46 protein-coding genes and 3 pseudogenes (1 of these 49 running past the window's edge) are annotated in these 57,671 nt (G+C 38.6%); 20 read left to right on the forward strand and 29 right to left on the reverse strand.

Annotated features, from left to right (window positions below):
• The 6 genes and pseudogenes from ACFIKI_RS00005 to ACFIKI_RS00030 form a co-directional block, all read left to right on the forward strand.
• The coding region (locus ACFIKI_RS00005; protein ID WP_375665328.1) for a TrwH protein at nt 1–123 on the forward strand (123 nt) is incomplete at its 5' end.
• The gene (locus ACFIKI_RS00010; protein ID WP_375664940.1) at nt 120–818 is read left to right on the forward strand and encodes a virB8 family protein; all 699 of its coding nucleotides are present in this window, start codon (nt 120–122) and stop codon (nt 816–818) included. The genes ACFIKI_RS00005 and ACFIKI_RS00010, both read left to right, overlap by 4 nt.
• A gap of 13 nt (nt 819–831) precedes the next feature.
• The gene (virB9, locus tag ACFIKI_RS00015; protein WP_375664942.1) at nt 832–1,638 is read left to right on the forward strand and encodes a P-type conjugative transfer protein VirB9; all 807 of its coding nucleotides are present in this window, start codon (nt 832–834) and stop codon (nt 1,636–1,638) included.
• Nucleotides 1,638–2,804 (forward strand): type IV secretion system protein VirB10, encoded by a 1,167-nt coding sequence (gene virB10 / locus ACFIKI_RS00020; RefSeq protein ID WP_375664944.1) that lies wholly within the window; start codon nt 1,638–1,640, stop codon nt 2,802–2,804. Before virB9 ends, virB10 begins: the two co-directional genes overlap by 1 nt.
• Nucleotides 2,779–3,840: a P-type DNA transfer ATPase VirB11 gene (gene virB11, locus ACFIKI_RS00025; protein WP_375664946.1), complete on the forward strand. Its 1,062-nt coding sequence runs from the start codon at nt 2,779–2,781 to the stop codon at nt 3,838–3,840. Before virB10 ends, virB11 begins: the two co-directional genes overlap by 26 nt.
• Before the next feature lie 911 nt (nt 3,841–4,751).
• Nucleotides 4,752–5,796: pseudogene (locus tag ACFIKI_RS00030) on the forward strand (integrase); the annotation flags it as partial.
• A 1,391-nt stretch (nt 5,797–7,187) separates the two neighbouring features.
• Here ACFIKI_RS00030 and ACFIKI_RS00035 read toward each other — a convergent pair.
• The 7 genes from ACFIKI_RS00035 to rimM form a co-directional block, all read right to left on the reverse strand.
• Complete coding sequence (locus tag ACFIKI_RS00035) at nt 7,188–7,967, reverse strand: succinate dehydrogenase iron-sulfur subunit (protein ID WP_375664948.1); 780 nt, start codon at nt 7,965–7,967, stop codon at nt 7,188–7,190.
• 14 nt (nt 7,968–7,981) lie between these two features.
• Complete coding sequence (gene sdhA / locus ACFIKI_RS00040; protein WP_375664950.1) at nt 7,982–9,826, reverse strand: succinate dehydrogenase flavoprotein subunit; 1,845 nt, start codon at nt 9,824–9,826, stop codon at nt 7,982–7,984.
• A 6-nt stretch (nt 9,827–9,832) separates the two neighbouring features.
• The gene (sdhD, locus tag ACFIKI_RS00045; protein WP_375664952.1) at nt 9,833–10,219 is read right to left on the reverse strand and encodes a succinate dehydrogenase, hydrophobic membrane anchor protein; all 387 of its coding nucleotides are present in this window, start codon (nt 10,217–10,219) and stop codon (nt 9,833–9,835) included.
• Between the two features lie 18 nt (nt 10,220–10,237).
• Nucleotides 10,238–10,639, reverse strand: coding sequence for a succinate dehydrogenase, cytochrome b556 subunit (gene sdhC, locus ACFIKI_RS00050; protein WP_375664954.1), 402 nt, complete (start codon nt 10,637–10,639; stop codon nt 10,238–10,240).
• Nucleotides 10,640–11,120: 481 nt separating this feature from the next.
• Nucleotides 11,121–11,561: a 50S ribosomal protein L19 gene (gene rplS, locus ACFIKI_RS00055; RefSeq protein ID WP_375664956.1), complete on the reverse strand. Its 441-nt coding sequence runs from the start codon at nt 11,559–11,561 to the stop codon at nt 11,121–11,123.
• A 210-nt stretch (nt 11,562–11,771) separates the two neighbouring features.
• Nucleotides 11,772–12,470 carry a tRNA (guanosine(37)-N1)-methyltransferase TrmD gene (trmD, locus tag ACFIKI_RS00060; protein ID WP_375664958.1) on the reverse strand — a complete coding sequence of 233 codons (699 nt, stop codon included), beginning with the start codon at nt 12,468–12,470 and terminating at the stop codon, nt 11,772–11,774.
• A 281-nt stretch (nt 12,471–12,751) separates the two neighbouring features.
• Nucleotides 12,752–13,309, reverse strand: a complete 558-nt coding sequence (gene rimM, locus ACFIKI_RS00065; RefSeq protein ID WP_375664960.1) for a ribosome maturation factor RimM — start codon at nt 13,307–13,309, stop codon at nt 12,752–12,754.
• A 131-nt stretch (nt 13,310–13,440) separates the two neighbouring features.
• Here rimM and ACFIKI_RS00070 point away from each other — a divergent pair, with 131 nt between their 5' ends.
• Both ACFIKI_RS00070 and ACFIKI_RS00075 read left to right on the forward strand, forming a co-directional pair.
• Nucleotides 13,441–14,262: a SapC family protein gene (locus ACFIKI_RS00070; protein WP_375664962.1), complete on the forward strand. Its 822-nt coding sequence runs from the start codon at nt 13,441–13,443 to the stop codon at nt 14,260–14,262.
• Nucleotides 14,263–14,265: 3 nt separating this feature from the next.
• Entirely contained in the window at nt 14,266–15,234 is a 969-nt protein-coding gene (locus ACFIKI_RS00075; RefSeq protein WP_375664964.1) for a tyrosine recombinase XerC, read from the forward strand.
• A gap of 19 nt (nt 15,235–15,253) precedes the next feature.
• Here the strand turns inward: ACFIKI_RS00075 and ACFIKI_RS00080 are convergent, their stop codons facing one another.
• The gene (locus tag ACFIKI_RS00080) at nt 15,254–15,526 is read right to left on the reverse strand and encodes a BolA family protein (protein ID WP_375664966.1); all 273 of its coding nucleotides are present in this window, start codon (nt 15,524–15,526) and stop codon (nt 15,254–15,256) included.
• 120 nt (nt 15,527–15,646) lie between these two features.
• Here ACFIKI_RS00080 and ACFIKI_RS00085 point away from each other — a divergent pair, with 120 nt between their 5' ends.
• The 3 genes from ACFIKI_RS00085 to cobT all read left to right on the forward strand — a co-directional run bounded on the left by ACFIKI_RS00085 (nt 15,647) and on the right by cobT (nt 19,358).
• Nucleotides 15,647–16,267 carry a J domain-containing protein gene (locus ACFIKI_RS00085; protein ID WP_375664968.1) on the forward strand — a complete coding sequence of 207 codons (621 nt, stop codon included), beginning with the start codon at nt 15,647–15,649 and terminating at the stop codon, nt 16,265–16,267.
• Nucleotides 16,268–16,467: 200 nt separating this feature from the next.
• Nucleotides 16,468–17,448 carry a cobaltochelatase subunit CobS gene (cobS, locus tag ACFIKI_RS00090; protein ID WP_375664970.1) on the forward strand — a complete coding sequence of 327 codons (981 nt, stop codon included), beginning with the start codon at nt 16,468–16,470 and terminating at the stop codon, nt 17,446–17,448.
• A 14-nt stretch (nt 17,449–17,462) separates the two neighbouring features.
• Nucleotides 17,463–19,358 carry a cobaltochelatase subunit CobT gene (cobT, locus tag ACFIKI_RS00095; protein ID WP_375664972.1) on the forward strand — a complete coding sequence of 632 codons (1,896 nt, stop codon included), beginning with the start codon at nt 17,463–17,465 and terminating at the stop codon, nt 19,356–19,358.
• A 49-nt stretch (nt 19,359–19,407) separates the two neighbouring features.
• Here cobT and ACFIKI_RS00100 read toward each other — a convergent pair.
• The 3 genes and pseudogenes from ACFIKI_RS00100 to rpmB form a co-directional block, all read right to left on the reverse strand.
• Nucleotides 19,408–19,557 (reverse strand): annotated as a pseudogene (locus ACFIKI_RS00100) (HaeIII family restriction endonuclease); the annotation flags it as partial.
• Nucleotides 19,558–19,810: 253 nt separating this feature from the next.
• Complete coding sequence (locus ACFIKI_RS00105; protein WP_375664975.1) at nt 19,811–20,494, reverse strand: VUT family protein; 684 nt, start codon at nt 20,492–20,494, stop codon at nt 19,811–19,813.
• A 77-nt stretch (nt 20,495–20,571) separates the two neighbouring features.
• Nucleotides 20,572–20,889: a 50S ribosomal protein L28 gene (gene rpmB / locus ACFIKI_RS00110; RefSeq protein WP_375633587.1), complete on the reverse strand. Its 318-nt coding sequence runs from the start codon at nt 20,887–20,889 to the stop codon at nt 20,572–20,574.
• 297 nt (nt 20,890–21,186) lie between these two features.
• Between rpmB and ACFIKI_RS00115 the strand changes: the two genes are divergently transcribed.
• The 3 genes from ACFIKI_RS00115 (at nt 21,187) to ACFIKI_RS00125 (ending at nt 24,788) form a co-directional block, all read left to right on the forward strand.
• A complete protein-coding gene (locus ACFIKI_RS00115; RefSeq protein WP_375664977.1) occupies nt 21,187–21,969 on the forward strand; it encodes an SURF1 family protein in 783 nt (260 codons plus the stop codon).
• A gap of 701 nt (nt 21,970–22,670) precedes the next feature.
• On the forward strand, nt 22,671–24,290 hold the full coding sequence (gene purH, locus ACFIKI_RS00120; protein WP_375664979.1) for a bifunctional phosphoribosylaminoimidazolecarboxamide formyltransferase/IMP cyclohydrolase: 1,620 nt from the start codon (nt 22,671–22,673) through the stop codon (nt 24,288–24,290).
• 345 nt (nt 24,291–24,635) lie between these two features.
• A complete protein-coding gene (locus tag ACFIKI_RS00125) occupies nt 24,636–24,788 on the forward strand; it encodes a DUF1127 domain-containing protein (protein ID WP_273790070.1) in 153 nt (50 codons plus the stop codon).
• 948 nt (nt 24,789–25,736) lie between these two features.
• On the opposite strand, the gene ACFIKI_RS00130 is transcribed toward ACFIKI_RS00125, so the two are convergent.
• From ACFIKI_RS00130 to htpX, 3 genes are all read right to left on the reverse strand, one after another.
• Nucleotides 25,737–27,455 (reverse strand): heparinase II/III family protein, encoded by a 1,719-nt coding sequence (locus ACFIKI_RS00130; RefSeq protein WP_375664980.1) that lies wholly within the window; start codon nt 27,453–27,455, stop codon nt 25,737–25,739.
• 64 nt (nt 27,456–27,519) lie between these two features.
• On the reverse strand, nt 27,520–28,884 hold the full coding sequence (locus tag ACFIKI_RS00135) for an RsmB/NOP family class I SAM-dependent RNA methyltransferase (protein ID WP_375664982.1): 1,365 nt from the start codon (nt 28,882–28,884) through the stop codon (nt 27,520–27,522).
• 47 nt (nt 28,885–28,931) lie between these two features.
• On the reverse strand, nt 28,932–29,978 hold the full coding sequence (htpX, locus tag ACFIKI_RS00140; protein WP_375622110.1) for a zinc metalloprotease HtpX: 1,047 nt from the start codon (nt 29,976–29,978) through the stop codon (nt 28,932–28,934).
• An 83-nt stretch (nt 29,979–30,061) separates the two neighbouring features.
• Between htpX and ACFIKI_RS00145 the strand changes: the two genes are divergently transcribed.
• Nucleotides 30,062–30,277, forward strand: a complete 216-nt coding sequence (locus ACFIKI_RS00145) for a DUF1674 domain-containing protein (protein ID WP_375612228.1) — start codon at nt 30,062–30,064, stop codon at nt 30,275–30,277.
• Between the two features lie 134 nt (nt 30,278–30,411).
• Here ACFIKI_RS00145 and rpsP read toward each other — a convergent pair whose 3' ends face one another.
• From rpsP to ACFIKI_RS00165, 4 genes and pseudogenes are all read right to left on the reverse strand, one after another.
• Nucleotides 30,412–30,786: a 30S ribosomal protein S16 gene (rpsP, locus tag ACFIKI_RS00150; protein WP_375612227.1), complete on the reverse strand. Its 375-nt coding sequence runs from the start codon at nt 30,784–30,786 to the stop codon at nt 30,412–30,414.
• Between the two features lie 16 nt (nt 30,787–30,802).
• Nucleotides 30,803–31,131: pseudogene (locus tag ACFIKI_RS00155) on the reverse strand (chorismate mutase).
• A 24-nt stretch (nt 31,132–31,155) separates the two neighbouring features.
• A complete protein-coding gene (ffh, locus tag ACFIKI_RS00160) occupies nt 31,156–32,724 on the reverse strand; it encodes a signal recognition particle protein (protein WP_375665330.1) in 1,569 nt (522 codons plus the stop codon).
• A gap of 230 nt (nt 32,725–32,954) precedes the next feature.
• The gene (locus ACFIKI_RS00165) at nt 32,955–33,611 is read right to left on the reverse strand and encodes a carbonic anhydrase (protein ID WP_375664984.1); all 657 of its coding nucleotides are present in this window, start codon (nt 33,609–33,611) and stop codon (nt 32,955–32,957) included.
• 275 nt (nt 33,612–33,886) lie between these two features.
• On the opposite strand from ACFIKI_RS00165, the gene ACFIKI_RS00170 reads away from it, so the two are divergent.
• Entirely contained in the window at nt 33,887–38,596 is a 4,710-nt protein-coding gene (locus ACFIKI_RS00170) for an NAD-glutamate dehydrogenase (RefSeq protein ID WP_375664986.1), read from the forward strand.
• 1,180 nt (nt 38,597–39,776) lie between these two features.
• Here the strand turns inward: ACFIKI_RS00170 and ACFIKI_RS00175 are convergent.
• The 4 genes from ACFIKI_RS00175 to ACFIKI_RS00190 all read right to left on the reverse strand — a co-directional run bounded on the left by ACFIKI_RS00175 (nt 39,777) and on the right by ACFIKI_RS00190 (nt 45,206).
• Complete coding sequence (locus ACFIKI_RS00175) at nt 39,777–40,832, reverse strand: DUF2125 domain-containing protein (protein ID WP_375665331.1); 1,056 nt, start codon at nt 40,830–40,832, stop codon at nt 39,777–39,779.
• A gap of 724 nt (nt 40,833–41,556) precedes the next feature.
• Complete coding sequence (locus ACFIKI_RS00180) at nt 41,557–42,303, reverse strand: glutamine amidotransferase (RefSeq protein WP_375664988.1); 747 nt, start codon at nt 42,301–42,303, stop codon at nt 41,557–41,559.
• A gap of 147 nt (nt 42,304–42,450) precedes the next feature.
• Nucleotides 42,451–44,010, reverse strand: a complete 1,560-nt coding sequence (locus ACFIKI_RS00185; protein WP_375664990.1) for a heme biosynthesis protein HemY — start codon at nt 44,008–44,010, stop codon at nt 42,451–42,453.
• A gap of 11 nt (nt 44,011–44,021) precedes the next feature.
• Nucleotides 44,022–45,206 (reverse strand): COG4223 family protein, encoded by a 1,185-nt coding sequence (locus ACFIKI_RS00190; RefSeq protein WP_375664992.1) that lies wholly within the window; start codon nt 45,204–45,206, stop codon nt 44,022–44,024.
• A gap of 308 nt (nt 45,207–45,514) precedes the next feature.
• Here ACFIKI_RS00190 and tsaD point away from each other — a divergent pair, with 308 nt between their 5' ends.
• The 3 genes from tsaD to ACFIKI_RS00205 all read left to right on the forward strand — a co-directional run bounded on the left by tsaD (nt 45,515) and on the right by ACFIKI_RS00205 (nt 48,851).
• Nucleotides 45,515–46,609: a tRNA (adenosine(37)-N6)-threonylcarbamoyltransferase complex transferase subunit TsaD gene (tsaD, locus tag ACFIKI_RS00195; protein ID WP_375664994.1), complete on the forward strand. Its 1,095-nt coding sequence runs from the start codon at nt 45,515–45,517 to the stop codon at nt 46,607–46,609.
• Nucleotides 46,610–47,269: 660 nt separating this feature from the next.
• Nucleotides 47,270–47,704, forward strand: coding sequence for an EVE domain-containing protein (locus tag ACFIKI_RS00200; protein ID WP_375664996.1), 435 nt, complete (start codon nt 47,270–47,272; stop codon nt 47,702–47,704).
• A gap of 466 nt (nt 47,705–48,170) precedes the next feature.
• Nucleotides 48,171–48,851, forward strand: a complete 681-nt coding sequence (locus ACFIKI_RS00205; protein WP_375664998.1) for a response regulator transcription factor — start codon at nt 48,171–48,173, stop codon at nt 48,849–48,851.
• 954 nt (nt 48,852–49,805) lie between these two features.
• Here ACFIKI_RS00205 and ACFIKI_RS00210 read toward each other — a convergent pair.
• From ACFIKI_RS00210 to argH, 5 genes are all read right to left on the reverse strand, one after another.
• On the reverse strand, nt 49,806–50,576 hold the full coding sequence (locus ACFIKI_RS00210) for a class I SAM-dependent methyltransferase (protein WP_375665000.1): 771 nt from the start codon (nt 50,574–50,576) through the stop codon (nt 49,806–49,808).
• A gap of 225 nt (nt 50,577–50,801) precedes the next feature.
• Nucleotides 50,802–53,231 carry a TIGR02302 family protein gene (locus tag ACFIKI_RS00215; RefSeq protein ID WP_375665002.1) on the reverse strand — a complete coding sequence of 810 codons (2,430 nt, stop codon included), beginning with the start codon at nt 53,229–53,231 and terminating at the stop codon, nt 50,802–50,804.
• 126 nt (nt 53,232–53,357) lie between these two features.
• Nucleotides 53,358–54,638 (reverse strand): diaminopimelate decarboxylase, encoded by a 1,281-nt coding sequence (lysA, locus tag ACFIKI_RS00220; protein ID WP_375665004.1) that lies wholly within the window; start codon nt 54,636–54,638, stop codon nt 53,358–53,360.
• Nucleotides 54,639–54,646: 8 nt separating this feature from the next.
• On the reverse strand, nt 54,647–54,826 hold the full coding sequence (locus tag ACFIKI_RS00225) for an LPS translocon maturation chaperone LptM (RefSeq protein WP_375665006.1): 180 nt from the start codon (nt 54,824–54,826) through the stop codon (nt 54,647–54,649).
• Nucleotides 54,827–54,877: 51 nt separating this feature from the next.
• Nucleotides 54,878–56,278 (reverse strand): argininosuccinate lyase, encoded by a 1,401-nt coding sequence (gene argH, locus ACFIKI_RS00230; protein ID WP_375665008.1) that lies wholly within the window; start codon nt 56,276–56,278, stop codon nt 54,878–54,880.
• A 32-nt stretch (nt 56,279–56,310) separates the two neighbouring features.
• Here argH and ACFIKI_RS00235 point away from each other — a divergent pair, with 32 nt between their 5' ends.
• Nucleotides 56,311–57,006 carry a TlpA disulfide reductase family protein gene (locus ACFIKI_RS00235; RefSeq protein WP_375622097.1) on the forward strand — a complete coding sequence of 232 codons (696 nt, stop codon included), beginning with the start codon at nt 56,311–56,313 and terminating at the stop codon, nt 57,004–57,006.
• Between the two features lie 2 nt (nt 57,007–57,008).
• Here ACFIKI_RS00235 and ACFIKI_RS00240 read toward each other — a convergent pair whose 3' ends face one another.
• The gene (locus ACFIKI_RS00240) at nt 57,009–57,485 is read right to left on the reverse strand and encodes a YaiI/YqxD family protein (protein WP_375665332.1); all 477 of its coding nucleotides are present in this window, start codon (nt 57,483–57,485) and stop codon (nt 57,009–57,011) included.
• Nucleotides 57,486–57,515: 30 nt separating this feature from the next.
• Nucleotides 57,516–57,671: the final stretch of a YihY/virulence factor BrkB family protein gene (locus ACFIKI_RS00245; RefSeq protein ID WP_375665010.1), read on the reverse strand. Its footprint extends 699 nt past the window's final position; only the last 156 of its 855 coding nucleotides appear in the window; its start codon lies beyond the right edge, outside the window; its stop codon occupies nt 57,516–57,518.

Consider the following 57,671-nt stretch of genomic DNA (forward strand, 5'->3'; position numbering starts at 1 on the left):
ATTTTAATTATGAATCTTTTGTCTGCTTGTGCGTTAGCACCAAAACTAAAGCAACCAAGTGATAGGAACCGCATACCAGTTAATAAAACAATCCCTGCCGAAATCAAGCGAGCAAACATATGAAAACAAAACAAATAAAACCAGTGAAAGCCGAACAACTTAACAGTTATTACGAAGAAAGTCGGGGTTTAGAACGTGATCTCATAAATGAATTTATAAGATCGCGTAGGACGGCATGGCGTGTAGCGGGTGCTGTTGGTCTTTTTGGCTTATTCGGTATGATATGTGGAGTCGTTGGATTTTCCCAACCAGCTCCAACTCCTTTAGTATTACGCGTTGATAATACAACGGGTGCTGTTGATGTTATCTCGATCATGCGCGAGCATGAAACCAGCTATGGTGAAGTTGTAGACAGATATTGGCTCAACCAATATGTACTGAACCGTGAAATTTACGACTACGATACCATTCAATTGAACTATGATACAACAGCACTTTTAAGCGCAGCAGCTGTTCAACAAGAATATTATAAAATTTATGAAGGAGAAAATGGGCGGGACAAAGTGCTGTCTAACAAAGCACGTATCACAGTTAAAGTACGATCAATCCAACCCAATGGTCACGGTCAAGCAACTGTACGTTTTACGACGCAACAACATGACAGCAACGGTGCAACTGGACCAAAACAACACCAGATCGCAACAATTGGCTACACCTATGTCGGTGCACCCATGAAATCATCTGATCGATTGCTTAACCCCCTTGGTTTTCAAGTGACAAGTTACCGTTCTGATCCGGAAATCCTGTTGAATGATTAAGGAATTGATTATTATGAAAAAACTTGCATTCATTGTTCTATTATATTTGTTTTCTTCTCTTTATACAGTACCTGTGCAGGCACTCAAAAGCCCATCAAATTCACAATATGATCATCGCATTCGCTATATAACATATAATGAAGCCGATGTGGTTCAAATTGAAACGGTTCTTGGTGTAGCAACACATATCATTCTTGAAGAAGGTGAACAGTATATCACTCATGCTTTTGGTGATTCAGAAGCCTATGCCTTTGCTCATAAAGGGAAACATATTTTTATTAAGCCGAAAGCAGAACTTGCCAATACCAATCTCATTGTTGTAACTGACAAACGCAGCTACAAATTCCGACTACAATTTCGAAATGATCGTGCGGGATCGACCTATGAATTGGCTTTCCATTATCCCGATTCAAATAATAATAAATCAGAAGAAAACAGCCAGCGCCTTGCGATTGAACGTGGTTTCCACCAAAACGTAAGAGGCTATAATCTCAGTTATACTATGAGTGGTCACCAAGATATTGCTCCGATAAATGCTTGGGACAATGGGCGTATTACTTACTTTAAATTTCCCGCTAACATGGATATGCCATCGATTTATGTCGTAGACGCTGAAGGGAATGAAAGTTTAATACCACGCACTGTTGTCGGTAGTTCTAATGATATTATCGCCGTTCATAAAATCAATCCTAAGTGGCTTATACGACTTGGTAAACGCGCTCTAGCTGTTTTCAATGAAGCCTATGACCCCAATGGTATACCAAATACAACTGGAACAATATCTTCAGTGGTTCATCGTATTAATAAAGGAGGAAAATAATGTTTGACAATAAGAAAGGAGATGAAAAAGATATAAAACTGGACAATGCAGAGCAGAGACATGTTGAAAATACATATGGAGGGTCGGAACTAGGCTCTGAACGTCGTCCGACAATTCCAGGTACCCGTGCATTATTAGTGGTAGGACTTATTGTCATAGTAGCGGTACCGATTGCTTTGACGTGGAAAGCTTTTAAAATGCGTGATACCGTAGAAGAGGAGGAGGAGAAGCCGCAACAAACAGTACAGCAAATTATACCAAGCTATACCCCCCGAATTATAGAAGAGCCAAAGCTTATAGAAGAACCAGAGAAACCAACACAAACAGAAAGCTCAGCTTTGGATATTTCACCAGCCTTGAGTAAGCTTCTCCAAACAACCATTCCCCCACATCTTCTCAGAGATTCTGAAGAATTAGCACGCAAACGTATGCTCAGTTCTGGTCTTAACAGTGGTGGTAGCGAAGGATCTACAGAGACAAAAAGAACATCGAATGATGATGGAAATGGCGCATTATTCGACCATCTCCAACCAGTACGTTTAGGTCAATCACAAGCGATGCAACTTCGTAATCGTGACCTCTTGATTACGCAAGGAACACAAATAGATTGCACGTTAGAAACAAAGATCATCACATCACAACCGGGCATGACAACATGTCATTTAACACGTGATATTTATTCCACAAGTGGTCGTGTTGTTTTGCTCGACCGTGGTTCTAAAGTTGTTGGTTTTTACCAAAGCGGCATACAACAAGGACAAACACGTGTATTTGTGCAATGGTTACGCATTGAAACGCCTTCTGGTGTTGTTGTCAATCTTGACTCACCCGGCACAGGTCCTCTTGGTGAAGCAGGTATTGGCGGCTGGATAGATAGGCACTTTTGGGAGCGATTTGGCGGTGCGATTATGGTAAGCATCATCGGCGATTTAGGAGAATGGGTAAAAGGTAAAATTAATAAAAATAGCAAAGAGAATAAAGAAAATGCACAACCTCAAGGTGTTCAGTCTCAAGGTGTTCAGAATGCTGAATCGATAGTAACCGATGTTATTCAAAATTCCATCAATATTGCACCAACACTTTATAAAAACCAAGGCGAGCGAGTAAATATTTTTGTTGCTCGTGATCTGGATTTCAGCGATGTCTACAGTCTCGTCACACGTTAAACCAATACAGAAAGATCAAGCAGTTTCTCAACTTTTGCAACCGCTTGATCGTTTCTTAGAAGATCCGGAGATCATTGAATTATCGATCTGCCGCCCCTGTGAAGTATGGACGAAAAGCTTTCAGGGTTGGCAGGTACATAGCGTACCAGAGTTAACAACCGCTTTTTTGCAAACGCTTATTACAGCTATTATTGTTTATAATGGTATGGCTCCTAAAAGTATTAATTATGTGCTATTGCCTGGTGGACAACGTGGTACAATTATACAAACACCAGCTGTCATTGATGGTGCTCTTTCCTTTGTAATTCGTAAACATTCTCTTATAGTTAAAACGTTAGAAGAACTCAAAGAAGCAGGTGCGTTTGATAATTTCTCTGACGTAAGTTTTAATAAGCCTACGGAAAAAGAAGCAAATAACTTGTTATCGAAACAGGACTTCACACGGTTGGAACCATTTGAAGTTCAGCTCTTGCAACGTAAACGTGATGGAAAAATTCTTGAATTTCTGGAAGAATGCGTACAACACAAACGCAACATTATCATCGCAGGCAAGACAGGATCTGGTAAAACAACATTTGCCCGCTCACTCATTGAAAAGGTCCCTGCAGAAGAGCGTATCATCACAATTGAAGATGTCCATGAACTTTTTCTACCCAATCATCCCAATCATGTACATATGATTTATGGCAACAATGTAGGCCGTGTTTCAGCTGAAGAATGTCTAGATGCGTGTATGCGTCAATCGCCTGACAGAATTTTTCTCGCTGAATTACGAGGCAATGAAGCATGGGAATATCTCAATTCGCTCAACACAGGTCATCCCGGATCGATTACAACAACGCATGCCAACAGCGCTTTGCAGACATTTGAACGATGCGCTACCTTGATTAAAAGATCAGAAGTAGGCCGCCAACTCGATTTAGAAATGATAAAAATCGTTCTCTACACAACAGTTGACGTAGTATTGTTCTTTAAAGATAGAAAACTCTCTGAAGTTTTTTACGACCCGATTTTTGCTAAATCAAAAATCGCTTAAAGGAGATTCTGCTCTCGATAATATCACACAGACAAAAAAAGCCGTAACAATTGGTTACGGCTTTTTATTTCATCCCCCTCTTCTCTTTGCTTTTTCAATACATTCTCTACATTTTTAATGAACAAAAGAAGAAAAAATTAAGAGACAACAATGCCACGAGAAAACAAAATCACACATAAAGTTCTTTCTCAATTCTCTTACTTTTGATAATTTTTTCCATTTATCTTTTGAAAATATGTGTTTGATGTGAAAGAAAAAATGAATCTTAATTCGCCTATCAAAGAAAGCTAAGTGACACAGATACTTTTATCACGAATAATTATCGTCTTAAAGATAAGGGCTTATCATTTAAAAATTCTAAGTTCTATTTTCAAATAATCAATAAATATGTTTTTTAATCAAACAATCTTCAGACACAAAAAACCTAATACAAATATACTATCATTTCGATTTAGCATTCATAAATCACATTCCATTCGATAAAGTATAGTAGCATATCAACTTCTTCCACGGACGAAGCAAAATTTTTAATTAACCTCTACCAATTTGTAAACAATCAAATTTCTCTTAAGAAAGCCTTGCTAACCATAAACGTGGTGCATATCCCCACCCTAAAGAACGATGCCCATAAAATATACAAATAAGCGCTACTCTGAATATTTCTACTCTCTTTTCTGCACCTCAAAGAACGAAAATTCCTACAAGCACAAATCTATAATCCCACTTTTTAAACCACATAATATTGATTTATAATGATAGTTCATTGTTTTGCATATCAAATGAGAAACTCTAACATCGTAAGGTTCTCTCATTTCAAATCTTTCTATGTTGAATCAATCAAAATCACTTTCTTGCACACATCACAAGCAGAGCGGGTGTATGAATAAAAACTATAGAAAAAAGGACTAAAAATGCCCCTTATGAACCGTTTAAAGTGCCAAGGGCTGCGCAACATTGGGAATCTAGCACAGTCAATGATAGTGCCAGCTTTCTCCTTCATAAGCGTAAAGATGGGAGTACTCAATGGCTTTATCGTTATACCATTCACGAACGACGTCGTGAAATGGGCTTGAAAACATTGAGAAATATTTCTTCAAAAAAGCCCGTGAAACTGCAACCCAAGTGTATTTGATTTGGGGCGTTCTGTTTTGCATAAAGGTCGTGACCTCATTAAAGAACGCAATAAACAAAAGTGTAAGGCGATAAGCAATCTTTATTATTTAAAAGATATTGCTTTAGATACTTTTGAAAGTCGTAAAGCTAATTGAAAGATGATGGAAAAGTTGGAAATTGATTTGCACTTTTACGACTTTATATTCTCCCCCAATGAGGCTGTATACCAATTTCAAAGATTACGCCAACAAAGATACGCAATACCCCCTCCCCATCTGCCAATATAAAAGATGGAACTACTGATAAAGCTCTCTTTTGCCTTAATCTTTGTCTCAAATACGCTGCTGCATTGGGATCGAATGTTGATTTACAAGCAACAGAAAAAACACGCGCGCTCTTAGAGAAACAATACCATAAAGCGCAAAATTTACCAGCGATGAATTGAAAAAATGTGCCTGCTTTTTATCAAACACTCTGCAAAACAACAACCATGACACAACTAGCTTAGCGCTTGCTTATTCTTACAAGCGTTCTTACACATCCTTTGCGTCATATTCATAAAGATCAAGTTGATAATGATATATGGACAATTCTTGGCTTGAAAATATGAAAGAAAGGTGTGATTCTACAACAGAATTTCGTGTCTCTTTAGTCAATAGAGATATTAGAAATTTTGAAACAAGCGCCTCTCAAGCGCATCCACTGTCTCACAATGATTTCTTTTTTTCTGCAACCCATCCTGATACGCTTGCTGCAAATTGTATGGCTCAATATATGCAACAGGCTGGGCTTAATACCTACCCGCATGTATTTCGCTCTAATTTACTTAATTGGCTAACAGAATTTCTACCTCTCACCACCTCAAAGGACGAAGCTTCTTACCCCGCACCAATCTGTAAACAATCTGCCTCTTTGCCTAAACAGGCTCCACCTTTTAACCACTTTAATCACCTCTCCTCAAATAAGGGTATTTTACAGCACAATAGAACACCTCCCCAAACAATAACTGATTACACCATTAATATTTGTAGACCTCTCTTTCATGTTAAGAAATATCTCTATACTGAAAAATAAAAAAGCACTTTTACTGCCTAAACAAATTGCTTCAGCAATACATGCAAACAAAAATGAAATTCAGTAATATAAAAAAGAGGAATTAAACCTAAAAATCTCTATTTTCATAGATAAGAACATATAAAATCAGCATCTACGAAGTTCATCAAAATAAAACACTTTTTCTTTGATAATTGAATTCATTCAACTCAAACCAACCTATAAACAGCGCTCATTCCATATTCACAATACATTAAAATCCCTACTACCGATTTCTAAATTTTTAGAAAAACCTATAAATTCGATATTTAAAGCCTTTTATGGCTCTTTAATGAATTTAAACTGATGACGTTATAACAATTTTAAATTTTTGTATTCTTAATTGTATAATCTATCGCTATAATCCATAAAGATTTTACACTCTCCTTCAAGAATTATAAATTTTGTTTTTTTATGCGATTAACAAACCAATCCTTAAAATAAAATATGATCTTTAGATATATATAATGATATTATCAAAAACTCCCAATCCCTGAATATCAACAATATTTCCGATATTGTAATATTATAATAAATGTATTGTAAAATTAAGAACTGTCATAATGGTCACTACTTTGTATTTTATTTGAATACTTACATGCGTTATTAATATTTGCATCAGAATTTATTTTTTGTGCTCTATTTAGAGCAGGGTAACCATTTTTATAAAAAATGCTTAATTGAATTATGCATTAAAATGCGAATTTTGATATGAATTTAATGAAAATAAAAACACATGGCATATTGGTTTTATTATTTTTATAGAGAATGTTATTTTTCTTGAAGTCTTTATTTATCTGAAAGACTACTGTATTTTTAAAGGCAATAACAACGATGTTGACCACCTCATGGAAGCCAATAGACTTTTAAAGATTAAACCTCAAGAGGCACAAAAAAACACGCAATTTTCTGTTTTTCACTTTACTGTTCATCAATTGGTCAATTTTCGAAGACAACACTCAGCCATCAATTTTCTTAATCTCAGCCATTGCAAGGATTTCTTCTATAAGGGTTACTTCATTTTTTAGACTATTATAGCTACTGATCCCTCATAAAGCAACCATTGTGCTTTTAGAGTTTTAATTTCTAAAAGCACGCACAATTCTCTCCCTTGCACTTTATTTTCCTCAATCAGTCAATTTTCAAAGGCGGCGTTCAACCATGAGTTTTTTAATTTCAGCAATTGCCTTGGCCGGATTTAATCCCTTTGGACAAGTTTGCGCACAATTCATAATCGTATGGCAACGATAAAGGCGGAAAGGATCTTCTAAATTATCAAGACGTTCACCACACATCTCATCACGTGAATCCGCAATCCAGCGATAAGCTTGAAGCAAAACAGCAGGACCCAAATAACGATCACCGTTCCACCAATAACTTGGACATGAAGTCTGACAACATGCACACAAAATACACTCATAAAGGCCATCGATTTTTTGGCGATCAGTGTAACTTTGTAACCATTCTTTTGCAGGTTCAGGAGAAACTGTTTGTAACCAAGGCTCAATAACTCGGTGTTGCGCATAAAAGCGCTTCAAGTCAGGAACCAAATCTTTAACAACCGGCATAGAAGGCAAAGGATAAACTTTAATGGGGTGTTTTACATCATCCATACCTTTGGTACAAGCCAATGTATTGGCGCCATCAATATTCATCGCACATGAACCGCAGATGCCTTCACGGCAAGAGCGACGAAGTGTCAAAGTGGGATCAATATGGTTTTTAATAAACAAAAGCCCATCAAGAATCATCGGACCACAAGCGGAACGATCTACATAATAAGTATCTAGATGAGGATTTTCCTCATCATCAGGCGACCAACGATACACGTGAAATTCCGTCAGTTTTGTAGCACCTTCAGGTTTAGGCCAAACCTTTCCCGGTTTTACTTGAGAATTTTTGGGAAGCTTAATTTGTACCATATTTCATTCTCCCCTTAATAAACCCGTTTTTTAGGTGCAATGCGCTTTAAATCGATCCCACCATCAGCTTCAGATGTTAATGGGTCCACATGAACAGGTCGATATGATAACGTCACCTTACCCTCTTTTGACAAATGTGAAAGCGTATGTTTACGCCAGTTTTTATCATCACGCTCTGGATAATCTTCACGCGCATGAGCGCCACGGCTTTCCAAACGGGCTTCTGCAGAATGAACAGTCATGATTGCATTGACCATGAGATTTTCAAGCTCTAACGTTTCAACCAAATCAGAATTCCATATCAGAGAACGATCTGTGACTTTGAGATCAGACAATTCTCCCCAGATTTTATTCATCCGTTGACATCCTTGTTTCAAAGAATCTTCTGTACGAAATACAGCCGCATCTTCTTGCATCGTGCGTTGCATTTTTTCACGCAATAGAGCTGTTGGTATCGCTCCTTGTGCAAAACGTAAACGATCAAAACGCGCTATAATTTCGTCAACAGCTTCTTCATTAAGGGGTGGAATTTCTGCATTCCGATCAATAACTTCACCCGCACGAATGGCAGCAGCACGACCAAATACCACAAGATCAATCAACGAGTTTGACCCCAAGCGATTAGCCCCATGAACAGAAGCACATCCCGCTTCTCCTACCGCCATCAACCCTGGTTGAATACGATCAGGCGAATCAGCCGTTGGATTGAGAACTTCCCCGTAGTAATTGGTAGGAATCCCACCCATATTATAATGAACCGTTGGCAAGATGGGGATAGGCTCTTTTGTTAAATCCACACCGGCAAAGATCCGTGCTGATTCCGAAATCCCTGGTAAACGTTCGTGCAAGATTGCAGGATCAATATGGTTGAGAACCAAATGAATATGGTCCTTCTTAGGTCCAACACCACGCCCTTCACGAATTTCAAGTGTGATACAACGCGAAACCAAGTCACGTGAAGCCAAATCCTTAAAGGAAGGTGCATAGCGCTCCATAAAGCGTTCACCTTCAGAATTGATTAAATAGCCTCCTTCACCACGGGCTCCTTCTGTAATTAAGCAGCCAGAACCGTAAATCCCTGTAGGATGGAATTGCACAAACTCCATATCCTGAAGTGGCAATCCAGCACGTGCGATCATTCCACCACCATCACCCGTACAAGTATGCGCCGATGTCGCGGAAAAATAAGCGCGTCCATAACCACCGGTTGCAAGAACAACCATTTTAGCAGAAAAACGATGTATTGTACCATCATCGAGATTCCATGCCACAACCCCCGTACAAACCCCATCCGTCATGATGAGATCGAGTGCAAAATATTCAATAAAAAATTGCGCGTTATGCTTTAAGCTTTGTCCATAAAGCGTATGCAAAATAGCATGTCCTGTACGATCAGCTGCTGCGCAAGTACGCTGAACAGGTGGACCTTCACCAAATTGTGTCGTATGTCCACCAAAAGGACGCTGATAAATTTTGCCTTCTTGCGTCCGCGAAAAAGGAACGCCATAATGTTCTAATTCGTAAACAGCAGCAGGTGCATTACGCACCAAATACTCCATTGCATCGGTATCACCCAACCAATCAGAACCTTTCACGGTATCATATAAATGCCACTGCCAATTGTCAGGTCCCATATTTGAAAGTGATGCGGCAATACCACCTTGCGCTGCAACCGTGTGTGAGCGCGTTGGAAAAACCTTCGTGATACAAGCTGTTTTTAATCCTTGCTCTGCCATACCAAGTGTTGCACGTAATCCTGCACCACCTGCCCCAACAACAACAACATCAAATTTATGATCTACAGTGCGATAAGGGGCGTTACCTGCTTTAGCGCCCAGAGATGATCCTGTATCCGCCATATTTGTTTAACCCCCTAATGCAATTTTCAAAAGAGAAAAAATAATGACACCACCTATAAGAAAACAAAACAAAATATTTAATGTCAAAAAGAATATCCGGAAACCTTCACGCGGAACATAATCTTCAATCACCACCTGCATACCAAGTTTCATATGATAAAGGACTGAAAAAGTCATCAATCCCATCAAAATAGCCACAACAGGATGTGCAAGCCGCGCACGCACAATATTATAGTCTTTACCCACAAGTGAAAGAATAAGAACAATAAAAAATATCAAAAGCGGCAGATTGATAAATCCTGTCAAACGCTGTAGCCAAAAATGCTCTGTTCCTTCATGAGCACTCCCATGTCCCCGCACTTTTCCAAGTTCCGTTCGAAAGTCTTTTTTCATATCTCTTTCTGCCCCCAGCTAAACAACGCTATATCCAATAATCCAAATTGCAAAAGTAACAATAAGAGAAACAAACACTGTCGCCCAAGCAGTGACTGTTGCCTTTTCTTTCGCCAAAAGGCAAGGCATCACATCCCAAACAATGTGGCGCATACCACCAATCATGTGATGAACCCCTGCCAAAGTATAAAGAAACAAGATACACAATCCAAACCAAGAACCATAAATCTCATAAACTGTTCTGAATGCCTCCTCCCCACACGCAATAGCAATTAACCAAACAGCAAGAAAGACCATTCCAACATAAAGAGCCATACCTGTAATGCGATGCGCAATAGACATAGCCATAGTAATTGTCCAACGATAAATACTTATATGAGGGGAACGAGGGCGTTCTTTTATCCTAGTTATCTCTGTCATAAAATATCCTGACCTAGTTTTACTGCAACCGCAATGAACGAGAAAATCCGCATAAAACGACTAAATATATTATCTCGTTTTTACTTGTTTGGCATCTCAAGATACCAATATTACAGGTCGGTTGTCTCAAATAACGGATTAAAGGTCACGCATAAAAAAACCGATTACTCCACGGATATAATCCGCAAAACTCGTTTTAATCTAATACAATTTTATCTTCACGTCAAAGGCCTAACATCTTTTCTCAAATATAAACAGGCATTATTTTCATTTTCAAACTATAATGATACTCTTGAGTATCCACAATATGTGCAATGATATCTTAAATTTGACCTATTATTAAGAATAAAAAGAGACAAAATTTGATAGATTAAACATTTTCATGTCCCTTCCAAACCTTTTAAATGACAAAACGAATCAGGAAAAACATAAATAAGCGGCATAAAAGCCGCTTTTGCATAAAGTTTAGCCGATATAATCTTTACTCAGCAACTTGCTTTTCAACATCTGTGCTGACAGATGCTGCTTCTACTTTCTCAACAACCTTTTCAGCTTTTTTCCGATAATCTCTCTTTTCAGCGATACGCGCAGCTTTACCTCTCAAACCACGAAGATAATAAAGTTTTGCACGGCGCACTTTACCACGGCGCACCAGCTCAACACCTTCAATCAAAGGAGAATAAACAGGAAACACCCGTTCCACCCCTTCACCATAAGAAATCTTGCGTACAGTAAAGGTCTCATTCAACCCACCGCCTGAACGTGCAATACAAACACCTTCATAAGCCTGAACACGCGTCCGCGTACCCTCCGTCACACGCACCATGACCCGGACTGTATCTCCTGGCTTAAAGGCTGGAAATTGGCGCTTTTCTTCAATTTTTGCACATTGTTCAGCTTCAAGTTGTGCGATAATATTCATTTCTTTTATCCTTCATGTTCTTTATCGAACAGTCAGAGCGCTCAACTCTTACCAAAAAAGCCTTTATTAAGAATAAGAAGCTCTTTAGGCTATGTCTTACACAGGAGCGAATACACCATTCCTTCATTTTAATTTTGGAACTACCAGAAAACCTTTTATAAAAAACTCTCTAAAAAGAGAGCCATGCAATACACCACCTTATCATATGAATCAAGTTTTCTGATGATTTTTATCATAACGCGCATAAAGATCAGGGCGACGTTGACGTGTTAACAATTCGGCTTGGCTTTGACGCCAATCTGCGATCGCTTTGTGATGACCTGAGAGCAACACAGGCGGGATACTCCGCCCTTCGAAAAGAGAAGGGCGTGTATATTGCGGATGTTCCAGCAAGCCATTTTCAAAACTTTCACACTTTGCAGAAGCTTCATTCCCCATCACTCCAGGCAGAAGACGTATGATAGCATCTAAGATAACCAATGCAGCTGTTTCACCCCCTGAAAGAATATAATCACCAATAGAGACTTCTTCTAATTCTCGTGCTTCTATGACTCGCTCATCAACCCCTTCAAAACGTCCACAAACCAACGTTACACCCGTATCACGAGCCAAGCTATGCGCATAAGCTTGGTCAAAAGGGCGCCCACGTGGACTCATCAACAATCTTGGCGAATCCTCTGGATAACTATCAAGTGCAGCCGCCAATACATCCGCCCGCATCACCATACCAGCCCCCCCACCAGCTGGTGTATCATCAACGCTATGGTGTTTATCCAACGCAAAATCCCTAATCTGCACTGTCTCCAGTGACCAAATTCCGCGCTCTAAAGCTTGCCCAGCTAAAGAATACCCTAAAAAACCAGGAAACATTTCAGGATAAAGAGTTAAAACGCGCGCCTGAAACTTCATTTTTATTTTTTCATCCTCATTTTCTTATTCTTAAACAGACTCTTATAGTAAAAATAGCACAAAGCAGACATTATAACGCTATAGCGTTAATCTAAATCTCCTCTATCTGCTATCTTATGCCATATTCAATACTATCCCTCTCTTCAATACTCGCGCTTTAAAATAAAGATCTTTACTCTCCCCCTCTAAAAATCCAAGCAATATTTAGAATATCAAAACACCAGTATCCCATTTTGAATCACTTGCATTCTTAACATTTTCCACTTTTTATTTTTTTAGATTCAAGCTATTTCCTTTTTATCATTGTCTCCCCCGTCAATTAAACCAGCTGCCATGGGATCAACAACAAGAAAACCAGAATTCATACAAATTTCTGGTACCGCCGCCTTACTAAAGGGAATGAGCGCTCTTTTGCCCGTATTCAAACGTATTTCAAGCAAATCACCAGCCCCGAAATTAAAAAAACCACACACTTCACCTAAGGTTTTTCCACCACAATCTTGAACACACAAGCCTATTAAATCGACCTGATAAAACTCATCCTCCATCAAATCGTCAATTAATTGATCACGCGTCACATAAAGGCGAATACCTTTTAAAGACTCAGCCGCATTACGATTTTCTATCCCTTTAAAACGTACAATCGCCTTATTTTTTTGTATGCGAAGAGTTACAATTTCATAAGAACGCCCCATATCATCATAAAGAGTGCTGTAAGACTTGAAACGCTGTGGCTCAGCACTTAGAATTTTAACAAGAACACCACCCTTTATACCATGAGGCATACCAATAATGGCAAGATAGACTTTATTTTTAAGCTTTTCTTTATTATACTTCATGCAAAAATATTATCTCTCAAAAATGAACCCTTCAATCTTATAGTTTTCTATTCAATCTTGTTGCCATATGAAACAATCTTCTAAAAGACCTTTCTTGGTAACAAAAACAAATTAATAAAGGAGAAAGTCTTATGGCAAATATTATGCTATTTTACAAAGACATCACGCCAATCAACAAAGTTTCCCATAAAAATCTAAAATTTGCCCCTCCAAGTGATATGTCTTTTGCCAAAGATACGCACTGGGTTCCTTTAGCAAGTACTGAATATTTTCAAGCCGCACTAGACTATCCTATTTTATTTATGTGCGCCGAAGATGAACAAAAAAAACGGCACTACACATCCGCGGCTCTTGTCGGTCTTTCTAATGACGAAAATGACTACATCGCCTCTGATAAAAGTTGGAAAGTCAATACTTATGTTCCCGCTTTTGTCCGTCGCTATCCTTTTGTTCTGGCACAAATTAGCAATGAAAAAGAACTTTCTGTTTGCTTTGATCAACAATCAGGTATGTTTAATGAAGTTGCAGGAACAGAACTTTTTAATTCTGATGGCTCTATTTCTCCTTTTATGGAAGAACGTATTCGTTTTCTTGAAAGTTTTAAAATCGCTATGGAGAAAACCTCTGAGTTTATTGATGCCCTTGTAGAAATGGATCTTCTAAGCCAAAAATCAATCAATGTGAAAAACGATAAAGGTCTTTCAGCGCAATTAGAACATTTTTGGGTTGTTGATGAAGAAAAATTGAATAAACTATCAGCAAGCCAACTTGCCAAACTTCATAAAAATGGCTTTTTAGGATTAATTTTTGCGCATTTGATGTCAACGCACAATCTTTTAAAAATACTCTCTCTCAAAGGTGAAAAGCAATTTATCAATCGTGAAGAGCGACCCCAAAACAAGAATGGTCATTCTAACGATGAAAAATCTAAAAAGAAAGAAACTCTCAACTAGATAATGCCTATCAAAAACGACAAGAGAAAAGATAAAAATATTCCTCTCATTCCAGCAGACCATGCAATTTTAAACGCAAGGAAAAATTGGTTAGAGTGTCTTACTCAAACACGTCGTATGTCGGCACAAACAGTGCAAGCCTATGAACGTGATACGCGGCAATTTTTGTCTTTTCTCTGTCAACACTTAAGCCATACACCAACCCTTACAGATCTTTCTCATTTACGCATCAGTGACTTGCGTGCTTATCTTGCTTATCGGCGTACAAACAATGTAAGTGCGCGCTCTTTAAGCCGAGGGGTGGCAGGCATCCGTTCTTTTTTCAAATACTTATCACGTGAAGGAATCGTCAATGTTCCCGCGGCTCAACTTATCCGAAGCCCCAAACACCCCAAATTGCTCCCAAAACCTTTAGCGATAAAATCAGCACTTCACATAGTCAAACAAGAAAACCAGCTAGAAAATGAACCTTGGATTAGCGCTCGTAATGCTGCTGTCCTCATGCTTCTTTATGGCTGTGGAATGCGAATATCAGAAGCCTTAAGCCTCACACCAGAACAATTTTCTGATCCTGAAAAAACAAGTTTATTTATAACTGGAAAAGGGGGCAAAACACGTCTTGTTCCTCTCATAAAAATTGTTTACGAAGCCGTACAAAATTATCTTCAATGTTGCCCATATCCTTTAATAGACAACCAACCCATGTTTCGTGGTGCGCGGGGTGGTCCCCTACAGCCTGCCATTATTCAGAAAGCTGTCCGTAATTTACGTGCAAGCCTTGGTTTACCAGAAACTGCCACGCCTCATACACTACGCCATTCTTTTGCCACTCATCTTTTATCACGGGGGGGAGATTTGCGCACAATTCAAGAACTTCTTGGACACACTAGCCTTTCCACCACACAAACCTATACCCATGTCGATACAGATCATTTGTTAGAAATTTATCAAAAGGCACATCCTCGTTCTTAAAGGCTTCTCATCAAAAAAATTAAAGAGTTTCAACCTCAAGTGCCAAAGCGTGAACACAAGTAGCTAACTCTTCTTGTAAAACTTTATAAATCGCTCGATGTATTTCTACACGTGTCATATTGGAAAAAGAGGAAGATAAAATTTTTACTCGAAAATGTGTTTCTCCTTTACCATCAAAAGCATGTTCATTATGAGAATGCCCCTCATGAAGATGACTTTCGTTAATCACTTCCAGTTTCTGCGGATGAAAAGCATCCTGAAGCTTTCTCTTGATGATTGTTTCTATAGACATTTTTCATTCCTTAACAAAAAGTGCAAGAATACACCTTTTTCATAATAGAAATAAGTGTGAAAACAAATTTTTCAAAAGTCAATTCTTGTAAAATTAATCAATTTTGCATAAACCAAGAATATGACAATAACATCTAAATTATTCGATTCAATTCGCATAAGCTCAAATAAAAAACAAAAAGCTGAGCCAGAAGCGCAACAGTGTCAGTGGGAAGGTTGTGAAAAAACAGGAACTCATAAAGCACCAGCAGGACGAAATCACGAAGGGCAATATCTATATTTTTGTATTGAACACGTACGCGCTTATAACAAAAATTTTAATTACTTCTCTGGTCTTAGCAATAAAGATGTTGCAAAATTCCAAAAGGATGCTCTTACAGGACATCGACCAACATGGCCTACAGATCTGAGCAATGGTACATCGAAAAAAACAGCCGCTAATTATGCAAAGATTCGCTCTGGAACAGCGGCCTATCAAAATCGTATGCGCGATCCTTTTACGCTTTTTACTGAGCGGCATTCAAAAAATAATTTCTCACGGAAATTAAAACCCTTAGAGGCGAAAGCTTTTGATACACTGGGGTTACAAGCAAACGCTTCAGCAGAAGATATCAAAATGAAATATAAAGAGTTGGTAAAAAAACACCATCCCGATTCCAATGGTGGTAACCGTGCTTCAGAAGAGCGCTTTCGCGATGTTTTGCATGCTTATAATTTGCTAAAAAAATCTGGTTTGTGCTAAAAACACGCGCTTATATGAACCCATTTTCATTTAGACTATGATGATTTACACAAGATATTATTTTTTGTAAAACGTTATAGAACAGTAAGCGAGATCTTTCTTCAACTCTAAAGCTCTCGTTATAGAGCATTGCATAAATGCTCTAACTCTTGTATCGTTTTCTCATGAATAAATAGCGTCCTTTCCCTTCCAGAAACACAATGACAAATATTACCGTTGAAAATTTGCCCGATATTACACTTTGTGCTCGCGATCTATTTCATATTGAAACAGATCTGAAAGTCCCTGCTTTTAGCACAAAAAGTCCCCATGTTCCTGATATCGATCCTGATTATCTTTTTGATCAGCAAACAACTTTAGCGATTCTCGCAGGTTTTACCTTTAACCGCCGTGTAATGGTTTCTGGCTATCACGGTACAGGGAAATCAACGCATATTGAACAAGTTGCTGCACGTCTTAACTGGCCTTGTCTTCGCATTAATCTCGATAGTCATGTAAGTCGTATCGATCTTGTAGGAAAAGATGCTATCGTTTTAAAAGATGGTTTGCAAATCACTGAATTTAAAGAAGGCATTTTGCCATGGGCTTATCAAAATAATATTGCTCTTGTTTTCGACGAATATGATGCGGGGCGTCCCGATGTTATGTTTGTTATCCAACGCGTTCTTGAAACCTCTGGAAAACTAAGCTTACTTGATCAAAGCCGTGTCATCTCTCCCCATCCAGCGTTTCGTCTTTTTGCAACGGCAAACACCATTGGTCTTGGCGATACAACGGGTCTCTATCATGGTACCCAACAAATTAATCAAGCTCAAATGGACCGCTGGTCTATTGTTACAATACTCAATTATTTACCCCATGATAAAGAGGTTAATATCATTTGTTCAAAGGTCAAATCCTTTCAAACGACTGAAGGAAAAAAGATAATTTCACAAATGGTTCATGTTGCTGATATGGTACGCCAATCTTTTATCAATGGAGATCTTTCAACTGTCATGAGTCCACGTACCGTCATTACTTGGGCAGAAAATACAACAATTTTTCAAGATGTCGGCTTTGCCTTCCGATTAACCTTTCTCAATAAATGTGATGAGCTCGAACGTGCCACTGTTGCAGAATTTTATCAACGCGCCTTTGGACAAGAGCTTCCCGAATCACTCATTCATGGTGTTTCGCCTTAAGGAATCTGTCACTCATGGCTACCGATATTGGCGACAACAAAAATCCGGCAAAAGATTCTTCCAACAACACTCTTAATACTGAAGCTTTTAAAAAAGCACTTTCCACCTGTATGCGTGCGATTGCAGGCACAAACAACCTTGAAGTTTCCTTTAGTCATAACCGACCATCTTTAAGCGAAAGTTGCGCGCGTTTACCAGAATTACCTCAATACGCAACGAATAAAGCCATCACCATTACCCGCGGATTAGGTGATTCCATGGCTCTGCGCAAAGCATGGCATGACAACCGCATTCACATGCAATTTTCTCCACTAGAATCAGAAGCACGTGCTGTCTTTGATGCCCTCGAACAAACACGTGTTGAAGCAATTGGTACTTTAGCCATGGAAGGACTTGCAAAAAACCTTGATATCATGCTCGCCGATAAATACCAAAGAGCTCATTATCATAAAATTAGCGACCAAAGTGAAGCCCCCATCCAAGAAGCGATTGCACTTTTATTGCGCGAAAAAATAACAAAGCGCACTGCTCCAAGAGAAGCGGGTCCTGTTTTAGAATTGTGGCGTCAAGAACTCGAACAAAAAGCAGCATCACAACTCAATGAACTCCCACATCATATTTACAACCAAAAGGCTTTTGCGCAGATCGTTTGCCAAATGCTTGTTACACTCAAAATGACAGTGCAACAAGATGAAGCTTCTAATAGTGAAAATAATAAAAAATTAAAAAACGAATGTGAACCTCAAGACCAAGCAAAAGAAGAAAGTAAAAACAAAAAACGCGCTCAAAGTGAAGAAAAAACCAGCACTGAACAAGAAAGTGATGTGCAAGACGACGGAAAAACACAAGCGACACACTCAAACAACAATGATCAAGCTGACGGCGAACAAAAAAATGGACCTTGGCAAGAAAAGCCGAGCAGACCCAAACACCTTTTTTCTGATTCGGAACAAATGGAAAGACTTGGCAATTATAAAATCTTCACCCGTCAATTTGATGAAATTTTGGAAGCAACAGATTTTTGTTCTGAAAACGAGTTAGATCACTTACGCCGTTATCTTGATAAGCAAATCAATCATCTCCAAAACATTGTTGGACGTTTAGCAAACCGTCTTCAGCGCCGTCTTATGGCACAACAAAATCGCAACTGGAACTTTGACCTTGAGGAAGGATATCTCGATACCGCACGGCTTCCACGCCTTATTATTGATCCAACACAACCCCTTTCTTTTAAAATGGAAAGCAACACCCAATTTCGGGACACAGTTGTTTCACTTCTCATTGATAATTCTGGCTCAATGCGCGGACGCCCCATTAGCGTTGCTGCAAGTTGCACGGACATTTTGGCACAAACGCTTGAGCGTTGTGGTGTCAAAGTTGAAATTTTAGGTTTTACTACCAAAACTTGGAAAGGGGGAAAGTCACGCGAAAAATGGCTCGCACAACATAAAACTCATCATCCTGGACGCCTCAATGATTTATGCCATATCATCTATAAAAGTGCTGATACCCCATGGCGTCGCGCACGACGCAATTTAGGCTTGATGATGCAAGAAGGATTATTAAAAGAAAATATCGACGGAGAAGCTCTGATTTGGGCTCATCAACGCCTTTTATCACGGCGTGAACAACGTCGCATTCTTATGGTCATTTCTGATGGTGCCCCTGTTGACGATTCGACACTATCGGTCAATTCCAGCAATTATCTAGAAAAACATTTACGCGCAGTGATTCAAGAAATCCAAACACATTCTCCTATCGAACTTATTGCCATTGGAATTGGTCATGACGTCACACGTTATTATCAACGTGCTGTAACAATTATGAATGCTGAAGAACTTGCCGATGCCATAACAAAACAATTAGAAATACTTTTTAGTGATAAAAGGACTTATATTCATAAGAAATAAACTTGCCTTGAATCAGCAACGATTACATTTTAAAAAATTATTTCTATCATTAAACCATCGGAATTTGATGGCTAACAACCTGAGAAGATAATCCCACAAATTGAATATCGAACTTTAAGAAAGCTTCTACTTTACTGGATGCATTATGAATTCTAAAAGAAATGCTCCAACCATCTTCAAAAATTATAATGAGTTTGTTTTTACTTTCTGGTTATATTGCGACTGATAAAGTTTTGCTTAGAACTTTTCATTTACAACCATATCCCAGAGTACCCTTCAAATTAAAAGACTGAATAATCACCCGTTTTTGCCTCGATCTTGTGTTATTTCATTATATTTAAATATACGTATATAGAAAAATATCTCCACTAGACATAGCTCTAAAATGCTGCTCTCACAGAAAATATAATGCCTAGACTTTCACCTTCAGTAAAACAAAAAGATAAAAATCATTATTTATTACAAACAAAAGAAGAATTATCCTTTGAATGACTTTGATAAAGAGGGAGCTTTACGATGTTAAGAATTGTTCCATAAGGAATCAACATCAACAGACTCATAACAATTTTTACCGAAAAATCGCCAAAAGCAAGTGAGAGCCAAACTGGCATGCCTATCCCTCCCAAAACAGTACTCTCCACCAATGAACTATCAGCATAGCCTGTTATCTTATCAAGAACGGCAAAAAAGCTAGAAAAAGCAAGAGAAAAAAACAACACTGTATCCAAAGCCGAACCAACCAACGCTGCTGCTAAAGGTGCTTTCCACCATGTTTTACGTCGCAAAGGAGTAAAAACAACAATATCAAGGAGTTGCCCAAATAAAAATGCAAAACTAGAAGCAAGAGCAAGTCGTGGTGTCGCCAATATCCAAGAAACAAAGACACCCGCAAAAAAACCAGCATAAACCACACGCCGCGCCGCAGATGGCCCATAAAAGCGATTGGTCAAATCATTGATTAGAAAAGCAAATGGATAAGTAAAAGCCCCATAAGTCAACAGCTCATTCAAATCAAACCAATAGACAGGATATTGAACTAAAATATTAGAAGCTGTGACAGCAAAGCACATTGCAAAAATAGAAAAAACAACATACCTTTTCTTTTGCTGTTCTAATAAAGGACCGCTTGAAGACATTTTTTTTAACCTAGGATATGGAACCAATAAAACAGCGCGATCAAAAAGAAAAAAGCCAAAAACAATAACGCTGAAAATTACGCTGCCTGCTCAGCCTTCTGCTCACCTTCTTGCTCAGCTTTTTTCTTAACGATTTGGCGTTTTAACAAACGCGCACGTTGTGACAACTCTTTATCGTCTGCTTTAATCAAAAAACCATCAAGACCACCGCGGTGCTCAACAGAACGCAATGCATTTGCTGAAATACGCAAGCGATAACTTTGCTGTAACACCTCTGAAATCAATGTCACATTGCAAAGATTTGGTAAAAAACGACGCCGAGTCTTATTATTTGCATGGCTAACATTATTACCATACAAAACCGTCTTCCCTGTCAATTCACATGCACGAGACATAAACTTCACCCTTAAACTCTAAGAAACTTTCAAATCCCCATACCCAAAGGACACAATGAACGCAAAACACGCGCAATGCAACCTTGAACGGGCATCATTGGGAAGTTTCTTTCTAATAGGGGGTCGACAACAAAAGGTCAAGTCTTTTATAAAACCTTTTTCATCTCTTGTTGGCTCATTTTTCATCTTTTTCCTCAATAAGACGTGCAAATTCCGCCAAAAAGCGTACAAAATGTTTTTTTTAAATATATACCATGTTAGAATAAAAGCCTATTGTCCCGAAAGGAAGCATAAATCATGAGAAAAAAAGAGCCCCCCATGACAAAGCTTCAGGGAAATTCTTGCCGTTTTTCTTCTTTTTTATTTGGAACTTTATGTATTTGTTTTTTTCTTCTCTTCAGTGCATTAGGTATATGGCAAGTGCAACGGTTAAACTGGAAAACAAATCTTATCACCAGTGCTAATCAGCGCGTTCACTTGCCCCCCATAAAAGCCCCTCCCAAAAATCAATGGTCAGGTGTTACTTTTGAAAAATATGAATATCAACCTGTTGTTATCACAGGAAAATTTTTAACAGATAAAAATATTTTAGTCACTGCTGCCGCTCAAAATACTACGGGCTATTGGGTTTTGACTCCGTTACAAACTACAGACAATACACTAACCTTTATCAACCGTGGTTTTATCCCTATGGATGAGCGTAACAATTTTCAACACTCAGAGCAATTACATAAAAATGCTTCATCTCAGCAAAATTCTACCACGGACACAGAACAAACAACGATTATAGGTTTATTACGCATGAGTGAAAAAAATGGATTTTTCCCGCGTAAAAATAATCCTGACAAAAATTTATGGTATACGCGCGATCTCCCCGCTATGGCACAAAAACTTGGTTTGTCCACTGTTGCTCCTTATTTCATTGATGCCAGAAAAACAACCCCACAAGCAAACCTTCCTGTCGTTGGTCTTACGATTATTCATTTTCGAAATAATCATCTCGTTTATGCAATCACGTGGTTTATTTTAGCTGCTGGTGTGTTAGGAGGTTTTCTTTTTCTGCTACGGCAAAAAAACTAAAAAAATACCTTTTCCATCTCAAGTAACAAAAATTTTTAGAATCTTGAAAACTGATAAAGAGAACAAAAGCTACCAACTTGCGCCTTTGTTAAATTAAAGATCGTAGGCATACAATAAGCTTTATACCATTCACAAAAGATTTACACGACACTCTTCAAAAAATCATCATAAAATAAGGGTTAATTCATTAAAAATGTAATGCACAAAAATTTGAAGAAATGCATTATCTCCACTCTTAAAAAAATTGTCATAAACGCTTTTGAAAAACATAAAGTTAAATTTAAAAATGATAGGAAAGATAGGCACTCATTTTTGTCTTTATAATTTTATATTCTTGCTTCATTAGATTATTTCCCATTTCAGAGATTACTCCAATCGATACACGCAATACTTTCGCCTTCATCTAGTATAAAGGCTAATATAGCAGAGAACATACGGAAGCATTTTTTGTTTCACAACTGCTATAAAAATGAGATGTTGAGTTATAAGCAACAAAAAAACATTTAATGTCTCAATGAGACTTTTATACCTATCATCACACCTCAAATGAGAGGTTTTTACAGGATAATAGAAAAAGGTGAGTATTCTATATTCTAAAAAGACAGTTTATCCTTTCAGTGTATTTTGCTAAAGGCTTATGCTATAAATGTATAAGCTTGTTTTACTAGAATTTTAACTCTTTCATTTTTAAGGCTTCTATTATGGGTGTTGTTGGAAAAAATTTTCCCATACCTGATCTTCATCAGGTTCGTCGTGTTCTTCTTTCTGTGTCTGATAAAACGGGCGTGGTTGCTTTTGCACAAGCTCTTCATGCTACCTACAATGTTGAATTGATTTCAACAGGAGGAACAGCCAAAACCCTCATAGCGGCTGGTTTACCCGTAAAAGATGTTGCTGAAGTTACTGGATTTCCTGAGATAATGGATGGACGTGTAAAAACACTCCATCCTTTGATTCATGGTGCTTTGTTAGGAGTAAGAGAAGATCCTAGCCATAGGGAAGCTATGGAAAAGAACAGCATTTATGGAATTGATCTTTTGGTGGTGAATCTTTACCCTTTTGAAGAGACGATCCTATCGGGAGCTGATGGACAAACGATTCTTGAAAATATTGATATCGGTGGACCGGCGATGATTCGCGCCGCGGCAAAAAATTATGCTTATACCGGTGTTGTAACAGCGATAAAAGATTATGATTCGATTCTAGCTGAATTAAAGCAGCATAATGGATGTTTAAGCTTATCTATGCGTCATCAGCTAGCAATGCGCGCTTATGCACACACCGCTGCTTATGATACGGCAATAGCATCGTGGTTTGCACGGGATTTAGAAATTGAAATGCCATCGTGGCAGAGTTTTTCTGGCCATCTTGAGAATGTTATGCGCTATGGAGAAAATCCACATCAACAGGCAGCATTTTATCGCAATAATGAAAAACGTTTTGGTATTGCAACAGCAAAACTTTTACAAGGCAAAGCACTTTCTTATAACAATCTGAATGATACAGATGCAGCCTTTGAGCTTGTGGCAGAATTTGATCCGCAAAAAACCGCTGCTGTCGCTCTTATTAAACATGCCAATCCTTGTGGTGTTGCGGAAGGAGAAAATTTGAAAGAAGCTTATTTGAAAGCTCTTATGTGTGATAATGTATCGGCATTTGGTGGAATTGTTGCTTTAAATCAAACCCTTGATGAAGAATGTGCAGAAGAGATTGTTAAAATTTTCACGGAAGTGATTATTGCGCCTGACGCAACAATGGCAGCACGTGAAATCATTGCGCAGAAAAAAAATCTTCGTTTGCTTATTACAGGTGGTGTCCCTGATCCACGTTGTGGAGGACTTCTTGCGAAAACACTTGCAGGAGGCATTTTAGTGCAATCGCGTGATAATGTGGTGGTTGATGATCTTAAATTGCAAGTAGTGACAAAGCGGGCACCAACTCAAGATGAAATGCGTGATCTTCAATTTGCTTTTCGTGTAGCAAAACACGTTAAATCAAATGCTATTGTTTACGCGAAAAATAGTGCAACAGTTGGAATTGGAGCTGGACAAATGAGCCGCATCGATTCAGCAAAAATTGCTGCAAGTAAAGCAGTAGAAAGTGCGCAAAGAGCAGGCTTAACAGAAACTCTCACAAAAGGGTCTGTTGTTGCATCAGATGCATTTTTTCCTTTTGCAGATGGTTTATTAGCAGCAGCTGAAGCAGGGGCAACAGCAATTATTCAACCAGGAGGCTCCATGCGTGATGAAGAAGTTATCGCCGCAGCTGATGCACAGGGATTAGCGATGGTTTTTACAGGAACACGACACTTCCGACATTAATAATTTTGCTGATTCCCTCTTCGTATGAGACAAATGTTTCAAGGAATTTTTCATAATTATCGTATAACTATTGATAACTGTTGAAATGGAAGCAGTTATTCAATCCAAAGAATCTACACGTGAAAAAGTTTATCACCGCAGAAAATGCACATAATTTAGCCATTGTTTAGGGATAAGATGTTTTTATTAACATTTTAATGGTTGCCCTTTCACATGAGGAAAATGTTAAAGGGATATTATTTTTTATGTAATTGCATACCTGTTATGATATTATAACACAACTCTTTTTAGTAATATACTCTATTCTTAAACTAGAGGGTGTAATGAAAAGTTTGAGTAGAGGATATGAATATTCTACGTTTTTATAGTAATTGGCGCCGTTATCGTCGAACCGTTAATGCGTTAAGTCGTCTTTCAACATATGAACTCAGCGATCTTGGCATTTGTCGAGGTGATATTGATTCGATTGCACGACGTTATTCGCGTAAATCTTTATGAAAATTGTTTGAGATATTTGAGAGAATGCTTTGCTATAAAAAAGCGCGCATTTTGTGGTTTGTTATTATGACTTTATTTTTAGTATAATAACAAAGAGCAGAAGAGTTATTTTTCTCGGCCATTGTTATGTATTGTTTCTCGAATTTTCAGTGCTTCTATGATGTACAACTTTTGATTTGTAATAATAATTTAGCGTTATTCATATTAAATTAGAACCCTGAATACCGTAAAATCCCCCTCGTTTCAAATCTATGTATGTTGAATCAACCAAAACCATTCGCCTGCACGTTACAAGCGGGGAGAGCCGTATGGATAAAAACTATTAAGAAAAAGCTAAAAATACCGCTTATGAACCCTCTCTAGTGCCAAAAGCTGTTACAAACATTGGGCACTGATCAATAGTGTGATAGTGCCGAACTGCTCCTTCATAAGCATAAAGATGGGAGGTGCTTAATAGATTTACCGTTATACCCATCACGGGCATCGTCGCAAAATAGGCTTGGAAGCATTAAGGGATTTTTCTTTAAAATAAGTCCGTGAATATACAATACAATAGCGCTCTGTTTTTCGTGAGGAGTGTAGCCCTATGTAATGTAATTCTCTCAGAGAAAAATATTGATCCCAACATCACAACTTAAGAACTTATCGAAGATAAGCAACGGCTTAATTTTCTCTCCATATCTTTAAAGGATCAAAATCCTTAACTGGTACCCATCTGTCAACAATGATCTTTCAAAAACCTTTTTTCTGAAGCCAATCCCTTTTAGTATCACCTCATGAGATTCTATGAGCAAACCTTGCCTAAAAACATTCAACCCATACTCCAACAAAATGCTTCATGTATAAAATTGATATAATCTTCAAATTTTGAGAATATGACCACAATAAACGATAATGTTTTGCAACACGCAAGATAAAACACAATATACTATGGGTTGAAACAATGTTCTAATTTTTATCAAACGCTTTACGGATAAAACGCCAACGAACTTTTTCCTGAAATGCAGGACGAAAATATAAAACAATCTGTTGTGTCCGTTGTGGACCTGTTAATTCTGCAAAATCAATTGAATCTTCAAGACAAATATCTGCGTCAGGCGATATAAAATACCATACTTGTTCGCTCTTCTCGTTCTTTACGGCTAAACACACACGTTTGCCATCATAGTTAACTTCAACTTGTGGATGAAGATGAAAGCGAACAGCAACATGATCTTGTTCATTTTGCACACTCTTGTGTCTCTTTCTCCCTTTATTGGGCATAAAAAAGCGATCAAAACCTTCGATCGTATCTCCATTTGTCGCCAAAATAAGACCACGCTCATGAATAAGATTAAAGGGTCGCACATAACCATTATGACTCGCAATAAAACCCGTTTTTTCTGAATCCTCTATACGGCGCACTTGAACATCTGTTGGTCCATCAAACAAAAATGGCGCGCCATTTTTCTTTTTATGATAAAAAGCACCCACTGAACAATCATTAAGCGTAGCTGTTGAATGTGCTGCAGTAACACGCCCTAAATGTCGATAATCTTCCCGCCCATCAGGATTAACACCGGTATTGATAATAAAACGGTGCCCTTGAGAGGACATTTCAAAAGACAAACACCCCGAACAAGCCTGCTGTGCTACAGAGCGGGGTGGAAACTTTCCTGTATCTGCAAGCACTGTTGTTTGATTGGCTTTTAAGCGCTGAAATCCTGAATAACGGGCATAACTAAAAGGATGCCCTCCTGTTTCATCAAGCTCCAAAAGCGATGATAACCGTTCCGACACAAGGGGACCAACCCCATTAAAATGAGCCAACGTTTGATCCTCATGGATAAAGAATCGTAAAGCTGGCAACATACGCTCAACAGAATCAATCAAAATACGGGGTGCTGTTTCATTGCTACGCATAAAAAGATGCCGTAACGACAATAAATCCGATAACAAATTCAGCAAAATAACAGGACTACGGGAAATATGCCCACCATCAACTAGGATTTGACGGGAAAGCTCCTCTATAAGTGTGGTTTGTACCTTTTTTTTCACTGCCGCAGAAACAGGCAAAGCAAGAGATGCGAATGTCAAAGCTACTGCTGCTTGTAAACGTTGATCATTGTGCTCCATACTACAAATTGTTACGCGCAAATAACGAAATTGCAAACCAAGTGCACGCAAAAAGCGTTTTTCAAACCGTTCACTTGCCCCTTCTAACAACATTTTCGAATGACAAATCCATGAAATCAAGCGCCGCGCCACAACAGGACCACTCCAAGCAAGTCCTTTTACCTTCTTGCCAGCATGGTCAAACCAATCTTCTAAAAGAGAGCGTGCATGTGCAGAAGCTAAATCACTTCCTGCTGCCTCCATATGGCGCAACCAATGAAAATCATGTAGAGCCGCTTCCCATTCTAGCGTTGGTGGAACCAATGAAAACGGCGAAACAGCACCAGAATGAACAATGTGACCAGCAAAAGCAAAACGACCATGATAAAATTCATGCGCCATCATCGGATCAGCTACATGCAAATCTATGGGATGCGCTAAAATTTTATGAGGACGAAACCCTGAAAACCGCCAACGAAACAATGGTCCAACCCATAAACGCCGCATAACATTCTGTATCGTATCGATACAGGCTGTCACTTTTACCTGAGGAGCTTTTACCGCAACCGCCAAAATTTCATCTCCATTTATGCTGAATCAAATACAATTTCAACCATTTTTGTAAATGAAGCGTTAATTAAGCAATTTTTCGTAAGCGCGCAGCAAAAAAACCATCCATTCCTAAAAATACGGTTTTCTCAGCATCAAAATTTTTATGACAAAAATCCGCAGGCGTTGTCCGTAACATCCCCCCACAAAGCAAATGTTCCAGTGCTCCCATTTCCTCTGGATAAATAGGGTCTAAAACAATGTCATTGCGTATCGATAAAATTTTCTCAATAAGATCTTCACCTTCTCCTCTTGCCAATGAACAATTGGAAAAAACAATCCGTCCCCCCTCCTTTACCAAAGAAATTGCTGCGACAAGCAAATCATATTGCAACGCTGCTAACTTGACGATATCATCTCTCGATTTCGTCCATAAAATATCTGGATGACGACGGATTGTTCCTGTAGAAGAACAAGGAGCATCAAGAAGAACCGCATCAAAAAGCTGTGTGGGATAGAAATTTCTCACATCGCCCTGCCAAATGTGAACTGAAAAATGAAGCCGTTCCATATTTTCTTTTAAACGCTTTATGCGGTTAGCAGAAAGCTCAATTGCAGTCACCTCAGCCCCTTGCAAAGCCAATTGTGCTGTTTTTCCTCCAGGGCTCGCACAAAGATCAGCAACGCGTTTACCCTCAATACTCCCAAGTAAACAAGCAGGCAAAGCTGCTGAAAAATCTTGAACCCACCAAGACCCTTCACGATAGCCTAGTAAATCAGAAACAGAACACTCCAGACGCTTCAATCGAACAGAACCATTGGGCAATACCACACCACCAAGCCTTTCAGCCCATCCACCACTATCAGATTTCACTGTCAAATCGAGAGGAGGTTCCACACTTTGAATTGCGATAATCTGATGTGCCTTTTCTGTTCCGTAAGCTGACACTAAAAGCTGTCCAAACCACACTGGAACACCTTCAATGGTAGGAACTTGTTGGCGTAAAGGCTCTGCCTCACGTGCAACATTGCGCAAAAGAGCATTCACCACCCCTGAAAAACGGCGCATACGAGGATCAAGTTTCGCCACACGCACAGCTAAATCAATAGCCGCATGATCGGGAATATCAAGATAAAGAATTTGTGCGACACTGATATGCAAAAGATGCTGAAGTGAAAGTGCTTGTGAAGGCAAAGGACGCGCTAAAAAGCGTGAGAGAGCCACTATAATCTGCCCTCGATGACGCAATGAAGCTGTCAAAATAGCCCGACACAACAAACGATCTCGTTGTGAAAGTTTTAAATAGTGTGGATGTCCGTGTTCATTATCTGTCAAACCAGAAAGAGGCGTGTACTTATCAATTACCGCCCCTAAAAGACGCACACACACCTGTCGAACAGCTAATCCTGGAACATTTTTTTCAGACACATGCCCCGCTTTTTTGTGTTTCAAAACACCACCTTTATATCACAGTTTTCTCAAAATCTCCCTCAATAACTCTATGAACGAGATCTTTTTGAATTTTCATAACGAAGCCAAGAAGGACGTTTTGTAACACGCTGAAAAGAACTGTTTTCTTGTTCACCTAATACATGAGCCTGACCACTATGAAAATCTCCATAATTCATCCCGCTGCTTTTTTCATGTATAGCGTCTTCTTTATTCCATCCCACACTTTTGGTAAGAGCCCCTTTCATCTCTTCTGCTTGCCGATAAAGAGCAGCAATACGATTTGCAGTTGCTGGATGTGTCGAAAAGAGACTATCCGCTCCCTCACCGCTCAAAGGATTAATAATAAACAGATGCGCGGTTGCTGGATTATGCTCCGCTTCTTCATTGTATACCCCATGCGCCCCATCAGCAATTTTACGCAATGCCGAAGCCAACCATAAAGGATTACCACATATTTCAGCCCCTCTCCGATCCGCAGCATATTCACGTGTACGGCTAATCGCCATTTGCACCAGCATCGCAGCAAAAGGTGCCACGAGCAAAGCAATAAATCCTCCAATTGCCCCTGCCCCATGAGAATCTTCTGAAGAGTTGCGCTGTCCTCCCATAAAAAAAGCAAAATTACCAAGCATTGAAATTGCCCCTGCAATCGTTGCGGTTAGAGTCATTGTTAACGTATCACGATGCTCAATATGTGCGAGCTCATGCGCCATAACGCCGGCAATTTCCTCTGAACTCAACCGCTCTAACAACCCCGTACTTGCAGCAACAGCTGCATTTTGCGGATTACGTCCCGTTGCAAAAGCATTTGGTTGTGCATTTTCAATAACATAAACCTTTGGTTGAGGAAGAGAAGCTCTTTGTGCTAAATCGCTTACAATCTTATAATAAACTGGTGCTGAATGCTGATCAACTTCACGTGCCCCGTACATGCGTAAAACGATTTTATCTGAATTCCAATAAGAAAAAAAGTTTAAACCACTTGCCATCAAAAGAGCAATGACCATGCCACCACCCCCTCCAACAAGATAACCAACTCCCATAAAGAGAGCAGTTAAAAAAGCCAAAAGCATAGCTGTACGCATTATATTCATTACTCAAAAAACTCCATGATAAAAGTCAATCAATACTATATGATGGTGTTTTCTTTCTGCTTCTTCAATGGAATAGGTGTAAAATGAATAAAAAAGATGAGAAAACAAGCAAAAAAAATGCAACTGACGTTAAACAGCAATCTCTTTCTCCCGCAGCACAACGCGCTCTCCAAGAAGCTGAAGAAAGACGAAAACACGCAGCAAAAAAAGAACAACCTTTAGAAAATGGTGGACGCGGCGGCAAGGACCCTTCCCGCTATGGAGATTGGGAAATTAAAGGCCGCGCCATTGATTTTTAAAACCATTGATTTAAAAAAACCAAGCGATTTAAACAAGCAGCTTTTTAAAGAAGATCCGTTTTTGATAGACAAAAACGGATAATATTTATTTTTCTAAAGCTTTTAAAAACACGTTGATTAAACAACCATGCTTCTTATGCTGTAGCAGATTCTGCTTCAGCCGCTGCCGCTGCTTCTTCTGCCGCTTGCTTTGCTGCTGCTATACGTTCTTGTGCTTTTTTACCCGGTTCACCTTTATGTGGATTATTACGAGTTGGACGCTTTTTCAAGCCAGCTGCATCTAAAAACCGTAAAACGCGATCTGTTGGTTGAGCCCCTTGCCCAAGCCAATATTGGATACGTTCTTCATTAAGTTTCACCCTCGGTCCATCTTTAGGCAACATTGGATCCCATGCACCAACACGTTCAAGAAACCGCCCATCGCGCGGACTACGAACATCTGCAACGACGATATGATAGTAAGGACGTTTTTTTGAACCTCCACGGGACAAACGAATTTTCAATGCCATATTTTATCTCCTATTGTCAGCTCTGGCTTTCGTTTAAATTGACTTTTTTGTTTTTTGCTCTTCAGCAATAACTTCATGATGACGCACAACTTCTTTAATAATAAATTTTAAAAATCTTTCAGCAAAATCAGGATCAAGATGACTATCTATAGCCAATTGCCGCAAACGCGCTACCTGATATTGCTCACGCAGAGGATCTACTTTAGGCAAATCATAACGGGCTTTTAAGCGCCCAACAGCTTTCGTACAACGAAACCGCTCTGCTAAGATATGAATCAAGGTTGCATCAAAATTATCAATGGATGCTCGTAAATGTGCCAATTCATTTAATACTGTTTCCTGCATCATATTCCTTTCCCTCTTTACATCTTATTTTTTCTTAGGATGCTGAGGAAATTTTCCCCTATCGGCAATGCCATTGGAAAGACCAGGAAATGTAGGTCCACGCTTGGTAAGTCCGGGCAAGAGATTCCCTCCATTACCATTTTCAATTTGCTTTTGAAGCGTTGAGAATTGCTTTGGATCCAATCCCGACAAATCCGGCATAGCTGGAGAATCCCCCCCCAAGTTTCCCATACCACCAAAACCCATTTTGGAACCAAGACCTCCCAACATTTTTCCCATCAAACCACTTTTTCCTTTACCGCCCATGGCTTTCATCATATCAGCCATTTGGCGATACATCTTCAAAAGTTTATTAATATCAGCTGCTGTCGTACCAGACCCCTTAGCAATTCGTTGTTTGCGGCTATGTTTTAAAAGCTCTGGATTCGCCCGCTCTTTCGGTGTCATAGATGAAATAATGGCCAATTGACGATCAAACAAACGATCATCAAACCCCGCAGCCGCAATCTGCTCTTTGACCTTCCCCATTCCTGGCAACATGCCCATAATACCGCCCATTCCACCCAGTTTTTTCATTTTCTGCAACTGTTCTGCAAGATCATTCAGATCAAATTTTCCGGCTTGCATTTTTTTTGCAAAAGCAGCAGCTTTCTCATGATCCATTGTTTCAGCAGCTTTTTCAACCAAAGAAACAATATCCCCCATTCCGAGAATACGATCAGCAATACGACTGGGATGAAATTCTTCTAAAGCATCTATTTTTTCACCAGTTCCAATTGCTTTAATTGGTTTACCTGTAACAGCTCGCATAGAAAGAGCAGCGCCACCACGCCCATCACTATCCATCCGTGTTAAAATAATCCCTGTAATCCCTACACGCTCATCAAAAGAACGAGCAAGATGAACGGCATCTTGCCCCGTCAAACTATCAGCCACCAACATAATCTCATGAGGAAGGGAACATGCTTTAATTTCAGCCAATTCGAGCATTAAAGCTTCATCAATATGATTACGTCCTGCTGTGTCAAGAAGAAGTACGTCATAACCACCCAATTTAGCAGCCTGCACGGCACGTGATGCAATATCAACGGGCAGTTGTCCGGCAATAATAGGCAAGCTTGCAAGTTTCGCCTGTTCCCCTAATTGGCGCAATTGCTCCTGTGCAGCGGGACGACGTGTATCTAATGACGCCATAAGAACTTTTTTATTATGCTTATCAGTGAAACGTTTTGCAAGCTTTGCTGTTGTGGTTGTTTTTCCGGAACCTTGCAAACCAATCATCATGATAATAACTGGAGCTGGTGCATTTAAATCACTCAGAAAGCTTTCATTTCCAAGAATATGAACCAATTCATCATGAACAATTTTAACCACCATTTGGCCTGGTTTAATCGATTTAACGATTTCGGCCCCAACAGCTTTTTGACGAACCCTATCGGTAAAAGAGCGCACAACATCAAGAGCAACATCAGCTTCCAATAAAGCGCGACGAATTTCACGCAGCGCCTCTACAACATCCTGATCCGATAAAGCGCCACGTCCCGTCAAATGAGACAGGATAGAACCAAGTCGCTCTTGCAAGGATTCAAACATCATTTACCTCATTGTTGCATAACAAACAAACCAAAATAGCATCCGAGAACGCATCGCGCCGTCGGATGTTGACCTCTGAGATCTCTTTATACCCTTAAACTGGGGTCTCAGTCGGTGGCTCCAAGTTAATTTTGTCACTGAAAGCTTGCTCCTTCAAACAATAAAACCCCAGCTTTGTCAAGTTTTATCATAAAATATCTTTTTATACGAAGAAATAAAAACAACAAATACTATACTTCAAAACTTTCAACTTCAACACGCATAAAACACCCTGTTTCCTGTTCCATACTCCATAATTTTCCGCTAGAGATATCAAACCAAACCCCATGCAATGTCAAAAAACCTTGATCTTTGCGAAACTTTATCCACGGAAACGTCTCTAAATTTCTCAACGAATGGCGAATAGAAAGCTGCTCTAATGCCGTCTGTTTTTCTGACCAAGACAGCGACTTGTTATTCAAAACGATTTCTGCTGCTGGTGCTAAAAGACTGATCCATTGACCGATAAAATCATTTGATAATAAAGATTTATATGTCTCATTAAGAGCAGTACGAATGCCTCCACAATGGGCATGACCAAAAACGACAATATGTCTCACCTCAAGCAATTGCACAGCATATTCAAGAGCTGCTGATGTTGCGTGATATTGGTCATCAGGAGAAAAAGGAGGAACCACATTCGCCACGTTGCGCAGGGTGAAAATTTCCCCTGGCTTAGCATCAAAGATCATTTCTGGTACTGCACGCGAATCACAACAAGCAATGACCAAAACTTCAGGTTTCTGCCCCTCAATCGCCAATTGCTGATAATCTGCTATTTTATATAAAAAATGATTGTTTATAAAGTTTTGGTAACCACTTAAAAGTCTTTCTGGTAAATGCGCCATTCTCTTTTTACTTTTACTTCTTTTTTTACTTTCATTTTGTATATTTAAAAAAACAAATTATTAACATACAAAAATACTAAAAATGCCCTTTCCTTGACGCAAAATATTTCTTTAACGTACAAACTATTACTAAAAAATAGCAAAAACAAACTCATTCTTTCCAAATAAAGAACTATTTTCTTCAGAAAGAAGGTGTTACAGTATGTAAAAAATATAACGGTCTGCTTTTAAAAAGAGAAGAAAAGACCCCTTAAGAACAAAAAGGGAGAGTGAATGTGTCACAACAAAAAACAACAGAAACGAAAAACACCCAAGATAAAATAGAACAAATCCTTTTTGCTCAAACCGATGAAGAAGATATTGCTTATTATGAAAATGAAGAACTTCAAAAAGCCACAGCCATAGCGGTAAAAGCTTTTAATCTCCATCAGACGGGAAAAAATACCATCTTCTTTGAACAAAATTTAACCCGTAGTAACAGACCTATAACCGTTATCACGCTTGTCAATGATAACAAACCCTTCCTTCTCGATTCTATTTTAAATGTTTTCAATCAACACAAAAATCATATCTATTTGATTGCACACCCCATTATTGATTGTGCTTCTGGAAAACGCATCAGTCTGATGCAAATTCACATCGAGTCATTAAACAAACAGCAAATACAAAAACTTGAAAATGAACTCACCTTAGTTCTTGAACAGGTTAATGCTGCTGTACAAGACTGGAAACCTATGCTTGAAGAAGTTGAAAAGCAGATTCATGCCTACCAAATAAGTCTTCCCCCGCACTACAAACAAGAAGGCGAAAAAGCTATTGAATTTCTTCACTGGCTAATGGACGATAATTTCATTTTCCTTGGTATGCGCACTTACAACTTCATCAAAGACAAAAAACCCCTAAAATCCTTTACAGCGAGTAATATTGAACTTGGTATACTCACGGATGCTTCTATTCATATTGTTGACGATAAAAGTATGAAAGAACCTCCTCAAGAAGTTTTATCCTTCATGGAAAGCGATAATCTGTTTATCGTGACAAAAGCGAACAGCCGTTCCAAAATTCACCGTTCTGTTTGGCTCGATTATATTGGTCTTAAAATTTTTGATAAAGAAAAACAACTCTGTGGAGAATTACGCATTGTAGGGCTTTTTACCTCCTCAGCTTATACACGTTCTATTTTGCAAATTCCTTTCTTAAAAGAAAAAGCCCGAACTATTATTCAACGTCTTGGACACAATCACGCCGATTATTCAGGAAAAGCACTCATCAGTGCTTTAGAAACCTATCCAAGAGATGAAATGTTTCGCTCTGATGTTGATACATTGACAGAAAACACTAAGCTTATTCTACAATTAGATGAGCGCCCACGTTTACGGGTTCTTGCCCACACTGATTCTTTTGGGCGCTTTGTTTCTATCCTTGTCTACGTACCGCGTGACCAATATAGCAGCAGCCTGCGTGAAAAAGTTGGCGAACATTTTGTTGAGCTTTATAAAGGCAACTTTTTTGAATCTTATCCGCTCTTTTTGGAAAGCACCCTTATACGTGTCTATTATATCATCCATCGCAAAGGAAACGAAACTGTTCCCCTTTACGAGCGCTCTACACTTGAAAAACATGTACGTTCGATAGCACGAAGTTGGGAAGACAGGGTTCAAGCCATCGCTCTTACCCAGAAAATAACAGAGCAACAAACACGTCTAGCCAGTGAATTCCCCAACAGCTATCGTGATTTATTTTCAGCTGAAGACGCTATTAACGATGCCGGACATATTCTAAGTCTTCATGATGAAAAGCCCCTTTTCGTGATCTTTTATCACGCACAAAACAAAGAAAAACAGTACATTTCTCTTCGGCTTTTTCACCGCCATGAAGCTCTTGCCCTTTCCAAACGTGTACCACTCCTTGAAAATATGGGGTTTCGCGTTATTGCTGAACAAACCCTTGAATTACCAGATGGCAATGGGCGCTCTGTGTATCTTCATGATATGCAGCTAGAAAGTACTTTCCAGCGCTGTATCGATTTTGAAAAAGACGGGCAAAAACACGCCGAAACCTTTGAAGCCATTTGGGCACAAAATGCTGATAATGACGGCTTTAATGCTCTCACACAAACAGCTGAGCTTGATTGGCATGAAATTATTATTTTGCGCCATTATGGGCGCTATCTCCAACAAACTGGAATTCCTTATTCGCAAGATCGCGTTGCCCAAACTTTAAATGCTTATCCTGACATTACCCAAGATCTTTATGCTTTATTTCATTTAAAGTTTCATCAAAGCCATACAGAAAAAGAACGGGAAAAAAACCAACAAGTCATTCAAAAGCGCATTGAAGAAAAATTACGGAAAGTCTCTGGTTTAGATGATGATCTGATTTTACGCCGTTATTGTAACCTTATCGAAGCAAGTTTACGAACGAATGCCTTTACGCCTCTTCCTGATGGAAATCCACGGCGTATTTTAGCCACCAAATTAAATCCGCGCCAGATTGAAGGTTTGCCTGAACCGCGCCCTTACCGAGAAATTTTTGTTTATGGACCAGAAGTTGAAGGGGTCCATTTGCGTTTTGGAGCTATCGCTCGTGGCGGAATTCGTTGGTCTGACCGTGCATTAGATTATCGCACTGAAGTGCTTAGCTTAGTGAAAGCCCAACAAGTTAAAAATGCGGTTATCGTTCCTGCAGGTGCAAAAGGTGGATTCTATCCCCATCGGCTTCCCCAAACAAATGACCGTGCTGTCATCATAGAAGCAGCACGACAAGCTTATACAGACTTTATCACAGCTTTGCTCTCCATTACAGACAATCTGATTAACGGCAAAATAAGTTCTCCCCACAATGTCATCTGTCATGATGACCCTGACCCCTATTTTGTTGTTGCGGCAGACAAAGGAACAGCAACTTTTTCTGATACAGCCAACGCCATCAGCCAAGCAAACCACTTTTGGCTCGATGATGCTTTTGCCTCTGGAGGCTCAGCAGGTTACGACCACAAAGACATTGGTATTACAGCTAAAGGTGCATGGGAAGCCGTCAAAAGACATTTTAGAGAGTCATTTAATCACGATATTCAAACAACGCCCTTCACCTGTGTCGGTGTTGGCGATATGTCTGGTGATGTCTTTGGCAATGGAATGCTGCTTTCCAAACAAACAAAATTGATTGCCGCTTTTGATCACCGCGATATCTTTATTGATCCAGATCCGAACATAGACGAAAGCTATGCAGAGCGTACGCGTCTCTTCAAACTGCCTCGCTCAAGCTGGCAGGATTACGACCAAAGCAAATTATCAAAGGGCGGTGGTATCTTCTCACGAAAAGAAAAAACCATTACTCTCTCACCTGAAGCAGCACAAGCCATTGGTTTCGAAAAACAAACAGGAACACCCTTTGAAATTATCTCTGCTCTTCTCAAAGCCCCTGTTGATCTTTTATGGTTCGGTGGCATTGGTACTTATATCCGCGCAACAACCGAAAACGATGCCCAAGTAGGTGATCGTGCAAATGATGCAATACGCATTACCGGAGAACAAGTGCGTGCAAAAATTATTGGTGAAGGAGCTAATCTTGGTGTTACACAACGTGGACGGATTGAATATGTCTTAAATGGTGGTCGATGCAATACGGATGCCATTGACAATTCTGCTGGTGTGAATTGTTCTGATATTGAGGTCAATCTCAAAATTGTTCTTGCATCAGCACTACGTGCCAAAACACTAACCCGCGAAGATCGCAATAAGCTCTTGAAAAAAATGACGCCTCAAGTCGAGCAACTCGTCTTGCGCAATAATTATCTACAACCTCTTGCGCTTTCTTTGGCGGAAAACCAGAGCACTACTGATTTGCCTTATCAAATACGCTTTATGCACGATTTGGAACAAAAAAAGCTTCTAGATCGCAGAGTTGAAATACTCCCTGATGAGCAAATTTTACGACAAAGAACAACCCAAGGCAAAGGTCTTCTCCGTCCAGAACTCGCCGTTATTTTTGCCTATGCTAAATTGACCTTAAAAGAAGAAATTGCTAAGAGCCCTATTGTTGATGATCACTATTTCAATACAGCTTTGTTGAACTATTTTCCAACCCAAATTCAAGAAAATTTTAAGAAGGAAGTCATTAACCATCAATTGCGTCGTAATATTATCGCAACACTGATTGCTAACGATATTGTAAATCGTGGAGGCCCCACTTTTGTTAATCGATTACACGATGCAACAGAACAAAAAGCTGAAAATATTATTCGCGTTTTCATTGCCATCCGCGATGGTTTCGAAATTCCTCAATTGTCTGAGCAAATTGATAAGCTTGATAATAAAATACCCGGTCTTGTCCAAAATAAATTCTACGCAACAATGACCCCAATGCTCTTTGAAACAACCAATTGGGGTTTGCACAACATAGATCTCTCACGTCCATTAGAAGAAATTGTAAAAACAATAAAACAAGCCCGTAGCGTTATTGAAAAAGAGCTTATGCATTCTCACGACAACGATATTAAGCAAAAGATTGAAGAAAAAGCATTACACTACAGCGAAGAGGGAGCACCAAAAGCATTAGCGAAACAATTAGCCCTCTTGGAAGCTGCTTCAACAATCTGTGATATTTCTTTAATTGCAAAAAAAAGCAACAGTGATCTTATTAAAACTGCAGAGATCTACTTTTCACTTGCGCAAATCATTCGTATAAACCGCATTAACGAAGCAAGTCGTATAATCCCTGTAGTAGATTATTATGATAGTATGGCTTTAAGCCAAGCCAAAGAAAATGTTTCTGAAAGTTTTCGGCAAATCGTTATGAAAATCCTCAAAAATTATGGAAAGAAAAAAGATCCTTTTGACACTTGGAAAAAAACAGAAGAAGATCATATTCACAACATTACAAACCGCATTAGCGCCCTTATTGAAAATGATCTCAATATTTCTCGTTTTACTTTTGCAGCAGGATTGATTTCTCAACTTCAAAATATTGGCTTTCAAACCTAAAGCAAATACAAAACGACCCACTCAATCTCCCGTTCTATCCCACCACCATAACAAACCAACCAAAATAGAGAACGGGAGTTTGCATTTTAAACATAACACCAAAAATAAAAATCTCGCTATTTATCACAATAGAATTGTTTGCAACAATGTCAAAAAAACAGCAGGATTGATTTCTCACCCTAAAAACATAAACTTTCAGACTTAAAAGCAGTACAAAACAGCTAAGCTTTTGCCCCGTTCTATCCATCCATGACGAAGCAGCAAGGAAAGAACGGAGGCGCTATCCCGCATTTTTAGACAGAGCACTAAAAATAAACTCAAATTTTACTGTCAAATATCCTTCATCATAAAAATATAATATATTGATTTACAGTTATAATTTTATCATTTTTATGATGACTGATAATTCGATATTCTAAATTTGTCTCATTTAAAATCTGTTTATATTCAATCAATTAACCCCATTTCCCCTTGCATATTGCAAATACGAAAGCCGAATAGATAAAAACAGTAAAGAAAGGACTAAAAATGCCCCTCATAAACCGCCTCAAGTGCTAAAAACTACAGTAAGATTGGGAGTTAGCAAATATAATATGATGGTTATTCCCCCTAGCTTGTTAGTCCATAACCGAAAAGATGGTGGTGCTTAATGGCTTTATCGTTATACCATTCATAGGCGACATCGTGAAATAGCAAGCACTGAGAAATATTATTTTAATAAATGCGTAAAATCGAATAAAAAATGACAGTAAAGATGAATGTTGATTTTTCTCTTTACAACTTCATATTTTTCTCCAGCTAGTCTGTTTACTTGTTTTAAGAGGTTACTCCCAAACAGATATATGCAATATGCTGCTCATTCCATATATAAAGACAAAGGTTCCTAACAAGCACCATACCACCTGTATAAAAAGGCAATTCAGCATGCTTTAAAATGACACTTTTTCCATACAAACACTGTTGCTATATGTAGTTTGATATAAGATTTTGTACAAAGTGAAAAGAGGTTGGACGAGTTAGGAGTAGGTGATAATTTTTTATTTTTATAGCTATTTTTTTTTACCATTAAATACGCATTTTGTTAAAATAGATTTTGACACTCTAAAATTGCAAAAAAGTATGAAAATCAGAAAAAATCGAAATTTGGTAGTAAAAATGAAAAAAGGCTTTGGTACAACACCTAAAGCGGAGCAAGACGACCAAGTTTTAAAAATCCCAATTTTACCCACCCGTTGTCAATGAGTAAGGAAAGAACAGGAGCGCCGTCCGCATTTTTAGGCAGGGTGCCCAAAATAAAAAATAACGCTTGAAGATTATTGGTTTGCGTGGGAAATAAATGCTGCAGAGTGTTAAGAAGCTTCATGGACTGAACAAGGACAAGTTCAAATTTTGCTGTCAAATATCCTTCATCATCAACAGAAAAAGGTCCACTAATACGCACTGCACCACCTGTATGAAAAGCTAATTCACCTTGCTTTAAAAGTCCACTTTTTCCATACAATCGCTGTTGCCAATTTTTTCCTTCATTTTCAAACAGAAGAGAGGCATCATTTAAAATCCATTTCAAATTGCCATCAATTTTAGGAATATCAACAAAAGAAGATTTTAAAAAGGGAGAAGCATCAAAACCATCAAAAGTTATATGTCCCGATAAATCATTCTTTTCATGTTTAAGATCAAGTCGAAAAAATTCTGCCGTTATTTTTTGGGAAGCTTCTTTTGGCTCTAATGGCTGAATAATCACGTTATGTGTATTTTGCAAAGATACTTGATTTTCAACATTTTTTTGTGTCGTTTTGTTATCTGTCGTTTGTGCTCCTAATGCTTCTTGAAGCTTTTGATCTTCAGGGGAAGAGGAAAAAGGTGAAACCTCAAGCCCTTCAGCTATAAACTTCAATGTCTTACCCATTTTCCAATAAGGTTCTGTTTCAATCAGCAAATTGCGCCAACTGGATACTATGGAAGTTTTTCCAGAAAAAACAATTAATGCAGGAGAATGAACATTAAACTCGACCAAATGAGGTGCATAAATTGGTGCACCAGCTGTTAAACGCCCCGTCGATACAGAAACCCCATGTAAAGGCCAAGAAAATTGAAACTTGTCACAAACAACACCGACATGTAAAGGATAACCATCCTTGCGCATATTCTCGCATACCGCCACTATATTATGGGAAGATATTTTTGCGAATATATCAGAAACATAGTCTTCTATTTTACGTGAAAAAAAAACCAGAGTGCGCTATAAATAAATATCAGAGCAAGAAAAAAGCACCCCCAAATTAAATAACTCAAAGAAAAACTTTTTTGTGATGATGGTATTTGAAAGGATTTAGACAATATTCAAACTTTCTATATCTCTTAACTTTTTTCTCACCTTAAAAAGGATAAAGATTCCTCACCCACACTAATCTGTAAATAATCGAGCTCCTTATCTAGCGCGCTTTATCTTCTGATCACTTCAAGAAGTCCCTATACATCGTTCTAAAGTATAGTATCTCATAAGCTCAATAAACAAGATTTTCTTAAAAAAAACCCTTTACACCCTTTAACAAAAAACACCTCATGTGTAAAGTTTTACATAGATTTTCTACCTCTGCCTTAAACCATACTGTTTTACAGCACAACAAAAATGATAATGAATAGTGTCTCTTAACGATAAAGCCATTGAGCCCCCCATCTTTACGCTTATGGAGGAGCAAACCAGCACTATCATTATAATTTGGCTAACCCCCAAATGTTGCGCAGCCCTTGGCACTTAAGACAGCTCATAAGAGGCATTTTTAGTCTTTTCCTATATAGTTTTTCCCACGCGCCAGCCCTACTTGTGACATGTAAGCAAGAGGTTTTTATTGAGTCAACATACACAGGTTTGGAATGAAAAAACCTTACTATATTCGGGGTTCTCATTCAATATGCAAAACAGTGAATTACCTATATAATCAATGCGTTATCAACAATCACACAAGTACAGGCGGTGTACAAAAAATCTGGTGTAATGCGCTTTCAAACCATTGGCTCAAAGCTCGATCATAGATTAAACGACCTTTCAAATGTGCACAAGCAGGTTGAGCACCTTTTTCAGTCAATTTATGTGCCGAACGCACGACCAAACGCCGCATCATAGCACGTGTAAATTCAGCATGAAATTGCAAGCCCCATGCATTGCTTCCATAACGAAAAGCTTGTGTAGGATATGTATACCCTGTTGCCAAAAGCATTGCCTCTTTCGGTAAATCATAAATACCTTCATCATGGAAATGGTAGACCATCTCTGGCCAATTCATCAATTCCTTCCCTTGTAGGGTCGCTTCTAGTGGATACCAGCCGACTTCAACAGTCCCATCACTTCTTGTACCAACGCGCGCCCCTAGATTTCGCGCTAACATTTGTGCTCCAAGACAAATACCCAAAAAAGGCTTATTTTCCTTTAGCGACAACGAAATCCAGTCAATTTCGTCACCAATATAGGCTTCGCTGTCATTCACACTCATCGGTCCCCCTAAAATAACAACACCGGCATAATGTTCTAATGTATCAGGGAGTTTTTGTCCAAAAATAGGACGATAAATATCAAGAACAAAACCATTTTGTTGTAAAAATTTTCCCAAACGACCAGTGTAGGTAGAGCGCCGATGAATAACAACAGCAATCCTTGGTTTGTTATTTTTTGGTTTTTTTCCAAGACATCTCTGATTTAAAAACATTTTTTAACCAATTACCTTTGCAATCAAGCAAAACTTCATTTTTTAAGCATAAGAGAATAATTTGATTGAACAAGATTAACGATAATTTTTTCTCCTACATTAATTATTTCTTCCGACAAAACGCTCAGACTACCCTATTAACACAATTTAAAATAAACGAAATTTCTTCTTCGATAAAGACGTTTCTTCTTCTGTTTTAACCCCTGGATCATCAACATTTAAGTGAGTTTGGCCGAATGTATTTACATCTTGTTCTTTTATATCTTGTTTCTCCACCTGCGCATTATGCAAAAAAGAATCATCTATAGGTGTTAATTTTTCAAGCTTCTTATCTTCAACATCATCACTTTTTTCCATAACATACTCTTTGTCTTGCTTTTTCGGCACAATATTGTCCGCCTCTAATGTGAGAGAAGGCATACAAGGAGGCGCCTTCCATTCAAAACAGCCCAAACGTCCACTGATTGGAGAAACCGCTGACCAAGAAGAAAAAATGGCCCCATCACACATCCATACTGGATCACGTTCAGCACGAAGTGCTAAAGAAAGCCATTGACGTACAGCAGCCTGATTGTTTCCCTGTGCCTCTTCAATATCTGCCAATAATAAATAAACACTTTCCCGTGGATGATACTGCAATGCTTTTTGTGCCTGCTCTCTTGCTAATACTGTTTCACCAGCATCCAAAGCTGCTTTAGCAATAAGGAAAGCCGACTCAAATGCATCTTTATTATAAGCAGCAAGTGTCTTAGCCCTTTTCAATCGCCCAATAGCTCCTTCTTCTCTTTCCAGATAAAGTGCTCCCAAGTCAGGATGAGGATTCTTTTGCCAAGCCGCTATAATCATTTTATCCGCTTTACGCGTTTCATTTAACTTATAAAGAATATCAGCAGCAATCACTGTTATTGGAACAAAATCAGGCGCCAATTTATGGGCTTTCAAAATGGCTTCACGTGCTTGTACAGGATGTGTATCAAACAAAGAAAGTGCCTGCCCACTTAGTAGTAAAACCTGTATATGCTGCCGCTCTGGAGTCGCGCGAACAGAACGCGGGAGAGCTTTATTTGCTCTTTCAAAAACAGTAAGTGCCTTATCCCATTTACCCTCAGCACTTAATCGATCAAGCACCGCCTGATGCGCCCATAAAAGTGCTGGCGATAAAGTCAGTGCCTCTTCGGCATATTGTTGCGCTGCCTCATAAGCTTTACTCTTCATCGCTTCACGAAACAAACCATAAAGTCCAACCAGTTTTGTCGAATCTTCCTTTCTCATCTCTTCATAAAGACCGATAGCGCGAACAGAATTATTTTGTAAAGATAAGGTTTGCGCTTGTAAAAGTTTTACCAATGGCTCTTGTTTTCCTGCAAGATATTTAGCAACCCGTGCTTCCATTTTTTGCGCAACCATACTATCACCAGCAAAAGTTGCAAGAATCCCCTTTGAAAGAGCTTCGTAACCACGCTTTTGATGGCGTTTATAAAAATAATTGGAAAGAGCACTCGGTATGGAAAAAAAGAAAGACAATAACCACCATAAAAGCACCAGCGTTACAAAAAATAAAATAAGCACACTTAACACTGTAAGAAATGAAGCAGAAAATCTGAAATGCAAAAAGGTGAGAACAAAAATACCATTGTGATTAGCTACCCACGTGAAAGCTAAACCGAGGATACAAACAACAAAAATATAAATAAAAACACGTATCATCTTGGGCCTATTTACATCTTTGTTGCTTTAAAAGATCCTTGTTGCACAGACAATAACAATTGCTGCAACAACTGTTGAATAGCAATATGTCTTTCAAGCTGCTTAATAAAATCCCTTGAAACATCTTTTGCACTTTGGGGCAATGATTGCCATTCGCTCAAAGCCTTTTCGTAATCACCAGCTTGAATGGCAACTTCCATGCGTGCCGCAATAGCCCCCAGCGTTGGCCCTTCAACATTTCCAATCGGTCGCGAAACAATGAGCCCTTTTATCCACGCTAAAATTCTGTCAAAAAAACCAGCATCTGATGCAACAAGATTTTGCGTACCAACAATTGCATCGGCAACATGAGCAAAATCAACTGAAAGTTGTGCTGAGCTTGGAAGACCCACTGTAGCTGTTTTTTGCAACACATCAAGTCCATTAATCGAAGGCGATAATTGTTGTAACAGCTTTAATTCATTATTATAAGATCCACCACGTTCTACAGCATTTTTTAATGAACTAATTGCAGTAAAGAGCGCGGTATTTATTTCTTTTTTTTCACTATTTTTAACAGCAATTTCTTCCTGTAGTGCTTCTAACTGTTGTTTTAACGCAGCAAGATCATTTGCATTGCTCACCCCAACAGACAAAGCCGTCTCTATATCTTTCGATTTTCTAATAAAGGTTTGTACAATTTCTTCAAGAGCTTTTACTTTTTCCTCTAAAATCGCAAAAGCTTTTTTGCTTTCTTCTTTCGATAGTTCATCATTTTTCGTTGTTTTAAACTGTTGTGATGAAAAAGAAGAAAACTCTGTTTTTAACGCATCGATTTCTTGAAAGACCCGCCTCAATTGTTCCTTTGTATCTTCACCTTGACTTTTTGCAGCTTCAGCAATCTGCAAAGCTTTCCCCCCCCCAGCAGAATTTCCCACAAAAGGAGAAGGAAAGAAACCAGCCCATTGAAGCCCCATAAAAATTCCCAAAGCAATGAATCCCCCCAAAATTCCAGAAAGGGACAAGAAAAGCCAAGTTGTACCAGAGATACTTTTATCCTGACCTTGCATATTCTGTTTTTCTCGCGCATGAGATTCTACAGAATTGTGGTTTTTTTCCTCTGAATCATGGGGAACAGCTTCATGTTCAATAACTGGTTTCTTACGGCGCGTACCAGCATAATGTGGTTTAACTTTTGGTTTTGAAGAATCGACCATCTCTGTCACTTTTCGTGCACACTTTTTTTAATGATAAAATAATAAAATGAAAAAAGTTTTAAAAACGCAGCTTTTCTCAATAATATTTACAATTATTGCCTTTAATAGACAAGTTTTTAAAAAAACATTTGCATTTTATACTCGAAAATACAGCTTTATTTTTTAATCCATGATATCATAAAATTCAAAGAAAATGCCAAAACACATATTTTTCATAGAAAAATCAATTCTAAGAGAAATACTTTGCATCTTTTTCTGTTCATGGTACGCACGCAGGAAAGAAGCTTCAATATAAGGTTTTGTTTAAAATGCGTCTGCTGGGAATAGAAACAAGTTGTGATGAAACGGCAGCAGCTGTCATTGAATATAACAATGAATCAAACAGCCGAATTCTTTCCAATGTTGTTTGGAGTCAAATTGATCACCATGCACCTTACGGCGGTGTTGTTCCTGAAATTGCTGCTCGTGCCCATGTTAAAGTTCTTGATCATTTAATTCTGCAAGCACTAACAGAAGCAAACACAAAATTAAAAGATATTGATGGCATTGCAGCCACCAGTGGACCTGGTTTGATAGGAGGATTGTTGGTAGGCGTTATGAGCGCAAAAGCACTCTCTCTTGCCACTGGCAAACCATTTATTGCGGTAAATCACTTAGAGGGACATGCTTTAACAGCTGTGTTAACGCACAACGTCAGCTTTCCTTATTTATTACTTTTGGTTTCAGGAGGTCATACACAAACAATCCTTGTTCATGGAGTAGGCAACTACCAACGTTTAGGAACCACTATTGATGATGCATTAGGAGAAGCCTTTGATAAAACAGCAAAACTTTTAGGTCTTCCTTATCCTGGTGGACCAGCACTTGAAAAAGCAGCTTTATTTGGTGATAAAAATCGCATCCCTCTTCCACGTCCTTTAAAAGGTGAAAAACGATTAGATTTTTCTTTTTCAGGACTCAAAACTGCTGTTCGACAAGCCGCAACAGCCATAGCTCCTCTTACAGAAAATGATATTGCTGACATTGCCGCAAGTTTTCAAGCCGCCGTAACCGATACAGTACGTGATCGCGTTCACCTCGCTCTACAACACTTTACCCACCAATATCCTCTCTCTCATAATCAAGAAAAACGTTCTCCTGCTTTGGTTGTTGCGGGCGGCGTTGCCGCAAACCAAGCCATTCGCTCTACATTACAAGAACTTGCCCATCAACATGGTTTTGAATTTATAGCCCCTCCTCTTTCCTTGTGTACCGATAATGCTGCAATGATTGCTTTTGCCGGTGCACAAAAGCTTGCACGGGGAGAAACAAGCCCTCTTGACATTGCCCCTCGCTCACGCTGGCCATTAGATGAAAAAGCCACACCCTTGATCGGGATGGGTCGCCGTGGAACAAAAGCATAAGAAAATTGACATCTCTCAAAGAACGAAAATTTTCATTCAATCTAGTCTGTAAACAGTCCGAATTTCTTGTCAAGCGAATTTCCCTTGGCTTCCAAATCACACAATTCACTTAACCCAAAGCTCGACACAAAAACCTAAATATTCACCACACATTCTAAAAACACTTCAGTCTCAAGAAAACGGCCTTATATCACACACCTTAAACGACGGTATTTTACGGCATAATAAAACGCACTTTATCGTACGATAGCATAATACCAAGCCATCCTTTGACATCATCACCTTTGTCCATCTATTTGTTTCATTGCCATTGTAATCTTAAAGCTTTTTAAAACCAATTTTCTTGCTAAATTCTCTCCAACGCAATGCTCCTATAGTAACTACATTTCAAACAGCAGCTGAAAAGATGACTAAGCTTCCACATGGCTGAGCAATTTTAAGTCTATTACTTCGATACACTGATATATTTTTCTGCTACAAGATAAGCAAAGTACCTTTATACAACATGAAATATTAATGGAACGCATTTTTATATATACAAGTTATTTTGAAACAAGAAATTCTTTACCCCATTTTTAAAATTATCGTTAAGGGTATTACGAAAATACTTATAAAAATTCGTATGATAAATACATAACAGTCTATGAGAAAGGAGAACTTATGGCTTATTGGCTTTTCAAATCTGAACCCCATAAATGGTCATGGGAGATGCAAAAGAAAAAAGGAGCTGATGGCGAACAATGGGATGGTGTACGCAATTATCAAGCCCGTAATAATATGCGCGCCATGAAATATGGTGATAAAGGTTTTTTTTATCACTCAAATAAAGGTTTAGAAATTGTGGGCATTGTAGAAATATGTGCTGAAGCACACCCTGATTCTACAAGCCATGATCCACGCTGGGAATGTGTGGATATCCGTGCACTTTGTGACATGCCAACACCTGTTTCATTAAAACAAATTAAAGCCAATCCCAAACTAGCAAATATGGCGTTGGTCAAAACCAGCCGCTTATCAGTACAACCCGTGACAGAAGATGAATGGAAAGAAGTCTGTTTAATGGGCAATCTTAAGAAGGAAATGCTTTTATCCTAAAAACAATAATTTTTATTCATTGACTCATATGAAATGACACTTCATATCACACAAGGCAAGCACAACGCATGCCTCTGTTAATGTGTCTCATGCTAAATGCACAAATATGACTCTCTCCCTTGTCATTTTTCATTCCACACTCTTCTCAATACAGACATCCCCCCAAAATTACATAAAAACCCTCTTCATAATGCATCTTTTCAGCCTTGCTACAAAGGTAAAGCTTACTCAATGATTATAATAAGCAACACAACGAGCATCACACCGATCTATTTGCGCACAAATGCGATACAAAAACAAAACTGAACGCAGAAAAACAATACCATGAAATTCTCCTAAATAGTGTATATGTGCTAAAAATATCGCTCCATAAGCGTAAAAATGGTGATTCCCAATGGTATAAATAACATCCTAGAGCATAAAAAACGCTTCCAATCAGTGCATCAACATGCTTATAAGGAAAAACATGAACCACTATACTCTTTTAATCGTTGAAGATGATGATCTACGCCCCATTTTGGTAGAACAATTGCAAATGCATCAAGAGTTTGAAATTTTCCAAGCAAAAACAACTGAAGAAGGAATAAAAATAACCCAAGAAAAAAATATTGATCTCGCTATTTTAGGTATTGAACTTCCTGATCTTGATGGGTGCAAAGCCATTAAACAATTACGCACTCAAGGATTTCGGGCCCCCATTATTATAATAATGAATTATGATACAAACTGCGACACCATTTTAGATCTTGAAACAGGTGCCAATGATTATGTGACAAAACCTTTTCGCTTTGCGGTGTTATTAGCGCGAATTCGAGCACAATTGCGTCAATATGAACAAAATGAAGATGCGACCTTTCATATTGGTTCCTATACTTTTAAGCTAGGGCAAAAACTCCTTCTTGATCAGAACAACAATAAAATCCGTCTTACAGAAAAAGAAGCTGCGATTCTTAAGTGCCTCTATTATGCCAATGATAAAATTGTCAGCCGTGAAACATTGTTAGAACAAGTTTGGGGATATAATGAAAATATTGTCACCCATACTTTAGAAACCCATATCTATCGTTTGCGACAAAAAATCGAAAAAGATCCCTCCAATGTACAAATTCTCATGACAGATCAAAGTGGTTATCGTTTAAACCTCTAATTTGATATTTACTGTTTCAAAAACAATTTTAATATCTTTCAATGAAAATACAAACGAGATGAAAAAACATTCACATACAATTTAGAGGATATCATATAGAACCCTTATCAGCGTGCTTATGACAAAATACTGCTCTCTCATTATAAACAAAGAACCGAAATATTCCACCACGAAAACCAGCAACAGAAATGCCTTCAAACCTCACACTACACTTGAAAATTTCTGCTTTACATGCTTTTGCTCTATACAAACAATCGTGATATCTTTTAGCAACATTCTTTATTCTAACCATTATCTTTACCATATTGATATTGATGATTATTTCTTAAAAAAATACCACTCCACTTACTGCTTTATCTCACCTTCACTAAGCTTAACCTAAACTGAGAGATGTCTTTTATTTTTATAGTTTTACTCCATCCCTTATGATTTTACTTCCTTTAGGAGACAGGATAATTAATTATATAACGCTTAAGTGATTATCCTAATCAAATCCCATTAAAAAACATGGACGTATTTTCAAAAATAATTTAAGTTATAAACAAAAAGCCTCACTTTTACCCAAAGCGTTTTAAAACCTCTAGACCATAGAGATAAAACAACTATTTTTACAAGACTTTTTGATTTACCATCATAAAACGATAGAAAATCATTGAAAGAATATTCTTTCCTTAAAAAACATTTCATTTCACGGCATTTGTTCATGAAGCATATTATGCAAGTCACTTTTAATGCTATCATTTTTACACTTAGGAAGATACTTTATTTTCTAGCTTAAAATAAAATATTGTCACTATTCATCAAAAAAAGACGGTTCGATAAATACTTGAGATTTTTTATTTACCTGCCAATTCCATGTATAATGTGCAAACGAATATTTTTTGATTGTGAATGCAAAAATTTGACATAAGAGAATCCTCCTATATTTGCGGTTCCTATACCAATGGAAAATGATTAATTATCTTTATAAATTAAAATATTTCTTGTCTGTGGTGATAACGCAGGAATAAAAATACGTCGCGACTGACGACGCTGTACGAGCAAACCCTGATAAACACGTTTTTGTGCTTGACACATTAAGAGTCCACCAAAATAAGGCAAAAGATGGCGTGCAAATGGCTCATAAAAAAATGAAAATAACCGCGAAACATAACCCATAGAGGGCATATAATGTACAATTTCTTGTATTGGCCCAGAAACAAAATTTGTTTTTTCGAACAAACGAATAATCTGTTGCCGACTATAGGGTTCGCCATAACCAAAGGGCGTAGTAATATTGCGCGCCCAAAAACCAGAGCGATTAGGTACAATAACGATCAAGTGGCCATTAGGTGCTAAAACACGCCATATTTCATTCAACGTTTCAAATGAATTTTCTGTATATTCTAATGCATGGACCAATAAAATACAGTCAACTGACGCATCAGGAAGGGGCAAATCTTCTTCAAAAACAAGCGCTGTAGCAACTTGCTCAGCACAAGGCCAAGGCGAAGCACCCTGAGCAGCTGGCATAAAAGCAAAACATTGTTGGGCACGTTCACGCAATACAGAAAGATAAGGAAGTGCATAACCCAACCCCATAATTCGTTTATCGGTAAGATCAGGCCACCATAAATTCAATTGGTCACACAACGTCTTTTGCACACGCAGCCCAAGTGCAGAAGCATAAAAATCTTTCAGTGTAACGATATCCAACTCAACATACCATGTAGAAACAAATTTCAAACATTACAGATCCTCATATACCCAATTTATATGGATTTCTGCTTTTTCTCCGCAATAGCGAACATTTCAATATTTCATATTTTAAACTTAAATGATTAAAAAAAGCAGTACAACAGAATGATTATTGCATTACAAGTGCTTTAATTATTTTCTTTGGAGATGAACTCTATAGAGGTTTTTCACACACTGTTTCATGACATCAATGAAGAAAAAAGCCAATACTGACTAATGAAAATGAAGCAATTTTTCAAGATAGTTTTTTTCTTCTTCTGAAAGATGCTCTTTACCAAGACGTTTGCGAATTTCATCCAAAATCTGCCGCGTACGCATTTGATCACTTTCTTGTGGCAGTGCCTCGCCTTCTTGTTCTTCATCTGTTTTTGAAGAAAGTGGACGTCCTAACGGATCTTTAGGACCAGAATCAGCATTTTGCTCATCTCCCATTTCTTTAAGTGTTTCGCGCATTTTTTTCAAAACATTTTGTGCACCTTGCCTCAAAGATTCCAAAGCATCAGACTGATTTTGTATAGATACCTGATGATTTCCATTATCAAGCGCATTTTCCGCAGAATTCATTTTTTCTTCTGCCCTTTTCAATGCGCCCCCTGTTTCAAATCCTTGTTCTGATAATTCTTTTTCTAATGTTGATAATTCAGATTGCAATTCAGCTTGACGTTTTTTTAAAGATTTTTTTTGTGTTTCCGGTACATTTTCTCCGCGTTTTTGTTCCATCTCTAACTGATGTGTTTCATTGAGAATTTCTTGCTGACGACGCATTAAATCTCCAAGCTGGTCCATCTTTTCTTTCATTTGTGCAGATTGGCTTTTTTCTCCCTCATTTTGATTGCCTTTTTGCACATGCAAATGATCAAGCGTCTGTTCAACTTCCGCCAAGAATTGTTCAGCTGCTAAAGAAGAACCCGTTTTAGCCATTTCCTCAATTAAATTTAGTTTTTCTTGTAATGTAGCTTCAGAAAGATTAGGACTTTTTGAGCTTTTAGAATTTTTAGAAACTTGACTATCTGGTGTTTTTTCAGCCAAAGCACGAATATACTCATCCATAGCTTGACGTAAATCTGCCATAAGCCGTTCAATTTCTGCCGCTGGAGCACCGTAACGCAATGCATCACGTAAAGCAGCTTGTGCTTGTTTTAACTTTTTTTGCACGGATTCAAGTTGATTGCCTTCAATACCCAAAGCAATTTGCCATAAATAATCCACCACATCGCGCAAATCCTCGTCTGTTTGTGCCAAAGAAAGTCTTGTCCACGCACTTTGTAGAACAATAAAATGCGATGCATTTTGCAGCCCCTTTTCTGGACGCACAAGCAAAGCAGAAAGCATATCCAATACACGCTCTCTCGCAGAAGCATCAAGCGCTAATAAACGACGCAATTCAACCACTGCGCGTGCAACAGGATTCGAAAAAACACGCTGTGGTAATATCATAACAAAAGTTTTGCTACGCCCTTTCTGCCCCGCACCATCTTCTGCCACCAAAGTAATTTTGACTTGCGAACCCGCCCATGGATGCGCTGATACATCGTGCACCATTCGCATTTTCCCCTTTCCACCACGCGGAAGAAGAAGCTCTATTTCCGGAGCATTATAAAGAGAAGAAGCACTTTTATTCTGAGGAAGAAAAGGCCCTATTTCAACAAAAGCCTTTGTCACACCATAATCATCATCCACCACATATCGTAACTCCAATGATCCCGTTAAAATCCTCCCTGGTTTTTCCAACCAATGAATTGTTGGAAGCGTGTCCTTAATTATCTGCAAATGCCATTGCTGTTTTTTACGACGTGATGATACAAATAAATTTATTGGATGCTTTAAATGTGTTTCAAAATGAACAATTGGATCATTCAAAGCTGTTTGTTCCGTTTTCTCTGAAAACGAAACTTCCCTCCCATCTTCTACAGACTTTGCTTTTACTGTAATGCCAGCCCCATTGACAACACGCACAACAACATTACTCCCTTCAGGGATTTCTCGTTGTATTTTCTCATCTTTTGTCAAATAAATCGGTGCCACACCGGTATAAGCAGGTGGTGTTACCCAAGCATCAATCCGCATGAGTTTTTCATCAACGACAGGACGAAAATCAAAGGCATCAGCCAAACGCCCCCCTTGTGAACCAAAAGAAAAACTAAAAGCGCACACAAAAAGAAGAGCACACAAAGCCCTCAAAGCCAAAGGATCATAATCCGCACTATTAAGAGAGATAAATCCAGTTTTTAAATGGTATAATTGCTTTGCCATTCGGCGTTGATGTTCACGCCAAATAACAGCACTAAAATCTTCATCATTTTCAGAACATAAACGATCTGTCTGAATATTCAAAGGCTGGTGTCTAAGATCATTGACGCATTCAAGGCGGCAATTTACTTCCCGCATTGTGGGAAACCGAAAACGAATAAGAAAAAATAAACTCGCCCCAGCACAAATAAGTATAACCCCAAGTAAGAGCAAATGTGACCAATAGCCCAAAATGCCAAAAAGTCCCAACCAGCTAAACGAACAAAAGAGACTAAGAACGAGGAAAAATGGCAACAACCGTACCCACATCCGTTCAAATGAAAGGATCCCCCACATCAAAATGCGCACACACAAAAGCTTCATTGCAAAACCTTTGATGTTTTTATTTTTCATAAACAAGCATTTATCCCCTTTTATCGTGGAGCATTAAGATCATAAACTCCATACAAAACAATTTCTAGAAAATAAATTGTTTCATCAAAGTTTAGTAAAAATAAGACCCAAAATATTTAATAATGCTCAATCTAATTTGGGCTCAATCCAATCTGGAATATGATCACAGCCTATCAATTGCGCATAATCAAGGCGTGGACGAACGACTGCATAACGTGTACCCTGAACCAGAACTTCCGGCACCAAAAGTCGACTATTATAAGTGCTTGCCATCACTGCGCCATAAGCCCCTGCTCCTGTTAACATCAAAACATCACCCGCTTTCAACACTGGTAAAGAACGTTCCAAGCCTAAATAATCACCAGTTTCACAAATAGGACCAACAATATCAGCATTAATCAGAGGGGCATCTACTGGTGTTTTTTTCACTGGCATTACATTTTGCCACGCATCATAAAGCGTTGGACGCATGAAATCATTCATCGCCGCATCAACAATAACAAAATTTCGTCCTTCCCCCTTTTTTAAATACACAACCGATGTTACCAACACACCGGCTTCACCAACAATACTACGCCCAGGTTCTAGGATAATATTGATCCCTAAAGGCGCAATATGTTTCTTTACCAGTGCTGCATACTCAAAAGGAGAAGGTACTGGATGCTTCTCATAACCATAAGGAATACCAAGCCCGCCCCCAATATCGATATGGGTTATCGCATAACCATTATTCCATAACTGACGCACAAAATCTGCAACAATAACAAATGCATCTTCAAACGGTTTTAAATCACAAATTTGACTGCCAATATGGAGATCAACACCACACACATGAAGACCAGGCAATTGAGCTGCTTTTTTATATGCATCACCCGCCAAAGACAGTGGAATACCAAATTTATTCTCAGACTTACCTGTTGTAATTTTCTTGTGAGTCTTAGCATCCACATCAGGATTAATGCGTAAAGAAATACGAGCCGTTTTTGAAAGCGCAGCAGCCCGCGCCGATAATTGTTCAAGTTCTGGCTCTGATTCAACGTTAAAACAATAAATATCTTGTGCAAGGGCAAAATCTATTTCTCTCACTGTTTTACCAACACCAGAATAAACAATATTCTGCGCAGGAATACCAACAGCAAGTACACGCCGTAATTCCCCTTCTGAGACCACATCAGCTCCCGCTCCATTGTTAGCTAAAAGTTGTAAAACTGCTTGATTGGAATTCGCTTTAACCGCATAAGCAATTAAACTCGGCATATCATGAAATGCATTCTGATAATCTTTAAAATGTGCAACGATTGCGCTAGCTGAATAACAATAAAAAGGTGTTTCAACTTCCCGCGCAAGTTCCAAAAGAGAAAGACCTTCAGCGTGAAGCACACCCTGATGATAAGAAAAAAAACGCATAAAAATTCCTATTGTATTAACCGATCAAGAATAAAAGGTTTATCTGTTTTACCTTGAGAAACAAAAGTTCCTTGTGAAGAATTCACTCCTGTTGAAGGAGGTAACTCTAATGACCCTTTACGCCCACACCCAACGATACCCAAGCCCCCCAAAAGGACAATTATCAACCCCTTTAATATAATTTTCATCTGTCCTCTTTCCTCATCTCGATCTCTTTGTTACCTTTAAAATACAATCACTCAAGCGCTCACGAGACGCTTTTTCCAATACGCAATTTGCCGAAGAACCTCTGAAGGCGCTGTTCCCCCAAAGCTTTTACGACTTTCAACAGATTTTTCAACGGTCAAAACATCAAAAAGTGCCGCATTGATATCAGGACAAATTGCTTGAAGTTCATCTAATGATAAATCCTGAAGGCGACACTGTTTTCTTTCTGCCAATGCTACAGCACGCCCCGTTATATGATGTGCTTCACGAAAAGGAATCCCTAATTCACGTACAAGCCAATCAGCAAAATCCGTAGCTGTTGCATATCCTAAATCTGCTGCTTGTTTCATGGCTTTTTTATTCACTTTCAAATCAGCAATCATCCCTGTCATTGCTGCTAGTGATAATTCCAAACTCAAAGCCCCATCAAACACATATTCCTTATCTTCTTGCATATCCTTTGAATAAGCAAGCGGTAATCCTTTCATCACCGTTAACAATCCCATAAGCGCACCATTCAATCGACCTGCTTTTGCTCGTACTAACTCTGCCGCATCAGGATTTCTCTTTTGTGGCATAATGGAAGACCCTGTTGAAAAAGCATCTGATAAATGAATAAAACAAAACTGTGCACTTGACCAAAGGACAATTTCTTCCGCCAATCGCGAAAGATGTGTTGCACAAAGAGCGCCAGCGCTTAAAAATTCCAATGCAAAGTCACGATCTGAAACACTATCAATTGAATTGCGTGTAGGTTCGCGAAAGCCTAGCGCTTTTGCTGTCATAAAACGGTCAATTGGAAAGCCTGTCCCCGCTAAAGCAGCCGCCCCTAAAGGCGATTCATTCATTCGCTCAAGAGCATCACGCATCCGCGATAAATCTCGACCAAACATTTCAACATAAGCCATCATATAATGACCCAATGTTATGGGTTGAGCCAATTGTAAATGCGTAAAGCCTGGCATAAAGGTATCAACATGTTGTTCTGCGCGAATGAGCAATTGCTCTATCAATCCTTTTAGAGCTTGTGCTATCTTTTGCGTTGCTTCACGTACCCACAAGCGAAAATCAACAGCAACTTGATCATTGCGTGAACGCGCCGTATGCAAACGCCCAGCTACAGGACCTATCAATTCGCTCAACCGCGCTTCAATATTCATATGAATATCTTCAAGCTTTCGTGAAAAAACAAATTTACCGTCTTCAATTTCTTGGCAAATAAGTTTCAAACCATGAACAATTTTTTCATAATCTGATTGTGAAATGATTTTCGTTTGCGTTAACATAGCCGCATGAGAAAGAGAACCTTCAATATCTTGTCGATAAAGTTTTTGATCAAAATCAATAGAGGCATTAATTTCTTCCATAATTGCAGCAGGACCTGCCGCAAACCGACCACCCCACATTTGGTTCTTTAACTTCTCATCTGTCATATTCTGAAAACACCCCTCCAAAGGACAAAATTATGATTTTTCAAATTTTCATCAGCAAAAAAAACAATAAAAAAAGGCAACTTTCCCTTGCATTCTTTATCATTGCATTGAGTTTATACGCAACCATAAACTACGATACCAAAAGAGAGTTTTTTCTTTTCAATTTCATTTCAGCAGCACAAGCACAAGAAATAAATACTAATAAAGCACGAGCAGAAAAAATGATGGCGATACGAAAAGCAGCAAAAGGCTTTTTTAGCCACATACGATTTGCTGATACGCCCTCAGATATGAATAAACTCTCTTTCAAGGATATTCTAGGAAAAGAGCACACACTCAGCGAATTTACTGGAAAACCAATGCTGGTCAATCTATGGGCTATTTGGTGTGCACCTTGCCGCACAGAAATGCCCGAACTTGCGCAATTAAAACGTGAATTAGGTGGAGAAAACTTTGATGTCATAGCGATTAATATCGATAAAACTGCTTCTCCTGAAAAAATTCAGCAATTTTTACAGAATATTCATTCAGATAATTTGCTTTACTATCGCGATGAAACAATGGATATTTTCAACAATGTTAGAAAACAGGGGCTCGCTTTAGGACTCCCCATTACATTGCTCATTGATAAAGAGGGATATCTCATTGCTTCTTTCAATGGTGCAGCTCCATGGGCCAATGACGATGCCAAAGCACTTATAAAAGCAGTCATTAAAGAAGCCCTATAACTTTAATAACCGCGTCTTTTTAAACGTTGTATAACAAGATCCAGTGCTGACAAAAAAGCAGAACGGTCTTTACGAGAAAAAGGACGGGGACCACCTATTATACTGCCCTGTCCACGCAAATCTTCCATCAAATTGCGCATCGCCAAAGCCCGACCAATTGAATTTACATCAAAAATACGCCCCGTTGGCGAAAGACAAAAACCCCCAGCTTGCACAACCCGTGCTGCTAAAGGAATATCACTGGTAATAACGATACTTGCCTCATGCACATGTTCTACGATCCAATCATCAGCACCATTGAATTCACCAGCAACGACCACTCTTTCAATGAGTGCTTCATCTGGAAGGAACAAAGAACGATTTGCCACAACAAATGTCTTAAGCTGATAACGATTCATCACACGATAAACTTCATCTTTTACGGGACAAGCATCTGCATCAATCAACAAAGTGATAGCAGGCTTTATTGGGATACTCATACCTTGGCTTTCAAGCAATAATAAGCTCTTTCATTCATCTGAATGTTGCAAATGCTTGCGATAAAACATTATCGCCGCGTTTATTTCTCCTCCTAAAATAAAAATTGCACTCAATATGTAGAGAAAAATAATAGCAACCATAATAGATGCCAACCCTGCATAGGTAGAAATATAATCAAACATCGT

Source organism: Bartonella sp. TT121SHDZB, assembly GCF_042193415.1.
In the GTDB taxonomy this organism is placed as follows: domain Bacteria; phylum Pseudomonadota; class Alphaproteobacteria; order Rhizobiales; family Rhizobiaceae; genus Bartonella.

Excerpts from the sequence above, each read along its gene's own strand:
- ACFIKI_RS00010 (WP_375664940.1), top strand. The coding sequence starts at position 120 with ATGAAAACAAAACAAATAAAACCAGTGAAAGCCGAACAACTTAACAGT.
- virB9 (WP_375664942.1), top strand. The coding sequence starts at position 832 with ATGAAAAAACTTGCATTCATTGTTCTATTATATTTGTTTTCTTCTCTT.
- virB10 (WP_375664944.1), top strand. The coding sequence starts at position 1,638 with ATGTTTGACAATAAGAAAGGAGATGAAAAAGATATAAAACTGGACAAT.
- virB11 (WP_375664946.1), top strand. The coding sequence starts at position 2,779 with ATGTCTACAGTCTCGTCACACGTTAAACCAATACAGAAAGATCAAGCA.
- ACFIKI_RS00035 (WP_375664948.1), bottom strand. The coding sequence starts at position 7,967 with ATGGTACAAATTAAGCTTCCCAAAAATTCTCAAGTAAAACCGGGAAAG.
- sdhA (WP_375664950.1), bottom strand. The coding sequence starts at position 9,826 with ATGGCGGATACAGGATCATCTCTGGGCGCTAAAGCAGGTAACGCCCCT.
- sdhD (WP_375664952.1), bottom strand. The coding sequence starts at position 10,219 with ATGAAAAAAGACTTTCGAACGGAACTTGGAAAAGTGCGGGGACATGGG.
- sdhC (WP_375664954.1), bottom strand. The coding sequence starts at position 10,639 with ATGACAGAGATAACTAGGATAAAAGAACGCCCTCGTTCCCCTCATATA.
- rplS (WP_375664956.1), bottom strand. The coding sequence starts at position 11,561 with ATGAATATTATCGCACAACTTGAAGCTGAACAATGTGCAAAAATTGAA.
- trmD (WP_375664958.1), bottom strand. The coding sequence starts at position 12,470 with ATGAAGTTTCAGGCGCGCGTTTTAACTCTTTATCCTGAAATGTTTCCT.
- rimM (WP_375664960.1), bottom strand. The coding sequence starts at position 13,309 with ATGAAGTATAATAAAGAAAAGCTTAAAAATAAAGTCTATCTTGCCATT.
- ACFIKI_RS00070 (WP_375664962.1), top strand. The coding sequence starts at position 13,441 with ATGGCAAATATTATGCTATTTTACAAAGACATCACGCCAATCAACAAA.
- ACFIKI_RS00075 (WP_375664964.1), top strand. The coding sequence starts at position 14,266 with ATGCCTATCAAAAACGACAAGAGAAAAGATAAAAATATTCCTCTCATT.
- ACFIKI_RS00080 (WP_375664966.1), bottom strand. The coding sequence starts at position 15,526 with ATGTCTATAGAAACAATCATCAAGAGAAAGCTTCAGGATGCTTTTCAT.
- ACFIKI_RS00085 (WP_375664968.1), top strand. The coding sequence starts at position 15,647 with ATGACAATAACATCTAAATTATTCGATTCAATTCGCATAAGCTCAAAT.
- cobS (WP_375664970.1), top strand. The coding sequence starts at position 16,468 with ATGACAAATATTACCGTTGAAAATTTGCCCGATATTACACTTTGTGCT.
- cobT (WP_375664972.1), top strand. The coding sequence starts at position 17,463 with ATGGCTACCGATATTGGCGACAACAAAAATCCGGCAAAAGATTCTTCC.
- ACFIKI_RS00105 (WP_375664975.1), bottom strand. The coding sequence starts at position 20,494 with ATGTCTTCAAGCGGTCCTTTATTAGAACAGCAAAAGAAAAGGTATGTT.
- rpmB (WP_375633587.1), bottom strand. The coding sequence starts at position 20,889 with ATGTCTCGTGCATGTGAATTGACAGGGAAGACGGTTTTGTATGGTAAT.
- ACFIKI_RS00115 (WP_375664977.1), top strand. The coding sequence starts at position 21,187 with ATGAGAAAAAAAGAGCCCCCCATGACAAAGCTTCAGGGAAATTCTTGC.
- purH (WP_375664979.1), top strand. The coding sequence starts at position 22,671 with ATGGGTGTTGTTGGAAAAAATTTTCCCATACCTGATCTTCATCAGGTT.
- ACFIKI_RS00125 (WP_273790070.1), top strand. The coding sequence starts at position 24,636 with ATGAATATTCTACGTTTTTATAGTAATTGGCGCCGTTATCGTCGAACC.
- htpX (WP_375622110.1), bottom strand. The coding sequence starts at position 29,978 with ATGAATATAATGCGTACAGCTATGCTTTTGGCTTTTTTAACTGCTCTC.
- ACFIKI_RS00145 (WP_375612228.1), top strand. The coding sequence starts at position 30,062 with ATGAATAAAAAAGATGAGAAAACAAGCAAAAAAAATGCAACTGACGTT.
- rpsP (WP_375612227.1), bottom strand. The coding sequence starts at position 30,786 with ATGGCATTGAAAATTCGTTTGTCCCGTGGAGGTTCAAAAAAACGTCCT.
- ffh (WP_375665330.1), bottom strand. The coding sequence starts at position 32,724 with ATGTTTGAATCCTTGCAAGAGCGACTTGGTTCTATCCTGTCTCATTTG.
- ACFIKI_RS00165 (WP_375664984.1), bottom strand. The coding sequence starts at position 33,611 with ATGGCGCATTTACCAGAAAGACTTTTAAGTGGTTACCAAAACTTTATA.
- ACFIKI_RS00180 (WP_375664988.1), bottom strand. The coding sequence starts at position 42,303 with ATGTTTTTAAATCAGAGATGTCTTGGAAAAAAACCAAAAAATAACAAA.
- ACFIKI_RS00185 (WP_375664990.1), bottom strand. The coding sequence starts at position 44,010 with ATGATACGTGTTTTTATTTATATTTTTGTTGTTTGTATCCTCGGTTTA.
- ACFIKI_RS00190 (WP_375664992.1), bottom strand. The coding sequence starts at position 45,206 with ATGGTCGATTCTTCAAAACCAAAAGTTAAACCACATTATGCTGGTACG.
- tsaD (WP_375664994.1), top strand. The coding sequence starts at position 45,515 with ATGCGTCTGCTGGGAATAGAAACAAGTTGTGATGAAACGGCAGCAGCT.
- ACFIKI_RS00200 (WP_375664996.1), top strand. The coding sequence starts at position 47,270 with ATGGCTTATTGGCTTTTCAAATCTGAACCCCATAAATGGTCATGGGAG.
- ACFIKI_RS00205 (WP_375664998.1), top strand. The coding sequence starts at position 48,171 with ATGAACCACTATACTCTTTTAATCGTTGAAGATGATGATCTACGCCCC.
- ACFIKI_RS00215 (WP_375665002.1), bottom strand. The coding sequence starts at position 53,231 with ATGAAAAATAAAAACATCAAAGGTTTTGCAATGAAGCTTTTGTGTGTG.
- lysA (WP_375665004.1), bottom strand. The coding sequence starts at position 54,638 with ATGCGTTTTTTTTCTTATCATCAGGGTGTGCTTCACGCTGAAGGTCTT.
- ACFIKI_RS00225 (WP_375665006.1), bottom strand. The coding sequence starts at position 54,826 with ATGAAAATTATATTAAAGGGGTTGATAATTGTCCTTTTGGGGGGCTTG.
- argH (WP_375665008.1), bottom strand. The coding sequence starts at position 56,278 with ATGACAGATGAGAAGTTAAAGAACCAAATGTGGGGTGGTCGGTTTGCG.
- ACFIKI_RS00235 (WP_375622097.1), top strand. The coding sequence starts at position 56,311 with ATGATTTTTCAAATTTTCATCAGCAAAAAAAACAATAAAAAAAGGCAA.
- ACFIKI_RS00240 (WP_375665332.1), bottom strand. The coding sequence starts at position 57,485 with ATGAGTATCCCAATAAAGCCTGCTATCACTTTGTTGATTGATGCAGAT.